The following is a 52106-nucleotide window of genomic DNA, read 5'->3' as shown; positions in this document are numbered from 1 at the left end:
CCCCCCCCTTTGTCATCACTCTGAAACCACCTAAAAAGGTGGTTTCCTTGTCTGATTTATTCCTTTGTCGATGATTTCCCGTCGATTAATGTATAATCTCCGGTCTTTTTGCTCTTGGATTGTACCAACAGCAAGAGAATGCCAAGGGTGATGCCGATGATGCTCACCACTTGCGCCGTGCGCAGCGGCCCGATGTAGAGGCTGTCCGTGCGCAACCCTTCAATAAAGAAGCGACCGATGCCGTATAAAATCATGTACGCCCCGGCCAGTTCGCCGGAAAAACGCCGCTTCTTCGACAGATAAAAGTAAAGAAAGAGGAAAATCCCCACATCCAGCATGGATTCGTAGAGAAAGGTGGGATGGACCATTTGTCCGCCCACATTAATCGCCCAGGGAACGGTGGTTACGCCGCCGTGGGCTTCGCCGTTCATAAAGTTTCCCCAGCGGCCGATGCCCTGTGCCAAGACGACGCCGGGGGCCAGCATATCGAGCAGTTCAAAAAAGCTGATTTTTTTCGTGCGGCAGTAAATGAATATGGCCAAGGAGCCGCCGATGAGGCCGCCGTGAATGGCCAGGCCGCCGTTTCGTATGGCGAGCACCTCGGATAGATGGGCGCTGTAGTACTGCCACTCAAACAAAACGTAATAGGTCCGGGCGCCGATAATGCCCAGGGGCAAGGCGAAAATGCTCACATCCACCGCCGCCTCTTTGGGCACGCGTGGATTTCGCTCGATGAGCTTTTCCGCAAAAAAGATGGCGAGCAGAGCGCCTGTGGCAATAAAGATGCCGTACCAGCGCACCTCCAGGCCGAAGAGGGTAAATGCCACGGGATTCATTTTACTCTCCTACGATGGCGATGGATTTCGACGCGCCGATGCGACTCGCTCCGGCGGCGATCATGGCTTCGGCGGTTTCTCTGTCGCGAATGCCGCCGCTGGCCTTTACGCCCATCTTGTCGCCGACAACTTCGCGCATGAGCTTCACATCGGCTGTCGTGGCGCCGGCTGTGGAAAAGCCCGTGGAAGTCTTCACGAAATCCAAGCCCGCTTCCTTGGCCAGGGCGCAGGCCTTCTTCTTTTCTTCGTCGGTGAGAAGGCAGGTTTCCAGAATCACCTTGACCACGGCTTCTTTCGCCGCTTCCCTCACGGCCTTCATATCTTCCAAGACCAGATCGTAGTCGCCGCTTTTTAATGCGCCGATATTCAGCACCATGTCGACTTCCTCTGCGCCGTTATCCACGGCTTCCTTCGCCTCAAAGGCCTTCACGGTTTTTGTGTTGGCGCCCAGGGGAAAGCCGATTACCGTGCACACCTTTACAGGTGAATCCGCCAATCGCTCTGCCGCCAGAGATACCCAGCAGGGTTCGAGGCAGACCGAGGCAAATTCATGGGCCTTGGCTTCGTCGATAACCCGAATGACTTCGTCTTTCGTGGCATCGGGATTCAGGATGGTGTGATCGATCATTTTATTTAATCTCATGTTTACTTCCTTTCAATAAGGCAAAAGAGCCCATTACAATGAGCCCCGCCGCCACGATCAAGCCGATTCGCTTGACCATGCCGAAGAAAAATGGCTCGGGGAGCATTTGGATCATCAGATCCGTGGCGGGATCCATTTGCCACAGACTGTTGGAGAAAAAGAGGGTGTGGAAGGTGTACCAAGCCTTGGTGAAATTCACGGCGACCATGGCCGTTAAGACGAGAAAGGTGGCGATCAAAACCAAGGTGGCCCGGCCGACGCTTCTCAGCCCTTCTCTGACGCCAAATCCTTTCGCCAAGCCGAAAAATCCGGCCAAAGCAATGACTGCCGCCGCCACCGAAAGTTTGCGCATCAGGTGAAACAGGGCGTAGACATCCGCCATATGTGCCAATTCGTTCTGATTAAAATAAGGCTTCAACACCCGATTGTCGCCCCGCTTTAAATAATCGCGGAGCCCGTCGGAGATTTTGTCCAATTCATGCAAGGACTTTCCCGTTTCTTCAGGAATTTCATTTTCAATCATCTGCCGATGGTAGTACGCTTTATTTCCGCTGATTAAATCCGTGGCCGTGCCGAACAGGAAAAAGACCAGGCAAATGGCCACAATCGCGGCTAAAATAGGTCTCATTCGTCGTCTTCGTCGTCGTTTTCCCAATTGTGAATGACTTCTTGTACGTCGTCGTTTTCTTCCAACTGGTCGATAAGCTTCGCCATTTTTTTGCGATCTTCCGGATCCTCTAAGACCGTGGTGGTTTGAGGCAGATAGGTGATTTCGGAGATGACGAATTCATAGCCCGCTTCTTCCAAATTTTTCCGCACGGTTTGATATTCTTCCGGGGAAGTAATAATTTCGATGCCGCCCTCTTCGGTGCGAATATCTTCCGCACCGGCTTCGATGGCATCCATTTCAACAACTTCCGGATCCATGCCCTCTTTGATTTCGATGCCCAATTGGCCCTTGCGATCAAAGAGGAAAGAGACGGAGCCGTCGGTACCTAAATTGCCGCCGTGTTTGTCGAAAGCGTGGCGCACATCCGGTGCCGTGCGATTGCGATTATCCGTCAAACATTGCACCATGACGGCGATGCCCGAAGGGCCGTAGCCTTCGTAGGTGATGGATTCAAAGTTGCCGCCGTCGCCTTCGCCGGCTGCCTTTTTAATGGCGCGCTCGATGTTGTCGTTGGGCATGTTTTCGGCCTTGGCGCTGTCGATGGCCGCCTTCAGGGCGGGATTATAATCGGGATCGTCGCCCCCTTCTTTTACGGCGACGGCAATTTTTCTCGCCATTTTCGTAAAGATCTTGCCGCGCTTGGCGTCGGCCTTTCCTTTTTTATTTTTTATGTTGTGCCATTTCGAATGTCCTGACATGATAACCTCCTTTATTCATAACGCTTAATTATAACACGCACCCTACTTATCTTTCAAACCTCGGCGGTAATGCCCGCTTGTGGGCACTGGTTTGGTGGCGACGGGCAATGGCCTCTTTGTGCTCGCCTTCGTTGTTTCCGCGAACGGCACGATCCAACTCGGCGTAGGTAAAGCCCATGTCGTCTTCATCGGTTTGACCGGCATAAAGACCTGCCGTGGGTTTTTTCTCGATGACTTCTTTTGGCAGGCCCAATGCCTTGGCCAGTTCCACCACTTCCGATTTCACAAAGTCCACGATGGGCATTAAATCGCAGGCGGAATCGCCGTATTTGGTGAAGTAGCCGATGTAGTATTCGCTGGCATTGGAGCAACCGCAGACCAGGTAGTTTCTGTCTTGGGCGTAATAATACAAGGTGGTGGTGCGCAGGCGGGGCTTCACATTGGCCTTTGCCATGGCCACGTCGCTTTCAAAGGACGCATCTACGAGGGCGTTAAAGGTGTTCGTTAAATCCACTTTTTCGACATTGAGGTTCAAGCTTTCCGCCACGATTCGGGCATCTTTTTCATCTTGAGGATTGGAGTCGATGGGCATGATAATCCCCAGGGCCTTGTCGCCGAAGGCGCGCTTGGAAAGACCCGCCACCACGGCAGAGTCGATGCCCCCGCTTAATCCGAAGACCACGCCGTCGGCATGGGCTGCGGCCACCGTTTCTCTCATCCATTGAACCACTGCATCAATCTCTTGCTTCATCATTTCCTCCGTAAATAAATTGTTCGTATGCCACGTCATCTACGAGGAGCTTTCCTTCATAGACCGGGCGTTCAGTTTCTTTTTCTTCTATTATATCAACTTCGCCGGATGTGGCGTCTTTCAAATAAGATTCAAAGGCGTCTTTCCCCGACAAATACACTGTCGTCGTCACCTGCACCTGATCGCTGAAGGCCGAATCTAATAGGGGATAGCCACGCTCCCGCATGTAGTTTTCGATGGTGCCGTGGGCGGTGTAGGCGTAGCGAAAGGTAATGTCTACGGCTTCGTGCATTTCCACGACTTTCGCATCGATTAATGCCTCCGATGTTGCCGTGGAGTAGGCGCGGATCAAGCCACCTGCGCCCAATAAGGTGCCGCCGAAGTAGCGGGTCACGACACAGACCACGTTTCTAAGGTCATTTCGCTTCAGCACTTCCAGAATGGGTGGCCCCGCCGTCTTTTGGGGCTCGCCGTCGTCGTCGTATTTTTGAATCAGCCCTTCTTCGCCGATAATGTAGGCGGTGCAGTTGTGGGTGGCGTCTTTTTCCTTTTCGCGAATCGCCGCGATAAAAGCCTCCGCCGCCTCTTTCGTTTCGGCATAAGCCACCCGGCCGATAAATTCGGATTTCTTTTCGATCAGCCGGCTCTCGCCCTTTCGATAGACGGTTTTATACATAGCGCCTCCTTACATAGGCTTTCATTCGGTCATAGGCGCGCTTCGGCAAGGTCGCCGTCATGCACACGCCGTCGGCGTCGTATTCCAAGCGCTCCACCGGGTAATTGGCTTTAATGGCTTCCACCCGATCCATTTCATGAAAGGTAAATTTTAAATCCACTTTCACGTAAAGGCCTTCCACTTTTTTCTGAACGGCTTCGTAAAAATAATCGAATTCCCTATCGTGCTTGCAGGATCCGTAGATGACCGTCTCTTCCGCCGCCATGAAGGGCAGTTTCTTTCCCTCCATTAAATCCTTTTTGTTGACGAAGAGCAGACTGGGTACGTCGGCGGCGCCCAGGTCATTCAATAACTTCCTTGTCGTCTCATAGCGTAGCGCCGCATCCTCCGCCGAGCCGTCAATGACGTGGACAATAAGATCGGATTCTCTCAGCTCTTCCAAGGTGGTGTGAAAGGCCTCCACCAAGGTGGTGGGCAGGTTTGAAATAAAGCCGACGGTATCCGTAACGTATACCACCAATCCATCGGGCAGGCGAATGCGGCGGGTGTCGGGATCCAAGGAGGCAAAGGGCATATCCTCCACGTACACTTCCCGCCCCTTGGCGTTGGATTCTCTTAAGAGTCGGTTCATGACCGAGGACTTCCCCGCATTGGTGTAGCCCACCAAGGCGATGGCGGGCACCTGTGAGTGGATGCGATTTTTTCTGCCCGTATCGCGGATCTTTCGCGCCTGTTTCAACTTTTTCTTCACCCGCTGTATGTCTCCTGAGATGCGTCGGCGGTCGATCTCCAGTTTCTGTTCCCCGGGGCCTCGGGTGCCGATGCCGCCGCCTAAGCGGGAGTAGTTTTTCTTGCCGATTAAGTGGCTCTTTCCGTATTCCAGCTGAGCCAAATAGACCTGGAGCTTGCCCACGTCGGTTTTCGCACGCGAGGCAAAAATATCCAATATCAGGGCCGTGCGATCCAGGACATCCACTTCCAGCACCTTCTCGATTTCACGCATTTGAATGCCGGAGAGGCTTTGATCGAAGATCACAAGATCCACCTCTTCCGCCCGCACGAAATCCTTCAGTTCCTCGAGCTTGCCCTTGCCCATGAGGGTCGCCGGATTAAAGGCGCGCACCTTTTGCTCCATGGATGCCACCACATGGCCGCCTGCCACTTTCACCAGGGCGTTTAATTCCCTTAAACTTTCCTCATAATAATTCTCGGATCCGTCGTAAACCGACGCCGTCACCACTTTTTCTCTTTCTTCCATGACGCCTCCTGCCTAAGCTTCTTTTTAAATATACACAACCTTCCACTTCTACGCAACAATGGCCCATGATATAATGACAAAAAGGGGGTTTCTATGGGGATTAAACATACACTTCGCCGCAAAAAAACATGGCAAATGGTTCTTGCAGCCATACTGTTTCTTCTCGTGCTCTTGGCAGGCATCGTGGCCATTTGGATCGTATCCATACTGAAAGATCTGCCGCCGGTGGATTTCAACGACTTGACTACGTCCATTCCGCAAACATCATACATAGTAGACGCCGAGGGCAATCCCATCGACGAAGTGGATCCCTCCGTCTTCAGCGAAAATATTTCCGTGGATCACGTGCCGGATCATGTGAAAAAGGCTTTTCTCGCCGTGGAAGACCGACGCTTTTACGTCCATCACGGCTTGGATCTGCGCCAATTGGCCGCGAGCATCCTTGCCAATGCCAAAAGCGGCGCCATCGAGCGGGGCGGCTCCACCATCACCCAACAATTGGTGAAGAATGTTTATTTAAGCGGCGAGCAATCCCTTGACCGCAAGATTAAGGAAGCCTACCTTACCTTGGGCATGGAGCAAAAGCTCGATAAAGACGCCATCTTAGAAGCCTACTTAAACCGCGTGGATCTTGGCTTAGGCAGCCAGGGCATCGAAGCGGCATCAAACGCCTACTTCTCCAAACACGCCAAGGACCTTACCGTGGAAGAAGGGGCTCTCTTGGCGGGGATCGTAAAGTCTCCCGCCACTTACCAACCCATTAAACGGATTCCCACGGAAGAAAACGACACCACCGGCGTCATCGCCACCCAAAAAATCGGCGATCACAGCTACGATTTAGTAGAAAATCCCCGCGCCGCAGAACGCAAAAAAGTGGTGCTTCGGGCCATGGCCCAAGCCGGCTACCTCACCTCCGAGGAGGCGGACAACTACGCCCAAATCCCTATCTCTTTTCTTCCCAAAGAAGACGCCCCCGCCCCCTACTCTTCCTACGTGGCCGACGTGATTTCCGATGAAGCCGCCCGCATTCTTTCCAAGACGCAAAGGATCGATAAACAGGCCGCGGAAAAAATGGTGCGAGAAGGCGGGCTTACCATCCAGGCCACCATTGTAGGCGACTTCCAGAAAAAAATGGATGCCCTCTACGATAAGTATCCCGCCCTCATCGCCCGGGGTAGAAGTCGAGGCGCAAACTTTGTCGACTTTACCACTGACGAGAAAGACCGCATGATCGACAACGAAGGGCGCGTGCTCTACTACGCATACGACGGCCTTTTCGACGAAAAAGGCAATATGCATCTTCCCGCAGGGGCCTTTACGAAGACGGATCAGGGCTTTGAAATCGACGGCGAATACTTTACGGAATCCAAGGGGAATATTCTTTTAAAAAATCTCTATTATACAGACGAAAACAACAACCTCCGCACCATGGCCGGTGCCGGAACCCTGTTTCAGGCAGGAGACTTAAAAGATCCCGACACCCTTCTGCTTCAAGGCGATCTCTACGAAACCTATAAAGACGCCATTCAAGTAACGGAAGATGCGCTCATTCTCCCCGCGGATCTGTTTCTCCTTCCGGCAAAGGGCAGTCTGCAACCCCAATCGGCGGCGATTATTGCCGATAATGCCACCGGCGCCGTCGTGGCCCTGGCCGGCGGCAACGACTTAAAAGATCCCGCCCGCCTTCGCTACAATCACCTGACGAGCAAGCGGCAACCGGGCACCGCCATCGTGCCTTTAACTACCTACCTCGCCGCATTGAGCTGTGGCGACACGCTGGCCACAGCCTACGACGACACGCCCATGCGCATAGACGGAATCATTTGGCCCAATGTGGATTCTTTTTACGGCTACGACATTCTGGCGGACAGTGCGGCAAACAATCGCTTGGCCATTAGCGGAAAGATTTTGGAACGCTATGGCTACGATCCCATTCTGAAAAACCTGAATCGCCTTGGCCTTTACAAGGGAGAGCGGCAAGACGATGCCGTGAAGACGCCGAAGGAAAATACCAAGCGCCACGACATGACCTACGATGCCATGGCGGCGGGGAATTTCGTCGACGGCTTGGATCTCATGGCCCTTACCAATAGCTACGCCCGCATCGCATCGCCCATTGATTCGAAAAACTACACGGTTCAGAAAATTACCGACCGTAAAGGCCATGTCCTTTACGAGCACGGAAAAACGGCATCGAAAAAACAACCCATCGAAGACGTGCTTTTGCGCTACGCTTTAGCCCGTTCGCCCCTGGCCAATTCTCTTCGCGCCGCGGGATACGATACTTTCGCCGTCTCGGGTACGAATAAATACAACGCCGACTACTTCGCCATCGGCGCCACGCCTCGCTACACGTACGGCCTGTGGATGGGCAATGATTTACAAAAAATTGCCTTGGCCGGCGATCGCTCCCTCATGGAAAGCTTTTACGCCTCCCTCGTCGCCATTCCCGACGACCGAGAAACTTGGGCACTACCTGCGGGCTTCGAAATGCATGAAGTCAGCGACAAAACCGGCCTCTTGGCCACCACCTACGCCCGACGCGCCCACTCTACGGTGACCCTGCCCTTCGCAACGAACACGGCGCCGACAAAGGAAACGCAGAATTATACGCGCAAGCTTATTTGCTCCGTCTCCGGGCAATTGGCCTCCACCTACTGCCCCTATGAAACCATTACCTACGGTTATTACTTTGTGCGGCCGAAAGGCTACGACCCGAAAGCCTTCGACGGCATCGTGCCCAAAGATTACTACACCCTTCCCACAAGTCATTGCCAAGTGCACTCCAAGGAATGGTACGATGCACAAAATCAAGAAACTGACGACGAGGATCAAGACAACGAAAACAACAGCCGTCAAAACAAAACCAATGGGCACAACAAAACCAATGGGCACAACAAAACCAATGGGCACAACAAAAGCAACCGTCAAAACAAATCCGGCGATCAAAGAAAGACCCAACGGCAAAGCCAATCCGGCCGTCGCCGCTAGGTACTTGCGTAAATCACATGCCTTTCGGGTATGGTCACAGTAGAAGGAGGCAGTCATGAAACTATGGAAAATCGTAAGATTTTTGGCACTGTCTAAAGGTGCCAAAGCATTAAGAAAAAAACCGGTGCGCAAAGCGGCAGCAAGCTTTGTAAAAAGTTACGCTTTGTGGAAATACATTCGCAGAAAATAAAAGCAGCCCTCGCCATTGTCGCGAGGGCTTTTCCATGGAATCAAATCGACGCCACAAACATATTGTCCAGCAATAATAAATTGGTCAGGCTTCCGACACCGCCGGGCACGGAAGTCACGAGATGTGCCTTGTCCACCACCTCATCGAAATCCACATCGCCGGTTAATTTCCCCTTCTCGTCAAAGGCGATGCCGCAGTCGATGATGCACTGTCCTTCGCCGACAAAATCCGCCGTTACCCAGCGTGACTGGCCGGTGCCATAAACCACCACGTCGTAATCTTTCGCCAGTTGCGGGATGTTTTTCGTGCGGGAATGGCCCAAAGTCACCGTGGCGTTTTTATCTAAAAGCATCATGGCCAGAGGCTTTCCGATGACCATGGAGCGGTTAATAATCAACACCCGCTTGCCTTCTAAATCCCCCATGGCTTCGGCGATCATTAAAGCGCTTTTCGCCGTGGCAGGCATCATTTTACCCTGCCCCGTGAAAATCTTCCATTGATTCAAGGGGCTCAAGCAGTCGATGTCTTTTTCCGGCACAATGGCGCGGTCAATGGCCATGGCATCGAAATGCTTCGGCAGCGGATGAAAGATCAGAATCCCGCCGATGCGCCCATCCTTGTTGCCTCGTTCCACTTCCCGCAGGACATCGCCCTCCGAAGCACCTTCGTCGAATACGGTCACCGCCACATCCATGCCGACACTTTCCGCCGATTTCTTAATGGCGTTTTCGTAACTGATGTCCGCCTTTTTATCGCCGATGCGAAGAATCAAAAGTTTATCGCCGATTTCTCTTTCCTTAGCTAAAGCCACTTTTTTCTTTAAATCTTCGAGAAGTTTCTCCCGCAAAGGGCTCACGTCAAATTTCATTAGTTCCTCCTCATTAAAAAAGAGCGGCGAACCGCTCTTCGTGTTTCCGACTTATTATAACACGCGCGTTGCATTGACAAAACGGGAGTCATAATATTTTTCAGATAATTTATTTTGTTTAACCCGTCCGCTGCCGCTGTTGGCGTGGATGAAGGTATCGTTGCCGATGTAAATGCCTACGTGGCTAACGCCCTTGCCCGTGGTGTTGAAGAAGATCAGATCACCCGGTTGCAATTGCGAACGATCCACTTGATTGCCCACTTGGGATTGTGCAGAAGACGTTCTGGGAAGGGAGATGCCCAATTCGTTGACATAAATGGCATAGACGAGACCGGAGCAGTCGTAACCGCCGTTGCCGGTGGCGCCCCATACATAGGGGGAGCCCATTTTGCCAAATGCCGAGTCAATTACCCGTTGTGCCTTGGCGCCGTCTACTTTCGGCGGTGCGGCAATGGGTTCGACCACTTTTTTGACCGGTGCTTGCTTTTGAATCACTTCGCGTTTCACGGCCTTCACGCCGCCTTCGCCGAAGTCTAAGTAGTTGGGATCGATTTGGAAATCCTTGCCTTCATCGTTAAGAATAATGAAGAGGCCGTCTTTGTAGCTGACGACATTAACCGTTTGGTCTTTGGCCAATTGGTAAGCGCCGTTGGCATTTTCAAGTCTTAAGTTTTGCTTTACCTTCGCCGGGGTCGTGTGGGGCCCTTCGATGGCTTCGATGTAAGCATTTTCTACGGATCCGAAAAGACCGTCTTCCGTATTTACCGCCACGGTGTTGGGGTAATGTTTCACTGTTTGAAGTGTTTCACCGATAAAAAGGTTTCTGACAACCTTGCCGTCTTTTTTCAGGATGGCATTTTTCTTTACCGTGTAATATTGGGGCTTGCTTTCGGTTACCAGGATCTTTTCCTTGGGAACGGTGACCTTGGCATTGCCCTTTTGGACTATGTAGCCGCGATCATTGGTATCTACGATGTTCGCTTGTTCTTCTACGGCGAATTTCAATTCGCTTCCGCTGTACAATGTGGTGTTATGATCCTGCACGAAAACGCCGGTATCTCGAAGACCTACTACCGAAATGATTGCCAATGCAGTCGTTCCGATGGCAAGCTTGAACTTTTGATTCATGTAAAAACAACACTCCTTATTCATACTTCTCCTCGAACGATTCCTAAGGATCGTTCCATTCGAAATTAGATTTTTCTTAATGATCTTTTGAAATTATAACACAGATGGTTACAGAATGTAACAATTTGAGAGGTCATTTATGTTACTTCTCTGTTACAGTTCTATGACTTATTATTTCTTTTTTAACAACCCACCTTCCACCTCGGGCTGACTTTTAATTGATTTCAATGGTATACTGTTAATGTAATCGAATCGGAGGTGACGGCCATTGGAATATGAAACCGACTATGACTTATTAAAAGAGAAAATCGATGCCTGCATTGCAAACGGCAGCATCAATGACGGCAAGGAGATCTTCAATACCTATCACTCCGTGGACATCGACGATGTGCTGGAGGATTTGGATACGACGGATCTGCAGTATTTCCTTTTTATGCTGGATCCGGAGGAGATTGCCAATCTTATCGAAAATGCCCGAGAAGAGCTTCAAGTTCGAATGGCTCATTTCTATTCGACAAAAGAATTAATCGATATTTTCAGTTACATGACCAACGCGGATGTGGCGGACTTGTTGGGGCTGTTGCCTACCAGCAAGCGCAAAGACGTCCTGAATTACATGAAGAAAAGCGAATCGAATATTCTTCAAATGATCTTGTCTTACGACGACGACAGCGCCGCAGGGATCATGACGACGGAATTTATTTCCCTGAAACAGTCCCTCACCGTGCGTGAAGCCCTGTTAAAGATCAAAGAAATCGCGCCGACGACGGAAATCATCGAATCGATTTTTATTACGGACAATTTGCACCGCTTGCAGGGGATCGTCGACTTAAGGGAAATTCTCGTGGCCCCGGGCTTTAAGCCTTTGGCGGATCTCGTGGAAAGTCATCCTTTCTTCGTCTATGCGGATCAGGACCAGGAAGAGGCCGCCAATTTAATTTATAAATACGACTTAAAGTATTTGCCCGTCGTGAACAAAAACGAAGCCATCCTCGGCGTTATTACCTCAGACGACATTATCGACGTTATGGAAGAGGAACATAACGAAGATATCTTGGCCATTGGTGGGGTTTCCAAAGACGAAGAATACGACTCCAACTTCCTTCACTCCGTGAAAAGCCGCCTGCCTTGGCTCGTTATCAATCTCTTTACGGCCTTTATGGCTTCGGCGGTGGTTGCCATGTTTGAAGACACCATCAGCCAAGTAGTGGCCCTTGCCGCCGCCATGCCCATTGTAACAGGCATGGGCGGGAACGCCGGCAATCAGGCCCTTTCCATCGTCTTAACCAGTTTAGCCCGAGACGAAATCAGTTTGGAAGAAGACCTGCCTTTGGTTTTAAAAGAGATCGGTCTCGGCATTTTCGACGGCGCCGTCATCGGCTTTTTCGCCGGCATCGTCTTGTATCTGAAGTACCATAATGTGTATTTGGGGCTGATTATTTTTGCCGCCATGATTTTAAACATGGTTATCGCAGGCATCGTGGGCTTTTTACTGCCCCTTTTATTCGACAAGTTAAAGATCGACCCGGCCATTTCATCGCCGATTTTTCTCACCACATTTACCGATGTGTGCGGGTTCTTTATTTTTCTCGGCTTGGCCTCTGCCCTCTTGGCTAAATTAGTTTAATCCCTATAAACGACATAGATGCAAAAACCGAAGGTTGTGTGCCTTCGGTTTTCTTTTTCCCTAAACGGGTTTATTTTGCAATTGTCGTATAGATGCGCTGAGCCAGTACCATGGCCTGCTCTCTGGAGGCGTGGGTCTTGGGCCTAAACGCATTGTCTTGATACCCGTCCATCAGTCCCATGGAACGGAGTGTGTAGACGGATTCACGTGCATAGGGGCTGATTTTGTTGTGATCGCCAAAGGGCGCGCCGCTTGTTGCGTTTTCTTTCACGCCTACGCTCTTAATAAAGCGCGCCAGAATCGTCGCCATATCTTCCCGAGTAATCTTGGCATTCGGCGCAAATTTTCCGTTGCCTACGCCGTTGACCAGGCCTAAACGGGATGCGATGACCACGGATTCGTTTTTCGTGTCTTTAAAGGGGCTCTTGCCCGCCACCAAATGAACCCGTTCCACTTTTTCATAGAGGCGAACCATGACTTCCGTAAACTCTTCCCGGGTAATGTCTTTTTTCATGTCAGCCTTCACCGAAGGCGGAATCAATCCGTTTTTCCCGGCATCCCTTAATTCCTCTACAGACCAATTGCTGGAATTGTTAAATACCGGGCGATAGCCTACGGATACCGCATTGGTGTAGCCGCTTTCGCCCGCGCCGATGTAGCGGACGCGGAAGCTGTAGAGATTGCTCTCCAAGGCGGGATTCGCTAAATTCGAAAATTGCGCTCCGGAAAGCTTCACTTCCGCACGGTCCTTGTCCTTTGCAGTGAGTTTGCCTTTAAAGCTTTGGCCCTTTGTTGAAGACCAGGGATTTTGATTGACTGAGCTGTCGATTTCAAAGGCCACAGTCTTGCCCGATGCCAATTGCTTCTTCACCCAATCGGGATTGATCCAACTGAGCGTAAAGGCATCGTAATTTCCGCTTTCACTTTGTGTCAAGGCCAAGGCCAAATTTTTCGGGCTTTCGACACCTTGGGCGAAGACGCCTGTTGCGGGTAGTAAGATGGACGCACATAAAAAAAGTGCCAATAACCGTTTCAATGTGTATTTCAATGGTAACATCCTTTCTTTGCTTCTAAAGCTCCTAAAACTATAGCAAAAGGATGGGGCCCCTTGAAGACTTCCACCGGATTTGTAACGGAATTGTCACTTTTATTTGATTTCAATGATTTGAAAATTGTCCAACTTGTATTGGAAAAAGGAATGAACGTCGCCTTTTATGGCCGAAAGCACCAAGCGCATGAAGCCGTCGTGGCTCACGTAAAGGGTGTCGTCTTTTGCCCTCTTTAAAAAGGTTTCAGCCCGCACAAAGGCCTCTTTCAGACTTTCGCCCCGAGGCGGTCCGTAATTGAAGGGATCGTCGATCCAAGGCGCGAGAGCTTCGCCGTACAAATCGTAGGCATCGTAAAAGCTGCGGCCTTCCAAAACGCCCAGGTTCACTTCCCGAATCAGCGCCTCTTCTGCCACCGGCCCTCGATCCCATACCAGGGCCGCCGTCGCCTTTGCCCGCAAATAGGGGCTGGAGACGACGGATGTTACGCAAAGGGCGCCCACCGCTTCCTTCAATTTCTTCGCCGTGGCAGGATCCACGGGAAGCAAGGGTTCCGTCGATGTGGCGTAGTATTTCTTTTCATTGGCCAAGGTCTTTCCGTGGCGCATCATATAAATGCTCATGAGAAAAACACCCCGAAGAGGAGCAGCATAAAAAGTTCCCCGATCTCTGTTATGGCGCCGTAGACATCGCCTGTGAGGCCGCCGATTTTTCTTACGGAGAGTCGAGAGAAGACCGCGCCCCAAAGGCAGCCGGCCACGGGAAAGAGAAGAAAGGATTTGCCCCTCGTAAAGAGAATGATCGCCGCGAGGATCAGCCACTGCAGGTAGTAGCTGTTTTTCGACGCGCCATGTTTAAAGAAATTGCCCATGGACGAGGCGGGTGCCGAAGGGAAAAAGTGAATGGCAGTCAATACGCCCATGCGCGCCGAGGCGAAAAAAATGCCCATCTCCACCGGTTGAATGGCCACCGATGCCAGAACGGAAAATTTTCCCAAGAGCACCAGCACCAAGGCCAAGACGGCAAAGACGCCAATGGTGGAATCGTGCATGATTTCCACGACCCGATCCCTGTCTCGATTAGACAAAAAGCCGTCCGCCGTGTCCATGAGCCCGTCCATATGCAGGCCGCCGTTTAATAAGTACCAGGTAATAAGCCCCAAGAAGGCGGCAAAAAGAGGGCCGACGTCGTAGAAGAAATTGTTGACGAAGCCGACGACCACCCCCATGAAAAGCGCAATCCAGGGAAACCAGAAAAGGCTCTTTCCCGCTTCTTTTTCGTTAAATTCCGTCTCCTGCGGAAGGGGCAGTCGCGTTAAAAATTGGATGGCTAAAAGTAAACTGTTCATTTGATCTTCACCGGAATTCCCGAAATACAGGCGTAGACCTCATCGGCCGCCTGTGCCAATTGCTGATTCACCCGTCCCTGAATGTCTCTAAATGCCCTGGAGACGGGATGCATGGGTACGATGCCGCTTCCCACCTCGTTGGTGACGATCCACAAATCGCAGGACGTGCGCCGAGCCGCGGCAATTAAAGCCCCAAGCTCCTTCATGCACGCCTCTTCGATTTTCTCCTCGTCCACTGCATCCTCCGCCGCGGAATACTTCCACAGGTAATTGGAGAGCATCACCGTGACGCAGTCCAAGAGGGCGGCGTCCGCTCCTTCGATCGCTTCCGCTAAGCGGTGATCCCGCTCCACCGTGCGCCATGAGGCGGGCCGCCTCTTTTTATGGGCTTCGATGCGGCGAATCATTTCCCCATCATCTGCAGCCTGCGCCGTGGCGATGTAGACGACGCGCTCGTAGCGACTCAATCGAGATTCCGCATAGCCGCTTTTTCCGCTCCTGGCGCCGCCGGTCACTAATGTAATCATAGAGACTCCTTTTCTATATTCACTAACAGGCCCGGATCGATGGCATTGTCTTCCATGGAGCCCATGTTTTTCATGGCGTAAAGAGCTCCCTCCATCAATTGAAAAAAGATAGGACAGCCGCTCCCTTCCCCCAGTCGCATGGCGAGATCCAGTGGCGGTGTCATGGCTAAGTGTGTGTTCACACGTTCCGATGCTTTCTCACAACTCTTATGGGAGAGAAAAATATAGTCGCTTGCATTCGGTGCCAATTGTACCGCCGCAAGGGCCGCCACGCCGGTGACGAAGCCGTCAACCACAGCCGCCACCTTTTCTTCTCCGCAGGCCAAAAACACGCCGACGAGGCCGGCCAGATCCAAGCCGCCCACTTGGGCGATTTTGTGAATCACATCCCCGTCTCCGGCGCGGGCCACGGCTTTTTTCACCACCGCCACTTTTTTCGCCAACTGTGCTTTGGTAATGCCGGCGCCGTAGCCTACGCAATCTTCGGCGGACTCCCCGGTTAATGCGCTGAGCAGGGCCGCCGAGGTGGTGGTGTTTCCGATGCCCAGCTCCCCGGTGCCGATCATGGAGGCGCCGTTTTTTACGGCCGCCTTCGCCACCTCCATGCCCCGCTTTATGGCTTCTATGGCCTCTTCCCGACTCATGGCAGCCTCTTCGGCAATATTGCCCGTGCCACTTCGAATGGGCTCATCGATAATCGATGCCTCCCGCGCCACATCTTTCTTCATGCCTATGTCTACGATATAAAGCTCTGAATCCGCCCAACGACTCAATGTCGCCACGCCGGTTTCTCCTCGAGCCATGGCATTGGCGAGCATTTGTGTAAAGACCTGAGGCGAGGAGCTCACATCTTCCGCCACCACGCCATTGTCGGCACAAAAGACGACGATGGCCTTTTTCTCCACAGAAGGTATGACCCGCCGCTGAATCCCCGCCAGGCGAATGGTCATTCCTTCCAAGGCGCCGAAGGAGCCCGTAGGGTGGGTGCGATTGTCCCAATATTCCTTGGCCCGCTTCATGTACGCCTTATCCGCCCCTTCAATGGATCCAACAAGCTTATCCTTCATGGCGTTCTTTCCTTTTATTTATTTCTTCCCGAAGGCGTTTGTTAATGTAATCGTAGCCCTTGGGGCGATGGGGAATGGTGCAATTGGAGCAGTCTTTTACGCCGCCTGCGTAGGAAAAATTTCCGCCGCAATCCTCGTCCAGCAAATAAAGAGGGCAGTAACAGAACATGCAGTTAAAATCCCCTTCCATGGTGTGGCAGGGAAAGTATTTGCAATCTTTATTGGTGTAAAAGCGATAAGAGAATTCCATTCGATATCCTTTCTACGACGGCCTTGGTTTCGGAAAAATTCAGCCCCTCTTCGCCTTCAGTGCGAATCACCAGACTCGTCATGCCCAAACGGCGGGCGGCGTCGATTTTTTCGTGAAAGCCCGAGCCGGCGCCGCTGTTTTTCGTCACCAGAAAGTCGGCTTTGGCATGTTTAAAAAGCGCCAGGTTCATATCCAAATCAAAGGGCCCGAGCATGGCCACCATGTCTTCCATGGCGACACCGGCATCGTGCAACGTATCGATGCTTTTCGACGAGGGAATAATCCGATAGATGTGGCGGCTTTCTCCCTTTACCGACTCAAAAAGATCGCAGTGTTTCGATCCCGTGGTAAAGAAAAAGGTGCCGCTTTTTTCTTTTATATACTCGGCGCAAGATGGGTAATCGTCGAAAATCACATCCCCCGCCTCATCCTCCACGGGCCGCTTAAAGCGGTAGTAGTCGATGCCCGCCTCCGCGGCGGCCCCTTTCGCCTCTTTGGAGACGATCTTCGCGAAAGGATGGCTCATGTCCACGACGGCGACGATGCTTTTCTTGCGAATAAAATCCACCATGGCCCCGCGATCCATGGGCCCCACGTGGACTTCCGTATCTTCCGGCAAGCGGTCTTTGCCTTCTTCCCCGGCGACGCTCACCACGAGGGCGCGTCGGTCCACGCTTTTTACGAGCCGCACCGATTCCGAGGTGCCGCCGATGATCCAGAGCTTCATAATTTATAGCCCCTGGGCGTAATCATGACGCCGTTTTTTACATAGGTCTCTTTGTTTCCCACGATGACCATGGTGTTCATGTCGCAGAAGTTGTCGTCCAGAGCCCCGATTGTGGTGAGGATTTTTTCTTCCCCGTCTCGCCGGGCGTGTTTCACCAAAGCCACGGGCCTGGTATCCTCGTAGCCTTCTTCTTTTAAAATCCCCATGGCTTCTTTTAAATAATCGGGTCGCCCCTTGGAGCGGGGATTGTAAAAGCAAATGACGAAATCCCCTTGTGCCGCGAGGCGTATCCGCTTTTTAATTAAATCCAAGGGCGTCATTAAATCGGAGAGGCTGATGGTGGCCATATCGTGCATGATCGGCGCACCGACGCACGATGCGGCGGCGAAATTGGCGCTGATGCCGGGAACGACTTCAATGGCAATGTCTTTGTCTGCCGCCAGTTCCAACAAGGGCCCTGCCATGCCGTAGAGGCCCGCATCGCCGGTGGAAACCATGGCCGTGGTCTTTCCCGCCTCCGCCGAGGTCAGTGCCATTTTGCACCGCTCGATCTCCGACTTCATACCCGTGGTGTGGATTTCTTTTCCCTTTGTGTAATTTTTAATGTAGTTTAAATAGGGCTTGTAGCCCACGATCACTTCCGAGGCCTCCAAAGCCTGAATCATGCCCAAGGTGAAATCCTCTTCGCCACCGGGGCCGATGCCAATAATAAATAATTTCTTCATCTTGTTTCCTTTGTTATACTCAGGGTTAAACCCGCTTCAGCAATTTTTTCCGCGATCATCTCTTCCCCGCCCATAAAGGCCGCCGTGCAGGAGACGCTGGAAACGCCGACGGTGGCTTTTACAAAGTCGCTGCCCGAACAGCGATCGTCGTTTTTCGATAATTCCTCCGCGGTGTAAATCTTCAGGGGAAGGTTAAGCTGCTTCGCCGCATATAGGATGGCGGCCTCCTCTTTTTTTATGTCGATGGTGTGGATGGCAGAAAGAGCCATGGGATGAATGGCATAAGTTTTCAATGTCTTTTTTATTAAAGCCACCAAAGCCTCCGGATCCGTGTTCTTTTTTGAACCGATACCCAAGTGAATCCGCCGAGGCACCAGTTGAAGGCCCCTTTTAATTTCCACGTCTTTTGTCGTAACCACGACGCCCTCTTTTACATCCGCCGCCTCGATGGATGGTACCCGCTTTATATGGGGGTAGCTCGGCAATGCATCTTCTTCGGAGTACCAAGGGATCTCCCGCCCGGCCACCATGGCGGCGGCCACTTCTTTCATGGCCACCATATCCTCGAATGCGTAATTTTCTTTCTGCGCAAAAACGTCGATGGCTTCGAAGCCCAAGCTGTCCGACGCCGTGGTGAGTACCGCTTCGGCGCCCATGGCCTTCGCCAGTTTTACGGCATAACCATTACCGCCGCCTAAGTGGCCGCTTAAGATAGGAATCACGTAGCGCCCCGTGGGATCGATGACCACCACGGCGGGATCCTTTCGCTTGTCTTCAACAAAGGGCGCCATGTAGCGCACGGCGATGCCTGCGGCGCCGATAAAGACAATGCGATCGTATCCGCTAAAAATGGATCCGAACTCCTCTTTCTTCGCCGGCCGCTGAAAATCCTTGCCGAAGAGATCCGCTTCGTAAAAATACTGCTTCGCCAACGCGGCCCCTTGAGGCGAAAAACACAATACCGCCGTCTTCACCGCTCCGCCTTTCTGTATTCCGTGGAGAAATGTTTGTCGTAGAGCTTGCTCTTTTCGTAATCGCTGTCGAGAAAATCTCCCACGAGGATTTGGGCGTGTTTATAAATATCCCGCCCCTCCATGTCTTTCACAATGTCTTTCAATGTGGAGCGCACGACGATTTCATCGGCCCAAGTGGCCTTATAAACCACGGCCATGGGCGTATCGTCGGAATAGCCTTTTTTCAAATCTTCCACCAAAGCCTCCAATTGCCCGGCGGATAAAAAGATGGCCATGGAGGCACCATGGGCCGCCAGCTTGTCTATGGACTCGCCCTCCGGCACCGGGGTGCGACCGGCGCGGCGGGTGAGGATTACCGTTTGGCTCACGCCGGGTAGGGTGAATTCCCGCTTCAAGCTTGCCGCCGCCGCGGAAAAAGAGCTTACGCCGGGGATCACTTCGTAGCCGATGCCCCATTCATCCAAGGCGTCCATTTGCTCCTGAATGGCTCCATAAACGGAGGGATCGCCGGTATGGAGGCGCACCAGATTTTTCCCCGCCTCGGCGCTTTTTTTCATCACATCCAGCACGTCATCTAAATGCATGGTGGCGCTGTTGTAGATCTCGGCGCCTTCTTTCGCCGAATCCATGTGGCGCGCATCCACCAAACTGCCGGCGTAAATAATCACGTCAGCTTCTTCCAAAAGCCGCCTGCCCTTTACCGTAATTAAGTCCACATCCCCGGGACCGGCGCCGACAAATGAAATCATCTTTTTCTCCCCTTTAACATAAACACGCCGTTTTCCGCCCGCAACAGGCCCAGTCGATCTTCCCTCGAGACGGCCACATACTTCAGGCTCCAGTCGTAGCCTTCTTTCTTCAAAAAAGCCTTCATGGCTTCGGCGTGACTCATGGTAATGAAATTACCTGCCAAGATGCCGCCGGGCGTTAAGTGTTCGTGAGCATAACGTAATATACCGTCCAACTGCCCTCTGCTGCCGCCGATAAAAATGCGGTCGTAACTTTCATCTTTCAAACAATCCGGCGCCTTTCCCCGGATCACGTCGATGCCTACACCAAAGGCTTCGGCGTTTTTCTCGATTAATTCCACGGCCTCGTCCTTCACTTCCGCCGCAGTAACCGCACAGCCCAAGGCCGCCGCCGCCACGGAAATGGACCCGGTGCCGGCGCCGATGTCGAGAAATGAAAGGTCAGGGGCTAATTCAAGGCCCGCCATTGTTAAAATACGCACGTCTTCTTTTGTCATGGGCACGTCGCCGCGAATAAAATCGGAATCATTCATCCAGTTCAAGTTCAATCACCGCCAATGCTAATTCTTCGTCGATGGAAATTTCCTCGCCGATGGATGCGGAGAGGATCTTTTCGGTCTCGTAGGAAAGGTAGCTCGCACCGTGGATCCTGCCCTTGGCCCCCTTCACCGCCAAAGCCTTCGACAGATCACTCGCCGTAAAGTGTTTGTCTAAAAGCACGCAGCTTAAGGGTTCTTTTAAAAGGAGCTCCACCTCCGGCTCTCTGCCGTGAAAGGAAAAGGCACACATCTTCTGCCAAGGAAGATTCAGTGATGCCGCCGCACATTGCATGCTGCTCAAGCCGGGAATCACTTTATCCACGTGAATGCCCCTTCCACGAAAGGTGCCTGCCAGTCCGAAGAACAGGGGATCGCCGCTCACGACAACGGCCACATGAAGGGCAGGATCCATGTTCTCCTCCGCCTCGCTCAGGCGCTTTACCGCCACAATATCTTCTCGAATGGGCGTTAGCTTTTCCGCCAGGCGCGAGAAGGCCACGACGCGATCCGCCCCTTTGATGGCTTCCACGGCTTCGTAGGTCATTTTCTTTAAATCGCCGGGTCCGGCGCCGACTATGGTAATCATCGCTCCTCCTACATGGTGTAAATAATGGCGCGGATTTTTATATCCTCGGTTTTTAAGTACAAGGGCACTCGCTTTTCGATGCCCCGCTCCATGGCATCCATGATTTTTTCATAGCCCATGGCCGCCGCTTTTTTTATGGCCTGATCGGCGGTTTTTTCCGCCTCCACCGCATCCATTTCCGCCACACTCGCCCCAGCCTTGGCCATGTAATAGGCGATGGATTCCATGCGCCCGTCACTGACGGCGGAGTGGGTTTGGTAAATGCCGATGGCCACCTTGGCCATTTTCCCCACATGGCCCATTAAGGTGATTTCCCGAAAACCTAAATCCCTCGCAAGACACAGGGCGTCGCCGAAGTAATTGGATACCTTCACCACGGCCACGTCCAGGCCCAATACCGCCGCCCGCTCCTCGCCGTAATTGCCCGGCGTTAAAATCACGGCATCGGCGCCGGACCTTCTCAGTTTCTTTAGCTCCAAATCGATGGTGGCCACATAGGCGCTTTTGCTCATGGGCACCACGAGGCCCGATGTCCCCAAAATAGACAGGCCGCCGACGATGCCTAGGCGGGGATTGAAGGTTCTTTTCGCCAATGCTTCCCCTTCGGGAATGTCGATTCGAATGGCGATGCCTTCATCCATATTGGCGCGAAGCAAGTTCTCGATCTCCCGACGGGGCACGGGATTTACGGCCAGCTCCCCGGCCTTGCCCATAAGCCCGTCTTCGGTGAAGGTTCCTACGCCGACGCCCTTCTCCCAGCGCACATCCCCTGTGTCGGTCTTTGTAATGGTGACGAAAATTTCCATGCCGTTCGTAATGTCGGGATCGTCGCCGCTGTCTTTAATGACGCTGTAGGTGGCCGCCTTCTCGCTCCGCTTCTGTTCATAGACGTCGATGATGAGCACGTCCCCCGCCGGCACCCTGACCTCGACGACATGGATCGTCTCTCTCCTTTTTAGGGCTTCAATGGCCGCCTTCGCCGCCGCCACCACGCAGGTCCCGGTGGTAAAGCCCAATCGCATGTGCTTGCCGTCCACGACGGTGGTCTTATTCATCGTCTGAAGTCCTCGTACAAAAGGGCGTTAAAAATCGATGCCGCCACATTGCTGCCGCCCTTGGTGCCGATGGTGCGAATGTAGGGCACGGGGTATTCCGCCACTTTTTCCTTGGACTCCGCCGCGCCGACAAAGCCCACGGGAACGGCGATGATAAATTTCGGATCCGCCTTCTTCTCGTCCACAAGTTCCAACAGGCGGAAGAGGGCCGTGGGGGCATTGCCGATAATAAATCCTTCGCATCCCCTTTTGACGGCCTCTTCCATGGCCACAATGGAGCGGGTGGTCTTTCGCTCGGCGGCGATTTTCGCCACTTCGTCGTCTGAGATAAAGGTGATGAGCTCCACACCCGATGCCGCCAGGGATTTTTTGTTGATCCCCGCCCGCACCATGTTCGTGTCCGTGTACACTTTGCCGCCGCTTTTTATCACGGCCCGGGCCGCCGCCATGAAATCGTCGTGAATGTCGATAATGTGGCGGTATTCCACGTCGCCGGTGGTGTGAATCATGCGGCGCACCACGGGCAACTCGTCCTTTTTGAAATCCACATCGTCTAAATATTCGTCGATGATTTCCATGGACGTCTTTTCAATGGCCATGGGCTTTTTTTCATACATGCCGGCAACTCCTTTCAAATTGTGTCCATCGTTCTCGAAACCGTGCGTTTTCTTTTTCGTCGCGAATGGCCATACGGAAGTAATGATCTTTTAAGGGCGCTTCCGAAAACGTTCTGAGCAAAATGCCTTCTCTTAAAAAGAAATCAAAACAAGCTTCGACATGGATATCTTTCAGGCAAATCAAAAGAAAATTCGCCTTCCCGGGCAGGGCCTCGGCGATCGTCGATTCTTCAAAAAGGGCCAGTAGTTTCTCACGCTCCGACGCGATAAATTCGCGGGCCTTCGCCATGTACTCGTCGCAGTCCTTTAAGCGCAGACCGCAGGCTTCCGCCACGGCGTTCACCGACCAGGGCAGCTGCCGCTTTAAAAAGCGCTCCCGTATTCCGTCGTTTATCACCGCCCAGCCCAAGCGCAAGCCGGGAAGGGCGTGGCTCTTCGTGGCGGCCCGTACGGTGATCTGCTTCGGACGATAGAGCCCCTTCTTCTGCGCCGCTTCCCCGCCCGTTACAAAAGAGAGGAAGGTCTCATCGGCGAGCAAATACCCGCCCCGGGCGACGCAAGCTTCGTAAATTTCCGCCACCTCATCTCCCGAAAGGGTATAGCCCGTGGGATTGTGGGGATTGGTGATAATGGTGAGGGCGCCCTCAGGCATGTGGGCGATAAAATCGTCGACATTCAACCGAAAGGGATGGCTCATGGGATAAGTGACGATCTCTTTCTTCAGATCCTTTGCAATACTTTCGTATTCGCCGAAGGCCGGCGTAGGCAAATAAATTGTCTCAAAGAGAGAAATGCAGATAGCGATGATTTCCATGGCGCCGTTTCCCACGACGAGGCGATCTGCCTCAACGTCCATCCAATCACCTAACGACCGGCGCAGATCCCGGTAAAAGCGATCCGGATAGCGAGGCGCCCCTTCGAGCCCTCGTGTCATGGCGTCCTTCAAAATTTCAGGCACGCCCAAGGGGTTGATGTTGGCGCTGAAATCCGCTAAAGGATGCGTACTCTTCCCTTCGTATGTTTTTGTATCGCCGCCATGTTCCAAGGCCGTCTCCTTCCCACAATCATGCTCATGTACTGCTTTCTGCCGGCGAAACGCGCGGGATCTGAAGCGACCACCCAGCGATCCGTTTCAATCGCTTCGAAATAAAGCAGGTGATACCCCGCCGCTTGCAAACGGGCGGCGCTCTCCTCGGCGCGGGTGGTCTTTAAAAGGGCGATGGTGTCCACCGTGGGAATGGCCTCGTCTAAATGATCCGTCAAAAGAAACGACTCGCCCTTTTTCGTCAAACTCTCCACGACGCCGTTTATGCCCGCAACAAAGGCGGGGATGCCCGGCACCAATTCTACGACAAAATCCGACTCACCTGCCTCCAACACCTCGATTAAGGTGGCGTAGATGGTGCCGTCGCCTAAAGTCAGAACGCAGGTCAACTCTCCCTCTTGCGTCACGGCGTCGATCTGTTCAAAGGCCTTTTGGTAGCGGCCGGTCATGTCTTCGGTCATGGGGAAGTCGAGAAAAATCACCTTTTCGTCATCGACAAATGTTTTTACCGCCTCATAGGCCCGTGATTTTCCCTTGTTCAGGGGAATGAAAATGTGATCCGCTTCCTGCAAATAGCGCAAAGCCCGCAGGGTTAAAAGATCTTCCGCACCGGGGCCCACGCCGATGCCCACTAATTTTCGCATGGTATCGCCTCCAAATAGGTGCGGAATTTTTCCGCATAAATGGCGCGGACAAAATCCCAGCTGCCCATGCCGCCTGCCACCGGCGCGACGGAGATGCCCGCCGCCTCGAAGCGAGTTTTTACGGAATCGTCGTCGCCGAAAATATCGTTTTTCGCGTGATCCCCGGCAAGAAGCAATAAGGGCGCCAGCAGCACCTCTTTATAGCCCCGCCCTTTCATGTAATCCAGGGGCAGACTGTCGTCGACGGATCCTTCGATGGTACACACCCGGTGGGGCAGATTATTTTCTTCAAACAAGCGGTTTAGCTCGTCGTAATCTTTATCCGCTGCCGTGTGGCTGCCGTGGCCCACGAAGACCGTGGGCTCGTCGAACCGCTCGCCTGCTTCATTAACGAAGCGAATCAAATCCGCCTCCTCGTGGAAAAGGGCTTCGCCCACGGCCACGCCGCGGCTTCTTAAATCGACAAGCTTGTCGAATTCAAAGCCTTCGATGATGTGAAGGGGTTGAATAAAAATCTCTTCCGGCCGAAACCCTTCATTTAAAAACCCTTCCACCGCTTCCACTTCGTTTTCGTAGCGAATGCCGGTCTTTTTCTCGTAGCGGCCGATGACCATGCGGGAAGTAAATGCCACCCGCACAGGCACATCGGTCATCGCTTTTAATTCATCCACAACGGGATCCAAATCCCGACGAAGGGCATCTTCGTGGGTGGAGCCGAAGGTGGCGATAATCAATGCTTTCATGCACTCTCCTAAACTAAAAAATCAATGATGATGTAAATAACTAAATAAAAAACCGTGCTACGCCACATGAGCGTTGTCACATCGTCGATGGCACCGGGCGCTACGGGATGAATCCCCCGTCCGATGGTGGGCTTATAAAGATACTCGCCGAAGTAATCGTGGCCGCCGCCGAGGGCGATGCCTAAAATGCCTGCCGCCGCCGCTTCGCACCAGCCCGCATTGGGGCTTAAATGGGCGCCGTGAAATTCCTTTACCGTTAAAAAAGCCCGCTTCATAAGGGAGACCGAGCCCGCCGAAAGACACATGAGTAGGGCCGTAAGGCGGGCGGGGATCAAATTCGCCAAGTCGTCCAGCTTCGCCGCCCCGTAGCCCGCCAACAGATAGGTGGCGTTTCGGTAGCCCACCATGGAATCCATGGTGTTGATCATTTTATAGGCCATGGCCCCGGCGGGACCGAAGAGGGCGCCGTAAAACAGCGGCGCGATAATGCCGTCGGAGGTGTTTTCCGCCACGGTCTCCACCGTCGCCTTAATGATCGCCTCTTCATCTAAAGACGCCGTGTCCCTTCCCACGATGCGAGACAACTGTTTTCTTCCCTTTTCCACAGATGTGGCCAAGGCCCTTTTCACAACCTGGGCTTCTTTGTGCAAGGTCTTTGCCGCCACGGCGGTGTAAAGCAAATAGACGGACAGGATTGCTTTCACAGGTCCGCTGAAAAGCCCTAAAAGGCCGCGAATCAAAAGAAATACCGCCGCCGTATTCGCCAGGGCGCAGGCGATGCCCAAGGGCTTTTTCCACCTATCCCCCGCTTTTAAAATCATTTTATATTCCGCTGCGATGATCTTTCCCATGCCCACCACGGGATGGGGCAGCCACTCAGGATCCGCAAAGATAAAATCCAGCACACAAGCGATTAATAATTCCATGGCCCGTCCTTTCTGTTTTCAGTTTATCATGGGCGGTGGTACGAAACAATAGAACCGAAAGAAGTCCCGTAAAAACCTGTTTCTTCATGGATTTTCCTCGACTAAAGCGGTATAATAGAGCCATTATAATTACCAAGGAGGTCATTATGGAGAAAAGAAAGTTTAAGCGCATTCTCGTCGCCAACCGCGGCGAAATCGCCATCCGTATTTTCCGAGCTTGTCGTGAACTCGGCATACGATCCGTTGCTATATATTCGAAAGAAGACAGCCTTTCCCTGTTCCGAACAAAGGCCGACGAATCCTATGAAATCGGCAAAGGGAAAAATCCCGTCGACGCCTATTTGGACATCGACGAAATCATTCATCTGGCCAAGAACAAAGGCGTCGATGCCATTCACCCGGGCTACGGCTTTTTAGCTGAAAACCCCGATTTCGCTCAAAAGTGCGAAGAAGCGGGCATCGCCTTTATCGGCCCGAGAGCGGAAACCATGCGCCAATTAGGGGATAAAATTTCCTCGAAGATCATCGCCAGGGAAGCCGGCGTTCAAACCATTCCCGGCGTCGACGATGCCATTCACTCCGACGCAGAGGCCCTGGAATTTGCCGAAGAAGCGGGCTATCCCGTCATGATTAAGGCGGCAGCCGGCGGCGGCGGACGCGGCATGCGCGTGGTCAACAGCAAAGAAGAGCTTTTGGATCAATTCCACTCCGCCAAAAGCGAAGCGAAAAAAGCCTTCGGCAACGACTCCATGTTTATTGAAAAATATTTGGACCGCCCGAAGCACATCGAAGTCCAAGTATTAGGCGATGTCTACGGCAATGTGGTACACCTCTTTGAACGGGACTGCTCCATTCAACGACGCCACCAAAAGGTCATCGAGTTTACGCCGGCCTTCTCCATTTCCGACAAACTGCGCCAAGACATTTGTAACGACGCATTGAAGATCACAAAAAATCTGGGCTATCGCTCCGCCGGTACCGTGGAATTTCTCGTCGACAGTGCCGGCAACCACTACTTCATCGAGGTCAACCCCCGTATTCAAGTAGAACACACGGTTACCGAAATGGTTACGGGCATCGACATCATTCAAGCCCAAATCCAAATCGCCCAAGGCTACGCCCTTTCCGATGCGCCCATCGACATTCCGTCTCAAGAAAGCATCGAACGCCGCGGCTTCTCGATTCAATGCCGCGTCACCACCGAAGACCCGCTGAACAATTTTGCACCGGACACGGGACAAATTACCTTGTACCGCTCCTCCTCCGGCTTCGGCGTGCGTCTTGACGGCGGCAACGGCTTCCAAGGCGCCGTCATCAGCCCCTACTACGATTCCCTCCTGGTCAAGGTCATTACCCAAGGCCGCACCTGGGAAGACACGGTAAACAAATCCATTCGCTCCCTTCGCGAATTAAAAGTCGGCGGCGTCAAAACCAATATCGGCTTTTTGCTCAATGTATTGAACACGAAGGAATTCAGAGAAGGCACCTGCGACACGGGCTTTATCGCCGAACATCCGGAGCTCTTCGACATTAACACGTCTACGGACAAAGAACTCCGCGTTATGGAACACATCGGAAACATCGTGGTCAACGAAAATTCCGACGCGAAAAAATCCTTCGACGTGCCGGTGGTTCCCCCGTTTAAAGAAGAAAGCTACAAAGGCTCCAAACAAATCTTCGACGAGCTTGGCGCCAAGAAGCTTTCCCAATGGATTTTGGATCAAGACCGCCTGCTCTTAACGGACACCACTATGCGGGATGCACACCAATCCTTAATGGCCACTCGCATGCGCACCATCGACCTTTTGAAGGTCGCCAAGTCCATGAACTACAACATTCGCGAAATCTTCAGTATGGAAATGTGGGGCGGAGCCACCTTCGACGTCGCCTATCGCTTCGTCCACGAAGATCCCTGGGAACGGTTGGATCTCTTGCGCGAAGCCATGCCCAACCTCCTCATGCAAATGTTGGTTCGCGGCAACAACACCGTCGGCTACAAAAACTACCCCGACAATGTTGTCAAAAAATTCATTAAAGAATCGGCGGAAGGCGGTATCGACCTGTTCCGCATCTTCGACTCCCTGAACTGGATCGAAGGCATGCGCCTGGCCATTGAAGAAACCATTGCCAACGGCAAAATCGCCGAAGGCACCATGTGCTACACCGGCGACATCTTAGACGAAAGCCGCGACAAGTACACCTTGGAATACTATGTCAAGCTGGCAAAACAATTAGAAGATGTGGGCTGCCACATTATCGGTATCAAGGACATGAGCGGCCTCTTAAAACCCTACGCCGCCAGCAAATTGGTCCGCGCGCTGAAAAATGAAGTCTCCATCCCCATCCATCTCCACACCCACGACACCACCGGCAACGGCGTCGCCACCGTCTTAATGGCGGCAGAAGCCGGCGTAGACATTGCCGATACGGCCATTAACTCCATGAGCGGGCTGACCTCGCAACCGGCCTTAAACTCCGTCGTGGCGGCGCTGGAAAACACCTCCAGAAGCACGGGCATCGACCTGGATGCCATCGACCGCATCTCCGCCTACTGGGCTGCCGTTCGCCCCGTTTACGAACAATTCGAATCGGATCTTAAGAGCGGTACCACGGAAATTTACAAATACGAAATTCCCGGCGGCCAATACTCCAACTTGAAACCCCAAGTCGAAAGCTTCGGCCTAGGCCACAAGTTCAAGGAAGTCAAGGAAATGTACAAAGACGTCAACCAAATGGTCGGCGACATCATCAAAGTTACCCCTTCCTCGAAAATGGTCGGCGATATGTCGATCTTCATGGTTCAAAACGATTTGACCCCTGAAAATATTTACGAAAAAGGCGCCAATCTGGACTACCCCGATTCCGTCGTCACCTACTTTAAAGGCATGATGGGCCAACCCTACGGCGGCTTCCCGGAAAAACTGCAAAAGATCGTCTTAAAAGACGAAAAACCCATTACCGTTCGCCCGGGCAAACTTCTGGATCCGGAAGACTACGAAGCGGACAGAGCCCACTTAAAAGACATTATGGATCGCGAACCTACAGAGCGCGACATCACCAGCTACGCCCTCTACCCCAAGGTATTTGACGAATACGCCAAGAATTTCAGCAAATACGATCAACTCTGGCGCATGGGCTCGGACATTTTCTTCCACGGCTTACAAGAAGGCGAAACCGCCGAAGTGGCCGTCGGCGAAGGCAAGAAAATGATCGTCACCTTAGTCGAAGTAGGCCGTTTGAAAGAAGACGGCACCCGCAACGTAACCTTCGACATTAACGGCTCCAGACGCAGCATCGACATTACGGACAACACCCGCCCCATGCCCACTACCGGCGGCAGCGGCACCTTAATGGCCGATGAAAACAATCCGCTGGAAGTCGGCGCTTCCATTCCCGGCACCGTGGCGAAAATCAACGTGGCCGTCGGCGACGAAGTAAAAGAATCCCAACCCCTCTTGGTTCTTGAAGCCATGAAAATGGAAACCAACATTATCTCCCCCATGGACGGCATTGTGGAACACATTTCCGTCAAAGAAGGCGACAGTGTGGAAAGCGGCCAATTGGTTTTGGAATTAAAAGAAAAAGAATAATTTGTTTACAAATGCAACAAGCCCCCGGAAAACCGGGGGCTTTTCATATGAAAAGCAGCGACGATTCAGCCGCTGCTTTTTTATACTTCTTCTTTTCTCTTCGGGCACTTAAAGTAGAAGGTGCTGCCTTCGCCGAGTTTCGACTTCACGCCGTAGGAAAAGCCGTGTAGCTCTAAAATGTTTTTACAGATAAACAGACCCAGGCCCGTGCCCACCACTTGCCGCTCGTGATTGTCGCGGCCGCGGTAGAATCTTTCCCAAATCTTGTCACGATCCCCATCGGCCATGCCGCGGCCGTAGTCGCGGACGCAGTAAGTGATTTTATCTTTCTGCTCGATAATGTAAATATCGATCTGTTTTTTGTCCGTGGAGTAGTTCACGGCATTGGTGATGAAATTATAAATAACCTGGCGAATTTTATTTTCGTCGCATACCGCCCGCCCCTCGCCGTGGATGGCGAAGGTGTAGCCGGTGCGCTCCAGGTTTTTAAAGCGGCAGAGCACATCTTCCGTGAGCGCCTTTAGATCCACCGCATCTAAATTCAACTGCCCCAGGCCCGATTCCACGCGGGATAGATCCAACAGGTCGTTGACGAAGTGGGTGAGGTAATCCGCTTCTTCGATAATGGTCTGCACGTGCTTGTCCCGAAGGGCTTTGTTGTCGCCGGAAATATCTCGAATCATTTCGCCATAAGATTTAATGACCGTCAGGGGGGTCTTGAAATCGTGGCTCACATTGGCGATGAGGTCTTTTCGCATTTCAAGGGCGTCGGTTAATTCGCCGGTGGCGTAGTTTAAGGTGCGAGCCAAATCGTTGATCTCCGTGTAGTCCTGCTCCTTAAATTGTACATCGTAATTGCCCTGGCCGAGGGCTCTCGCCGTTTTCGCCATGTCCGACAAAGGGCGGGCCAGGCGGGAGCTTAGGTACAGCGACAGAATAAATGCCAGTATGAGGGAGATAATGCTTACGATGATAAGCTGATCTTTCAGTATTTCCACCGTGGAATCCACCGGATCCACATTGGTGGAGACGGCGAGGAAGTACTTCTGCCCCGCCTCTTCCCCTAAGTAAGACACGTACAAAATCGTGGAGGCATTATCGTTTTTATAATCCGCCACATAGGTTTCTTCCACCTTGTTGTTTTTTAACAGAGGCTGAAAGTAAGTAAAAAAATCGTCGCCGCTAATGGTGGGCTGGTAAATATAGTCCAGTGGATTTAAGGGAAAGACCAAGCCGCCCCGCTCGTTATACACCTGAAGGCTCAGATTTTTCTCGAAGCTGTAGCGCAGGAGCGTATCTTCGAAATCGTCTTTGCCGAACAGGCGGGTCACGGCGCGGCCGACCTTTTCCGTGTCGCGAATTTTCATGGATTTGTAAAAGGAGTTGATAAACACGATTTGCAAAAGCCACAAAAGAAGCAAGATAAACAAGGCCATGACGGAAAAGTACAGCCAAAATTTCACCCGTATGCTCTTTTGATCCACGATACTCTCCCGGGTCACGATTCATCCTCGCCGACAAATTTATAGCCCACGCCCCGCACGGTAACGATGTAGTGGCGGTAAGGCTCAATGCTGTTTCTCAGCATTTTAATGTGGGTATCCACGGTGCGGTCGTCGCCGTAAAAATCGTAGCCCCATACTTTATTGAGGAGCTTCTCACGACTCAAGGCGATGTTTTCGTTTTCGGCAATAAAGACCAACAGATCGAATTCCTTCGGCGTCATGTCCACCGGCTTGCCGTCTACATAGACTTCCCTGCCGTCGAGATCCACGGAAAGCCCCTTAAATTCCAGCACGTGATTTTCCTTGACGCTGCTGTTTCGCTTGGCGATAACCGAGAGGCGGGCCATGAGCTCTTTCGGCGAAAAGGGCTTCACCACGTAATCGTCGATGCCGATTTCAAAGCCGTAGAGCTTATCGTACTCTTCTCCTCGGGCACTGAGCATTAAAACCGGAATGTCTTTGTCTTTTTTTATTTCTTTATAGGCGCTGAAACCGTCTAATCGGGGCATCATCACGTCCATGACGATGACGTCGAAATCTTCGCGCTTGCAAATTTCCACAGCCTCCATGCCGTCGACGGCTTCCGCTACTTCGTAGCCTTCAAATTCCGCGTAGGTTCGAATGACTGCCCGAATCTTTGCTTCGTCGTCTACGATTAATAGTTTATACATAGGCACCTCTTTCCGATACCTATTATACTATAGATCCACCTTTATGACTTTGCGGAATAGATGCCCTTTTTCGGAAAGCTGAGGCGGAAGGTGCTGCCGTGATGAAGCTGGCTCTTCACCTCGATGGTGCCCTTTAGGCTGTCCACATTGTGCTTGACAATGGCGAGACCCAGCCCCGTGGATTTTTCGTTGTAGCTGCGGGATTTATCCGCCATGTAAAAGCGCTCGTAGATGCGCCGTTGATCGTCGTAGGAGATGCCGATGCCCGTGTCCTGTATGGTGACGACGAAAGTTGATGCATCGTCTCCGTCTAAGACGATGCGCACATTGCCGCCTTTTACATTGTAGGCGATGGCGTTGTCCACCAAATTGCTTATAAGCTCCCGCATAAGGTCCGGATGGGTGTAGAGGCGGTTGTCCCGACCCGGTTGAAAGCCCAAATGGATCGCCTTCTGAGCAGCATCGGGCTCGTAGGATTTCAGCACATCCTTCACCAAGGCCTCCATGTCCACGACGCGGTATTCTTCCGGCCGATTCTTCTCTTCCAATCGGCTCATGCTGATAACGGCGTCGATGAGTTCAAAAAGCTTTTTCGATTCGTCGAGAATAATATCGAGAAACTTCTCCTGATCCTCCTCCGCCACCATGCCCGAACGCAAAAGCTCCGCGTAGCCGGAGATGGAGGTGAGGGGCGTTTTTAACTCGTGGGTCACATTGGATGTAAATTCCCGGCGGCTGCGCTCGGCCAAACTCTGTTGGGTTTCATCGATCATTAGAATCAGCATGCCGTAAAAGGCTCCGGCGTCGTTAAATATGGGATCGAAGAAAAACTTAATGACCACGCCGTCCATGGCGATTTTCTGTACGTCGTCTTTTTGATTGTCGAAGGCGCGGGAAAAGGCGTCGTAAAAATCCCGTTCCCGACACAAATAAAGGAGGTCCTTGCCCTGAAAATGAATGTAGAGGGAAGCGTTTAAGAGCTTCACCGCCGCCTCGTTTATGGAGACGATCTTTCGATCTTCGCCGACGAGGATCACTCCCTCGGTCATGTTCTCCACCATGTCGTTTAAGCCCGTGAGCCTTGAGGTTAAGCTTTCCAGTTGATGGCGCTGGCGCAAGGCTTCTTTTTTCAGGGCCTCTTCGTAGGTTTTGTGGAGGGGGCTCAGCGCCATTTTGTATTCCGGATCCCGAATGTAGCGACGAAAGTTTTGTATGAGAAAAACCCCTTCCTCTTCTTCCCGCTCCATCCAATAGATCAAAAGCAAGTAAAGGGCCATGCCTCCTGCCGCCGCGGCGATGACCCCATAGGGCAGGTAGTGGAAGGTGGAGGCCATCATGCTGTCGTGGGCCATGACCTCGATAAGCATGCTACCGCCTTCAAATACCGTGGTGCGAATGTATTGGGTTTCGAGAAAGCCTTTCGAATACACCGCCCAGCCGGCGCTCTCCTGCTCCTTGAGGGAGCTTTGTTTCGCATAGTCGACCAAGGCATCGGTGCGCTCGGAAAGGCTGTTGGTATAAAGCACCTTTCCTTCGCCGCTTAGGTAGACGATGCCGTCGTCTTTGTCGACGCTTCGGTTTTTTAAAAGGTGGAGGCGTTCGGATTCATCTGCCGTATGTATCAGGCGATTTGCCAATACGTCGAGGCGATTGACATTAGAACGAATCCCTCGATTATGGTAGTCGAGGGATGCGGCTATTTGAAATATAAAGGCAATCATAAACGCCATGAAAAAACTGAATCGACGTATCTTTTTGTTCATTCCTTATATCCTACTTTGTAACCGATGTTTCGAACGGTTTCAATCAGCGAGGCCTTCTCCTTCAACTTGTGACGCAAAGAAGCGATGTGCACATCCACGGTGCGGGACTCCCCTTCGAAGTCGTAGCCCCATACTCGGGCCATAATGCTCTCCCGATTTAAGACGATGTCTTTGTTCCTGAAAAGGTAGTAAAGAAGCTCAAATTCCTTGTAGGTCAGGTTAATGGGCTCGCCGTCTACAAGCACCGTGCGCTTCTTCTTGTCGATGACGACGCCGTCGATGGCGATGGACCCGTCGTCCTCTTCCTTCGGGGTGGTGCGGCGCAAAACGGCCTTCACCCGCGCCACCAATTCCAGCACGCTGAAGGGCTTGACGATGTAATCATCCGCCCCCTTGTCCAGACCCACGATTTTGTCCAACTCCGAAGACTTCGCCGTCAGCATAATGACGGGGATCTTTTCCGTGGCGGGATTTCGGCGGATCTTGCTCAATAGTGAGAGCCCGTCTTCTCCGGGAAGCATAATGTCCAGAAGCACGAGAGACGGCATTTTTTCGCCCATGGCTTCAAAGAGTTCCTCGCCGGAAGCGAATCCCTGCACATCGAAATCGCTGTTTTTCAGGGCATAGACGATTAAATCGCGAATGTTGCCCTCGTCTTCCACACAATAAATCATATTACACCCCGAAAGTTTCTACGCCCAGGTAATCTTTGTGGTGACCGGTCAAGGAGAATATGACCCACTCGCCGATGTTTTGCGCGTGATCCCCGACCCGCTCCAGGTACTTAGCGATTTGCAAAAGGTCCACCAATTCCTCGGGATCTTCTTTTCCACTTTGCAAATTGCCGATGAGTTTTTTCCGCACTTGCACAAAGAGATCGTCTACCACGTCGTCGTGATTGATGCACTGGGTGGCCAGGTCTTCGTCTTTTGTGATGAAGGCGTCTACCGCCATTTTAATCATGGCCGTGGATTCTTCAAACATGCGAGTGATTAAATCCGTGGTTACGGAAAGAGGCTTATCGTCCATGGTAAGAGAAATTTCGCAGATGTCCTGAGCGTGATCGCCGATGCGTTCCAAGTCCGTAATAATCTTTAAAGCCGCGGAGATAAAGCGTAAATCCCCCGCCACCGGCTGTTGCTTCAAAAGTAGCATGAGGCACATATCCTCGATCTGCCGCTCCATGCGATCCACGTCACGGTCGTTTTCGGATACGGCATCGGCCAGCTTTTTGTCTCGTTCTTTTAATGCCTTCATGGCATCGGCCACGGCTTGTTCCACCGCAGCAGCCATTTTTATCAACTGGGTATTTAATTCGTTTAATTCCAAATCGTATTGTTTTCTCATGCCATCCCCCTATTAACCGAAACGACCGGTAATGTAATCTTCCGTGCGCGTATCTTGCGGATTAGAAAACATTCTTTCCGTCGTATCCATTTCAATGACTTCTCCCGTAAGGAAAAATGCCGTCTTGTCCGATACCCGCGCCGCCTGTTGCATATTGTGGGTGACCATGACAATAGTATAATCCTTTTTCAAATCCTGTACCAGTTCCTCAATTTTTAATGTGGAAATCGGGTCCAGCGCCGAGGTGGGCTCGTCCATTAAAAGCACTTCCGGTTCCACGGCCAAGGCTCGGGCGATGCAAATCCGCTGTTGCTGTCCGCCGGATACCTCCGTGGCCCGTTGGTGGAGCTTGTCTTTCACTTCATCCCAAATAGCGGCGCCCTTTAAGGATCGCTCCACAATTTCGTTCAAATCGTTTTTATTTTTTATGCCGTGGGTCCTGGGACCATAGGCGATGTTGTCGTAAATGCTCATGGGAAAGGGGTTGGGGCTTTGAAACACCATGCCCACCCGCTTTCTCAGAAGGTTCACATCGTAGCCGGGCGCGTAAATATCTTCCCCGTCTAAGAGCATATGGCCTTCGATGCGGCAATCTTCCACCAAATCGTTCATGCGGTTAAGGCTCTTTAACATGGTGGATTTCCCGCAACCCGACGGGCCGATAAACGCCGTGATTTCATTACTCTTTATATCCAAATTGATCTTTTTTAACGCTTGAAAGTCGCCATACCACAAATCCACGTCGCTGACGAATAGTTTTGTCTCACTCATTTAATTGCCTCCTGCTAATTTCGATCCGATAAAGGAACTGAACGCGTTAATTAATAGGGTTAATACGATTAGAATAAAGCCCGTGGCAAATGCCTGATCCACAAACAGCCCTTCCGTGGAAAGGACGTACATGTGAAGAGACAAGGTGCGGCCCGAGGATAAAAGGCTTTTGGGCATGTCGGTGGTCGTCCCTAAGGTAAACATGAGGGCCGCCGTCTCGCCGACGCAGCGGCCGATGGCCAAAATGACGCCGGACAAAATCCCCGGCACGGCCACGGGAAGGACGACGCGAATAATGGTGCGAAGTTTTCCCGCCCCTAAGGCGAGGGAGCCGCTACGCAAACTGTCGTTGACGGCCATTAAGGCTTCTTCCGTGGAGCGAATGATTAAGGGCAGGATCATAATGGACAGAGTAAAGACCCCGGAAAGAATGGAATAACCCAGCTTCAAAGCGATGGAGAAAAACAACATACCGAAGAGGCCGTAGAGAATGGAGGGAATTCCGGAGAGGGTTTCCGTGGTGAGGCGAATCACTTCCACGATGCGGCTGCCTTTTTTTGCATATTCCACCAAATAAAAGCCGGTGAAGACGCCCAGCGGCGTGGCAATTAAAAGAGAGAGTGCCACGACGATGAGGGTGGTAATAATGGCGGGAAACATGGACACGTTCTCCGTGGTGTAGGTTTTTTCAAACATGGCTCCGTTTAAATGGGGTGCCCCTTTGAATACGATATAGCCGACGAGAATCATTAAGACGGCGAAGGTCGTAAAGGCCGCCGCGAGGATAAGGCCGCGAACAATGGCCGAGCGCGTTTTCATCAGTCCATCCTCCTTTTTACAACATTAAAGACAAGATTAATCAGCAAGATAAAGATGAAGAGCACCACGCCTGTGGCGATTAAGGCTTCTCGGTGGGCGCCGCTCGCGTAGGCCATTTCCAAGACGATGTTGGCCGTCATGGTCCGGGTGCCCATTTTTATGCTCTCAGGCACGATGGGCTGATTGCCTGCAATCATAATGACCGCCATGGTTTCGCCGATGGAGCGGCCGATGCCGAGAATGATCGCCGCCAAAATCCCCGACTTCGCCGCCGGCACCACCACCCGCATCAAGCTGCGTTCATGGGTGGCGCCTAAGGCCACGGAGCCTTGGTAGTAGGATGTGGGCACGGAACGCAGAGACGACTCAGAGAGGCCGATGATCGTGGGAAGAATCATGATCCCCAAAAGCACCGACGCCGTAAAGACCGTCATCCCCGTGCCGCCCCACCAACCGCGTACCATGGGCACAAAGACCATGAGGCCGAAGAAACCGTAGATAATCGAAGGGATCCCTGCCATGAGGTTCACAGCAGGCTTCAAAATTTTGTAAAGCCGACTCGGGCAGTAAAACGCCATGAACACGGCTGTCAAGACCCCGATGGGCACGCCGACGATAATCGATCCGATGGTGACGTAAACAGAGCCTACGATCATGGGCAGAATCCCGAACGACGGCGGTGAAGCCGTGGGCTTCCAATCCGTGCCCATTAAGAATTTAGCGATTCCCGTTTGTAAAATAAAGGGCACGCCGTTTTTAAAAATAAAGTAACAAATAACAATAATCGAGAAAACCGAGATGAGGGAGCAAAGCAGAAATATATACTCCCACGTCTTTTCAAAACCTTTTGAATGCATTCTCCTCCTCCTTTTCACGGCTACTTTATCAAGGTATTCTTAGGAAAAGATATGGCTTATGTAAAATCCATGTAAACAAAAAACAGGCGTCCGAAGACACCTGCTTTGATTTGTTTATTTTGCAAGATCGCCCCATGCGGTCATGTCGCCTTTAAAGATGCTTTTGATTTGTTCCAAGGTAATGTCTTTCGCCGGATTGTCTTTGTTGACGATGACGGCGATGCCGTCTTGTGCCAAGACCGTTCCTTGAACTTTGCTTTTTTCTTCATCTTTGAGTTCGCGGGAGCTCATGCCGATTTGTGCCGTTCCTTCGGCAGCGGCGGTGATCCCTGCGGAAGAACCGTTGGATTGAATTTGAATGTTGGCGCCGCTGTTCACTTTCTTGTAAGCTTCCACTAATTTTTCCATTAAGGGGGTGACGGAGGTGGAGCCTGCCACGGTGATTTCGCCGCTCACATTGCCGGGGGTGTAATCGCCCGCTTGTTCGTTCTTAACATAGCCTGCTTCTTCGGCAATGGCTTGGCCGTCTTTCGACAGAGCAAACTTGATAAAGTCGGCTTCCAAGGAGCCTTCCTTCGGTTCGCCTTTGGTGACCAAAAGGAAAGGACGAGCCAGTTTGTAGTCGCCGCTTAAAATGTTGGCCGCCGTCGCTTCCACACCTTCCAAAGTGAGGGCCTTGACCGTGTCGTTTAAAGAGCCAAGGGAAATGTAGCCGATGGCCGAGGGGTTGCCTGCCACGGTGGTCATAACGCCGTTGGTGGAGTTTTGTACCGTCGCCGATGCCGTGGTGTTGTCCACTTCTTGTTCGCCGTTCTTTTCCAAAAGACCGGTAATTTCGGTGAAGGCACCGCGGGTACCGGAGCCGTCTTCCCGGGTGATGACGGCGATTTGACCCAGCTTATCCAAGTCGCCAGCTTCCGCGCCCTTGGACGCGTTGGCGGTGTTTTTAGAATTATTTGTCGCCTGATCGTTGCCGCCCTTGGCGTTGTTGCCGGAGCCTGCGCATGCGACAAGACTCAGTGCCAAGAGAGAGGCCCCGATGGCCAGTTTTACATTTTTAAATTTCATCCTTTGATTCCTCCTATAAAAAATCTTCATCAACTAAATGCATTGTATCGGCCACCTATTAAACCGATATGATTTCAATGTAAAGAGGATGTAAATCTTTTCGGAGCAGGATTTACAATAGCTCGTCGATATCGTGGATCATGTCTCGCGGTTCCCGATCCGATGGGAAATGGCTACGCAAGTGGCCGTCGCGATCGATGAGAAACTTCTCAAAATTCCAATGAATGGGATCGTCGCCTTCGTTTAAGGCGACAAAAAGCGGGTGGGCCTCCTCCCCTACGACATTTACCTTTGAAAACATGGGAAAGGTAACACCGAATTGAGATTGTACAAATTCCTCGATTGCCGCCTCGTCTTCCGGCTCCTGCCCACCGAATTGATTGCAGGGAAAGCCCAATACGACAAAGCCGTCGTCTTTGTAGCGCTCGTAGATGCGCTGAAGCCCTTCGTACTGATGGGTACACCCACAGAGACTGGCCGTATTCACCACCAAGACCACCTGGCCATCGTAGCGATTCAAATCGACCACATCGCCGTGAATATCCTTCGCGGAAATCGAATAAAAATTCATACTATCCCTCCTTCCCAATAGTATACGCTAAAATGATTGCTTTATCAATTTAAAACAAAAGCATTATTGCACGTTAATTACCATCTACCTTCGGAAGAGACCATTCAAAAAAAAATCAACCTTTTGACCGATCGCTGCGCGTTCGTTGTAATTAAAATAAGGACATTGCAATTTAAGAATGTCCGAAATCGATGTAAAAGATGTAAAAAAAGAAGTTGAGTAAACTCAACTGCTGATTTTTTTATTTTCATAATAAATTCCTACGCGCGACGACGGTGCGCGTTTATCCATAAGCCTTCGTATACGTTTAAGACAGCCCTCGCAAAATCGTTGTCGGTATAGATCTCTGACGCTCCTTTTATCAATCGGGTGCGCATGTATCTGAAGCCGTCTAAAAATTCCTTTTCATTTGTAAAAGACGTTCCGTTTATTCCTTCTTGAAGTACGCCATTCAAGCAATCGTCTCGTTGCACCAAGAGAGGCAGTCCCGCCGCCAAAGCTTCCATGTAGGTCAGGCCCTGGGTTTCTGCCTTGGACGCAGATACGAAGAGATCGCCCAGGGCGTAGTAGTTTTGTATCTCATCCCAGGGGACGCCACCGGTAAAGCATAGATTTCGAATAGCCATGTCTTTCGCTTGCATCTGCAGTCTTTCTTTTTCAGGGCCATCCCCTACGATCAACAGCTGCACGTCTTTCTCTTCCGTCTCCAGCCGTTTATAGTACTCCAGCAGCTTATCCGTCCTCTTCTCTTCCGCCAGCCTCCCGACGGATAACAACGTGTAGCCTGAGGATAAATTGAAGCGTTGCCTTAACCGTTCCACCTCCTTTGTGTCGTAGGATCTGAATTTATCGAGATTCAATCCCGTGGGCACCACGTGAACTTCGCGTATTACCCGGTAGCCGAACAGTTTTTTTCTCACCTTCTCCGTCGGAACGATGACGGCGTCGGAATAGTTGCAAAACCTCGCACTTAAAGCGCACACCATTCGCTTTAGGCCCTCTGTTTTCGGCAAGGGCAGATAATGAATGCAATCTTCATACATCGTATGGTAGCTATGGACGTGAGGAATGCCATATTTTTGCGCTACCTGCAAGCCCAATATGCCGACGGTAAATTCCGTTTGCGTGTGGATGACGTCAAGATGCATTTGCTTGCACTTATGGATCCAATAGGGCGCGACGACTAGGGCCAAATGTCTGTCTTTAACCATCATCGGGCTGACACTGGGCAGTCGATAGATGCGTTCTTTAGGTGCGCTCTGTGCATTTTTTGTTCGAGACGTAATCACATAGACGGTGTGACCCCTCCTTTCCAAGGCGCGTTTAAGCAAATAGGTAGAGTGGGCGACTCCGTTGATTTCGGGATAGTAGGTGTCTGTAAAGAGTCCGATTCGCATAATGCCTCCTTTTATTTGATTTTATCGGGGACCTATGGGATCGGTATAATTTTCTTGTAAAATGAATATAATTTTTTCGCACATCCGGCTCTTTATTTTATGTCTTCTTTTTTGATTTCTGCGTATGTAAAAAGGACCAAGCCGATGGCCTGGTCCTTTGTTTTATTTTAAGAGATTAGCCGTTTAAACGTTCGTAGCTTTCGAAGCGTTCTTTGGCGTTTCTTTCAGCTGCTTCGTAAAGTGCTTCTGCACGTTCGGGGAACAGCTTCTTCAAGGACGTGTAACGAACTTCGCCTTCGAGGAATTCTCTGTAAGGTTTCGTCGGAGCCTTGGAGTCTAAGCTGAAGGGGTTCTTGCCTTCATCTTTGAGGGTCGGGTTGTATCTGTACAGGTGCCAGTAACCGGTATCCACTGCTTTCTTTTCTTCAGCGATGGAAACGCCCATACCTTGGCGAATGCCGTGGTTGATACAGGGAGCGTAAGCGATTACTAAGGAAGGTCCGTTGTAAGCTTCAGCTTCTTTAATGGCCTTGAGGGCTTGGTTCTTGTCGGCGCCGATGGCGATTTGTGCGACGTAAACGTAGCCGTAGCTGGTCATCATGAGACCTAAGTCTTTCTTGCGAACTTCCTTACCGTTGGATGCGAATTTTGCAACTGCAGCCGTCGGGGTAGCCTTGGACGATTGACCACCGGTGTTGGAGTAAACTTCGGTATCGACAACCATGACGTTGATGTTTTCGCCGCTGGCCAATACGTGGTCTAATCCGCCGTATCCGATGTCGTATGCCCAACCGTCACCGCCGAAGATCCATTGCGACGGTTTGATTAAGACGCGTTTCATGCTGTTGATGGAAGCCAAGAGCTTGTCAGCTTCAGCATTGCCGGTCTTCTTGTCGAGCAAGGGAAGAATCTTAGCCGTAGCAGCCTTGGTAACTTCGTAGCTGTCGGAGTCTTCCAACCAAGCGTCGAATGCTTTGGCGATTTCTTCGTCAGCACCTAATTCCTTGAATTCTTCCATGTGTTTCTTAATGGTTGCTCTTTGTTGATCAACTGCAACCTTCATGCCGTAGCCGTATTCTGCGTTGTCTTCGAACAAGGAGTTAGCCCAAGAGGGACCTTGGCCCTTGTGGTTGGTGCAGTAAGGCATACTCGGTGCGGAACCGCCCCAGATCGAGCTACAACCCGTTGCGTTTGCAATCATCATGTGATCGCCGAAGAGTTGAGTAACTAATTTGATGTAGGGGGTTTCACCACAGCCTGCACAAGCGCCGGAGAATTCCAGGTGAGGCATGTGGAATTGCGAGTTCTTGACATTGTCTGCAGGAATTTGATCTTGCTTGGAAGATACGGTTTCTGCAAACTTCCAGTTGTCAGCTTGTTTTTCGAATTCATCTTCGAAGGGAACCATGACAAGTGCTTTTTCCTTTGCGGGGCAAACTTGTGCACAGTTACCGCAACCGGTACAGTCGAGGGGAGAAACTTGAATGCGGTATTCAAAGCCTTCAAGGCCCTTACCGTTGGGTTTCTTCGTTTCGAAGGATGCCGGTTTCTTCGCTGCTTCTTCTTCGTCTAACAAGAAGGGACGAATAACAGCGTGGGGGCAAACAAAGGAACATTGGTTACATTGGATACAGTTTTCAATCTTCCATTCGGGAATGTTGACTGCGATACCGCGTTTTTCGTATCTGGAAGTACCGGCCATAAAGGTACCGTCTTCCATGCCGACGAATGCACTGACGGGAAGGTCATTACCTTCTTGGCGAGTCATGGGAACGAGGATGTCGTTAATGAATGCCGGTGCGCCTTCGATTTCGTGGGATTCGGTTTCGCTTAAGTTTGCCCATTCTTTCGGGTAGTTAACCTTTTGAGCAGCGTTCATACCTGCGTCAACTGCAGCGTAGTTCATGTTGACGATGTCTTCGCCCTTGTGACCGTAGTCTTTGACGATGGCTTCTTTTAACTTTTCAGCTGCAACTTCTTCGGGAAGAACTTCAGAAAGTTTGAAGAATGCTGCTTGCATAACCATGTTGGTACGGTTACCTAAGCCGACTTCGCCTGCGATCTTCGTTGCGTTGATGATGTAGAAGTCTACGTCGTTTGCAGCGATGGAGTGCTTCAAGCTTGCGGGAAGATTTTCTTCTAATTCAGCTTCATCCCAGGTGGTGTTCAATAAGAAGGTACCGCCTTTTTTGATGCCGCGAAGCAAGTCGTATTGGTGTACGTAGGATTGCTTGGAGCAGGAGATGAAGTTTGCGGAAGTTAACAAGTAGGTAGAAGTAATCTTGTTGTGACCGAAACGCAAGTGGGACATGGTAACGCCGCCGGATTTCTTCGAGTCATAGTCGAAGTAACCTTGTGCATACATGTCGGTGCCGTCGCCGATGATCTTGATGGCGCTCTTGTTTGCACCGACGGTACCGTCGGAACCAAAGCCCCAGAATTTACAACCGATGGTTCCTTCCGGTTCGGTGTGAATTTCTTCATCGATGGAAAGGGACAGGTTGGTAACATCATCGACAATACCGATGGTGAAGCCGTTTTTCGGTTCGCTTGCACGCAGGTTCTTGAAGACTGCGAGAATTTGAGACGGGGTGGTGTCCTTGCTGCCTAAGCCGTAGCGGCCGCCGATAATAACGGGACGATCGTCGCGGTCATAGTACATGTCTTTGACGTCGAGCATTAAGGGTTCGGCAGTTGCGCCTTTTTCCTTGGTGCGGTCTAAGACAGCCACTCTCTTGACACTCTTCGGCATGGCGTCGAGGAAGTGTTTCTTGGAGAAGGGACGATAGAGGTGAACTTTCAGTAAACCGACTTTTTCGCCCTTAGCGTTTAAGTAGTCTACAACTTCTTCAATGGTTTCGGTTACAGAACCCATAGCTACGATGACGTCTTCTGCATTTTCGTCGCCATAGTAGTTAAACAGTTCGTAGTTTCTGCCGGTTAATTCGGAGATTTGCTTCATGTAATCTTCGGTGATACCGATGATGTCCGTGTAGAAGTGGTTGGCAGCTTCTACTTCTTGGAAGTAAATGTCCGGGTTTTGTGCAGTACCGCGAACTTCGGGATCTTGGGGAGCCAAAGCGCGTGCTCTAAATGCATTCACTGCGTCCATGTCGACGAGTTTTGCCAAGTCGTCGTATTCGAGGACTTCGATCTTTTGGATTTCATGGGAAGTACGGAAACCGTCGAAGAAGTGAACGAAGGGAACGCGGCCTTTAATGGCGGCTAAGTGAGCAACACCGGCTAAGTCCATGGCTTCTTGTACGGAACCGGAAGCGAGTAATGCAAAACCGGACGCACGAGCGGCCATAACGTCTTGGTGGTCACCGAAAATGCTCAGTGCGTGGCTAGCTAATGCACGAGCTGCAACGTGGAATACGCCGGGAAGTAATTCCCCTGCGATCTTGTACATGTTCGGGAGCATCAAGAGGAGACCTTGAGATGCGGTGTAGGTCGTGGTCAAAGCACCTGCTTGAAGTGCACCGTGTACGGCACCTGCGGCGCCGGCTTCGGATTGCATTTCCTTTACAGATACTTCGTTGCCGAAAATATTCTTTCTGTGATTACTGGCCCAGGCATCAATATGTTCTGCCATCGGGGATGAGGGCGTGATCGGGTAGATGCACGCTAAGTCAGAGAACGCATAAGCCACGTGCGCGGCGGCTGTGTTCCCGTCCATTGTTTTCATCGTCTTTGCCATTTCAACCTCCTAATATAACAACATTATCCTATGACTCAATTATATCAGTCATTAATTGAATTTCAAGTCGTTGACCGAAGTATTCAATATTTCAATCTGTTAAAAAACGAACATGCTACTGCCACGGATTTTTTTGTCGTTATGGCGCACAATCTTTAATGGTTGAGTTCATTTCTTTCGATGGATTCCAGCACCCGTTGGTTCAATGCCTCCGCCGCGTTGTAGCCCATTAATTTCTGTTTAAAGTTTCTGGTGGCGATTTCAATAATCATGGAGGTGTTCCTGCCGGTGCGCATGGGAATTTCGATCTTAGGCACAGACTTTCCGAGGATGTCGATTTTATCGTCTTCCATGCCCAAGCGGTTGTAGTCGGCAAAGTCGTCCCATTGTGTTAACTCAATGACCAGTTCCACCTCTTTTTCTTCCATAATGCAGCCGATGCCGAAGAGGCGCTCCACGTCGATGATGCCGATGCCGCGAATTTCCATAAAGTGGCGGGTGATGCTCGGCGAGGTGCCGATAAGGCGATTGTCCAGCATGCGGATCAGGACGGAATCGTCGGCGATGAGTTTGTGGCCGCTGACGATAAGATCCAAGGCCGTTTCCGATTTACCGATGCCGCTTTCCCCGGTGATTAAGACCCCGACGCCGTAAATGTCGAGTAGGATGCCGTGTTTTCTGATGGAGGGGGCCAATGCCCGTTGCATGTACGTAATGAGTTTGTACAGGGCGACGCTTGTGGAATCGGGGGTGCGCAGGATGGTGCAGTTGTTTTCTTTGGCGTACGTGCGCATTTCCGGGAAGATCTCTTGATTTTTCGTAATGATCAGCACCGTAATCATGTGTTCAAAAAAGGTCTTCAGCCGCAAGTCCCGCACTTTCGGATCCAGCCCTTTTAAATAGCACCACTCGGCGCCGCCGATGACTTGGATGCGGTCGGCGACAAATTTCGTGTAAAAGCCGCAAAGTTGAAGGCCCGGTCGATTGCATTCCGACGAGTACAGGCGAACGGCGCGGGTGTTGTCCGCCTGTTGGATGACTTCGTAATCGTTGTCTGCGATCAGTTGTTGTACGCTGATACTTCTTTTTTTATTGTTCATCTTTACCTCCGTGAAAGTGATCGACCAATGATTGTGCCGCGGCTTTTGTCATGCCGTCCACCGATGCCAGTGTCTCTACATCGGCACTTTTGATTTTCGACAGGGACTGAAAGGCCTGCATCAGGGCTTGTTTCCGCTTGGGCCCGATGCCGGGGATTCCGTCAAGTTCCGACTGAAAGCTCGACTTGGACCGAAGGCTCCTGTGGTAGGTGATGGCGAAGCGGTGAGCCTCTTCCTGAATTTGATAGATAAGGCGGTAGACAGGCGAATTTTTCGCCACGCGAATTTCTTTCTTATTATAATAAATGCCTCGGGTTTTGTGAAAGTCGTCTTTCACCAGGCCGGCCACGGGGATGTTTAGATTTAATTCTTCCAAAACCGTTAATGCCTGGGTTACCTGTCCTTTTCCCCCGTCCATCAAGATAAGATCGGGGAATTTGGCGAAGCCTTTGCTTTCGCCGAGGCCCGCTTGCTCTCTCAGGCCTCGTTTAAAGCGGCGGCTAAGCACTTCCCTTAAGGATGCGTAGTCGTCGGGTCCCACCACGTCTTTGATGCGAAAGCGGCGGTAATCGGTTTTCTTCGGCAGACCGTCTTCGAAGACCACCATGGAGCCCACGGATTCCACGCCGGAGATGTTGGAGATGTCGTAGGCTTCGATGCGACGGATGGATTCCCCCATGGCCAAGGCGTCCTGCAATGTTTCCAGCGTGTTTTCCACGTTTTTTTGTTTCGTACGCATTTGATCGGCGTGCTTGTCCAGCATGTCGATGGCATTTTTTCGCACCATGGTCATGATCTGCTTCTTCTCGCCGATTTTCGGCACGGCAATGTGCACATTGGCGCCCTTTTTCTCCGTAAGCATGGCCTCGACGAGTTCCCGCTCATCGAAGTAGTCGTGGACGTAAAGTTTCCCCGGAATGTAGGCAGTGCCGTGGTAAAACTGGGCGATAAAGGCTTTTAACAGTTGCCCCGGGCTGTCGCCGTAGGGATTTTCCATAAAGAAATGCTCCCTGCCCATGTTTTTTCCCCGGCGGAAGAAGAAGATTTGGATGCACGCATCTCGCCCCTGAGCCGCGAGGCCGATGACGTCGAATTCGTCGTCTTTTCCTGCCGCCGTAATGCGCTGCTTTTCCGTTAACGTGTAAAGGGCTTGAAGCTTATCCCGAATGGCCGCCGCCCTTTCAAATTCCAGGGCCTTGCTCGCCGCCTGCATCTCCTCTTCCAAGGCGTCGAGAAAAGGCACTTTCTTGCCGTCGAGAAAATCTTCGATGCCTTGAATGTAGCCGGCGTAATCTTCGGCGGATATGGCGCCGATGCAGGGGCCGGCGCAGCGGTGGATGTGGTAGTTTAAGCAGGGCCTCACCACGGGATTGGGCTTCGATAAATCCAGTTTGCAGTTTCTCAAAGGGAAGCGCTCGTGGAGAATGTCGATGGCGGAATTTACCGCCAAGACGTCGGGGAAGGGGCCGTAGTATCGACCGCCGTCTTTTACGATGCGCCGCGTCTTCATGAGCCGCGGAAAGGGCTCGTTGGTGATTTTTATATAGGGGTACTGCTTGTCGTCTCGAAGTAAGATGTTGTATTTCGGCAAATACTCTTTAATTAAATTGGATTCCAGAATCAAAGACTCCAATTCGCTGGAGACGATGATGTATTCGAAGTCTTCGATGTGGGAGACCATGCTCCGCACTTTCTTGTCTTTTTTTCCGTAGGAGCCGACGTACTGCCGCACCCTTTTTTTTAAATTTTTCGCCTTGCCCACGTAAATAATTTGATCCAGCTTGTTTTTCATTAAGTAGACGCCGGGATCGTCGGGCAAGGTCTTTAATTTTTCTCTTATGGCCAATTGACTCATGACACGCTCCTCTTGGCTAGTAAAAAACTGACCCCATCGGTCAGTTTTAAAGTTGGATATTATTTTTTAAGCTTTCGAAGGTTTTCTCGCCGATGCCCGGCACTTCCTTTAAATCCTCCAAGGCGGTAAAGGGATGGGCCGTGCGGTATTCGATAATTTTATCGGCGGTCTTTTCACCGATGCCGGGCAAGCGCATCAGGTCTTCTTTCGACCCGTTTTGTATGCTCACCGGCCCAGTTTGAGCAGGTGACGGCCCGCCGGTGGCGACGACCGGCGCCTGTTCGCCCGCTTTGGGAATATAAAGTTTTTCCTCGTCGTTAAGCTTTTTCGCTAAATTAATTTGCGAGGTGTCGGCATTGCCTACGATGCCCCCTGCCGCCGTAATGCCGTCTTTGACGCGTGCGCCTTTTTCCAGCTCGTAGAGCCCGGGATTTTTTACGGCGCCGCCGATGTCCACGTAGATGGCGGAGCCGATGCCTTCCTCTTCCGCAGGTTGTGTTTCTTTAAAATCGCTCTTCGCCACGTCCCCGTTTTCGATTACAAAGGAAGGTTCCTCGGCCCCCGCCGCCTTCAAACGATAATGGTAGTAGGACACGGTGAGAACCAAGAGGCACAGGGATGCGAAGGCCAGAATCTTTTCCCGATCGGTAAGCTTCATACAACCTCCGAAGATGCTATTTTACGCGCGCAATGGCTTCCGCTTCGATGACCACATTTTTCGGAAGTGCGGTGACGGCGACGCAGCTGCGGGCCGGCCTGTGTTCCGTAAAAAATTCCCCATAGACTTCATTGATCGCCGAAAATTGATCCATGTCCAAAATAAAGAGATTCACCTTCATGACGTGGTTTAAGTCGGAGCCGGCGGCTTCCAGGAGATTCTTTACATTCGTAAGGCATTGGCGCGTGGCTTCTTTGATGTCGGTTTTGACTTCCCCGGTTTTCGGATCCACGGGAATTTGACCGGATAAGTACACGACGCCGCCGTCTTCCATCGCTTGGGAATAGGGACCAATGGCCGCCACGGTTTTATCCGTTTGAATCATTTTCATTGGTCTGCCTCGCTTTCTTCCTTGTCTTTGCTCCACAGCCGTTCCAAATTGTAGAACTCACGCATATCCCTATGGAAAATATGCACGATGACGTCGCCGTAATCCAAAATGATCCAGCGGGATTGGCCGTTGCCTTCGTGATGGTAGGTGTGATAGCCCGCTTCGGCCATTTTATCTTCCACTTCTTCGGCGATGGCGTTTAATTGAGGTGTCGAGCCGCCACTGATGACGACGAAGTAATCGGCAATGGCCGTCATGTCGCGAATATCCAAGGTTTGAATATCCGCACCTCCTCTGGCATCGGCGCTTTTTTCGATAATGTCTAACATGGCTTGAATCGTGTCTTTGCTCATAATAACCTCCTCATCTTATTTGTACCCTATTACTTTTGCTTTACGTTCATTTTGTAGAATAATTGATCCGCCCCATCGAAGTCCACGATGTAATAGCTCAGGCCGCCGATCATGTCCGCCGTGCCCGGAACCGTCGCCGTTTGGAGATTTTCTTCGCCGATGGAGACCATGGTCAGCCCCATGCGGGATACTTTCGACAGGGGCATATTGCTCGTGGTGTTATCCATGTAGCTCACCAAGAGAGAGGGCGCATGAAGCACCCCTTTGGAGCTTTTCACTTTTTGTACAAAGGCGGACATAAATGCCTGTTGCGCCTTCACGCGGTCTAGGTCGGCATTTTTGTAGCCCTTTCTGAAGCGCAGAAACTGCATGGCCTGATCCCCGTTCAGGTGTTGATGGCCTTTTTTCAGATGAATAGACAAAGGCGGATCCGCCGAGGGATCTTCGTAGTCCATGTCCATGGGCACATAGACGTCGATGCCGTCGACGATGTTTACCACGTCTTTCACGAAGGCGTAGTCCACGACGATGTAATAAGGAATGTTTAAGTCGAAGTTTTTATTTACGGTTTCCAGGGCCAAGTCGGCCTTGCCGAAGGCATAGGCGTGATTTAATTTCGTCTTGCCGTGATCCTTGATTTTCACACGGGAATCCCGCGGCAAAGAGATCAAGGATGCGGTTTTATTTTCTCCGTCCACGTCCAGAACCATCATGACGTCGCTACGGGTATTTTGTGCTTTTTTAGAATCTAAACTGTCCACGCCAATTAAGAGGACCTGAAATTTTTCATTGCTGTTTTTTAAATCGCTGATCCAGGTCTTCACCTCGGAATCATCGCCCATATTCGTGTAAAAATTCAGGGCTACGACGGCGACAAAGACGATTAACAGCGTGAGGAAAAATCCTCGAAAGAAGCTTTTCATCTTAATTTCTCCATGTAATCATTGTAACAGCGGACGGTATCTAAATGAATGGTGGTGCCGCGCTCAATCAGAAAGAGCAAATTGCCCTGCACCGAAGCGGCCATGGCCTCCGTTAAATCGGCTTCGGCTTTTTTCCGCAAATCTTCCACGCCGTCGAAGTTTCGCATGGGCTCCAGGTAGTCGGCTAAAAATACCACCTCTTCCACCGGCGACATGTTTTCCGTCCCCGTGGTGTGGTAGCGAATGGCCCGAAGGATTTCCTCATCGTCGATGCCGTAGTCGACTCGCGCCGCCTCCGCCGCCACATAAGCGTGGAGCACTTGTGGAAAGGCCTTAAAACTGTCCAAGTCCTTCACCTGAAGGCGCCGGGCCTCTTGCCACAAGCGGTCCTTGTCCTTGAATTTACAAATATCGTGAAACAAAGCCGCCGTCTTCGCTTTTTCTACATCGACGCCGTGGATTTTTGCGAGCATCTCCGCCATTTCCGTGACGCGCAAAATATGTTTGTATCGTTTTTCGCCGATGGCTTCGACGATTTGATCAAATGCTGGCCCTTTCAATAGATGTAAAACCTCTTCTTCCTGATATAGGCCATGACGTCGTCGGGAATGAAATACTTCACCGACTTGCCTTGGCGTATGCGATTTCTTAAGCCCGTAGAAGATATTTCCAATAGGGGCGTATCGATTAACACCACATCTGCATCGTAGGTGGTTTTGAGGTGGCGAATTTCCTCGCGAATGGCTTCTTTCGTAATAGCCCCGTCCCCGGGACGCACGGCCACGGCAAATTGTGTCAACTTCGCCAGGGCGTCGAAGCGCTTCCAGGTCTTTAAGTCCTGTAAAATGTCGGAGCCTAAGAAGAAGTAAAATTCCGCTTCCGGATAGATTCTCTTCAGCGCGGTCAAGGTGTCCACGGAATAGGTGGTGGTGGTTTTCGTCACTTCCAGATCCGACGTTTCGAAATAGTAATTTCCCGCCACGGCAATGTCCACCATCTTGAGGCGCTCCTTGGCGGTAACGGAGTAATCCCGTTTGTGGGGTGCGTTGCCCGTAGGAATAAACAAGACCTTGTTTAGGCCCAAGTGGGCGCGCATGTACTCGCTCATCATTAAGTGGCCCATGTGAATGGGATTAAAGGAGCCGCCCATGATCCCGATTTTCATACTTACTCCAGAACGATGACGGGGTCTTCTTTGGCGGGGCGGTAGAGGGTGAGCTTGCTGCCGATGCCTTGGACGAACTCCGCATTCAATGCTTCGGTGAGGGTGGCCGCCGCCTCATTTAATTCCACCGCCGTGTTTTGCAGAAGGGCGATCTTCACCAATTCGTGGTCTTCAAGCAAATGGTCGATTTGCTCGATCACCCCCGGCGTTATGCCGTTTTTTCCTATTTGCATCAACGGCTTCATGCCGTGTGAAAGACGCTTCAGTTGCGCCCGTTGTTTTCCTGTAATCATAAACTCCCTACTCGAAAAATTCAAATTCATAATCCGCAATAAAGACGGACTCACCTTCTTCTATGCCCAGCTCCCGAAGCTTGTCGATGACGCCGTTTTTCCTGAGGTTTTCTTGGAAATAACGCAGGGAATCCCTATCGTCGAAGAAGGTGGAGCCCAAAAGGCGCTCGATGTACGGGCCGTCGACAATGTAGCGGCCGCCTTCTTTTCTCACCGAAATGCCCGGTTCTCTCTCTTCTTCTTCCACATAATAATCCTCGTCCAAGCTGTCGTATTCGATGTCCGTGTTCTGAAGCACCTCATAGACTTTGTAGAGCATGGGCTGAATATCTTTGGTGGTGGCGGCGGATCCGGAAAAGACCGTGTAGCCCCGTTCTTCCAGTTCGCTGCGCAGTGCCGCTTCCCTTTCCTGCGCCTCGGGCAGGTCCATTTTATTAATAAAGACGATTTGCGCCTTGTCCTTTAATGCGATGTTGTAGTCTTCAAGCTCCCGATTAATGGCCTCGAAATCCTCCAAGGGATCCCGATAATAGGCGCCGCTTCCGTCTAAAACGTGGATCAATACGCCGCTTCGCTCCACGTGGCGCAAAAAGTCGTGGCCCAAGCCCACGCCATCGGAGGCCCCTTCGATGAGGCCTGGAATGTCTGCACAGACGAAGCTCTTCCCCGGGCCCAAATAGACCACGCCTAAATTCGGCGAAAGGGTAGTAAATTCGTAATTGGCGATTTTCGGCTTCGCACTGGAAATGACGGAGAGCAAGGTGGATTTACCTACATTGGGAAAGCCCACGAGCCCCACATCGGCGAGAAGCTTCAGCTCCAAGACAATGGTGCGCTCTTGGCCCTTAAAGCCCATTTGCGCAAAGGTCGGCGCCTGGCGGGTGCTGGTTGTGTAGCGGGCGTTGCCCTTGCCGCCGCCGCCCCCTTGGGCGATGACGAAGCGTTGGCCCGCATCTTTCATATCGACGATGATTTTATTCGTCTTCTCATCCCGCACCAAGGTGCCTACGGGAACTTTCAACAGTATGTCTTCGGCATCGGCGCCGAATTGTTTTTTGCTGCGGCCGTTTTCTCCGTTTTCAGCTTTGTAAACCCGCTTGTAGCGAAAATCCATAAGCGTCCGCATGTTTTCGTCGGCGACGAGTACGACGCTTCCGCCGCGCCCGCCATCGCCGCCTGCCGGCCCTCCGGCGGGAACGTATTTCTCTCTGCGCCAAGCCACGGCGCCGTCACCGCCGTTGCCGGCTTTTACCGTAATGGTACACAAATCGACAAACATCTCACACCCCCAGTATGATTGGTATTATATCACAGTCCGATTTATGAAAAGATCTCCCATCTCTAAACTATGTATAAGAAAAAATAAACCGCAGATTTCTCTGCGGTTTCAGAGTGATGACAAAGG

The 52106-nt window shown here is 51.6% G+C and carries 53 protein-coding genes; 4 read left to right on the top strand and 49 right to left on the bottom strand.

Annotated features, from left to right (window positions below; translation table 11 throughout):
- Window positions 1-56: 56 nt before the first annotated feature.
- The 7 genes from lgt to hflX are packed head-to-tail and all read right to left on the bottom strand — an operon-like array spanning window position 57 to window position 5532.
- A complete protein-coding gene (lgt, locus tag WKT05_RS06045; protein ID WP_340413345.1) occupies window positions 57-836 on the bottom strand; it encodes a prolipoprotein diacylglyceryl transferase in 780 nt (259 codons plus the stop codon).
- A gap of 1 nt (window position 837) precedes the next feature.
- Window positions 838-1479, bottom strand: a complete 642-nt coding sequence (deoC, locus tag WKT05_RS06040) for a deoxyribose-phosphate aldolase (protein ID WP_215507785.1) — start codon at window positions 1477-1479, stop codon at window positions 838-840.
- The gene (locus tag WKT05_RS06035) at window positions 1466-2107 is read right to left on the bottom strand and encodes a TIGR01906 family membrane protein (RefSeq protein ID WP_340413344.1); all 642 of its coding nucleotides are present in this window, start codon (window positions 2105-2107) and stop codon (window positions 1466-1468) included. Before WKT05_RS06035 ends, deoC begins: the two co-directional genes overlap by 14 nt.
- A complete protein-coding gene (locus WKT05_RS06030) occupies window positions 2104-2847 on the bottom strand; it encodes a YebC/PmpR family DNA-binding transcriptional regulator (protein WP_340413343.1) in 744 nt (247 codons plus the stop codon). Before WKT05_RS06030 ends, WKT05_RS06035 begins: the two co-directional genes overlap by 4 nt.
- Window positions 2848-2893: 46 nt before the next feature.
- Window positions 2894-3598: an NAD(+) synthase gene (gene nadE / locus WKT05_RS06025; protein WP_340413342.1), complete on the bottom strand. Its 705-nt coding sequence runs from the start codon at window positions 3596-3598 to the stop codon at window positions 2894-2896.
- The gene (locus WKT05_RS06020) at window positions 3582-4274 is read right to left on the bottom strand and encodes a YigZ family protein (protein ID WP_340413341.1); all 693 of its coding nucleotides are present in this window, start codon (window positions 4272-4274) and stop codon (window positions 3582-3584) included. Before WKT05_RS06020 ends, nadE begins: the two co-directional genes overlap by 17 nt.
- Entirely contained in the window at window positions 4267-5532 is a 1266-nt protein-coding gene (gene hflX / locus WKT05_RS06015) for a GTPase HflX (RefSeq protein ID WP_340413340.1), read from the bottom strand. The genes WKT05_RS06020 and hflX overlap by 8 nt, the downstream gene beginning before the upstream one ends.
- 93 nt (window positions 5533-5625) lie before the next feature.
- Here hflX and WKT05_RS06010 point away from each other — a divergent pair, with 93 nt between their 5' ends.
- Window positions 5626-8523, top strand: coding sequence for a transglycosylase domain-containing protein (locus WKT05_RS06010; RefSeq protein WP_340413339.1), 2898 nt, complete (start codon window positions 5626-5628; stop codon window positions 8521-8523).
- Between the two features lie 55 nt (window positions 8524-8578).
- Entirely contained in the window at window positions 8579-8713 is a 135-nt protein-coding gene (locus tag WKT05_RS06005) for a hypothetical protein (RefSeq protein ID WP_285814620.1), read from the top strand.
- Between the two features lie 40 nt (window positions 8714-8753).
- Here WKT05_RS06005 and WKT05_RS06000 read toward each other — a convergent pair whose 3' ends face one another.
- Both WKT05_RS06000 and WKT05_RS05995 read right to left on the bottom strand, forming a co-directional pair.
- Window positions 8754-9581, bottom strand: a complete 828-nt coding sequence (locus WKT05_RS06000; protein WP_340413338.1) for a bifunctional 5,10-methylenetetrahydrofolate dehydrogenase/5,10-methenyltetrahydrofolate cyclohydrolase — start codon at window positions 9579-9581, stop codon at window positions 8754-8756.
- A gap of 54 nt (window positions 9582-9635) precedes the next feature.
- Window positions 9636-10709: a C40 family peptidase gene (locus WKT05_RS05995; RefSeq protein WP_215508194.1), complete on the bottom strand. Its 1074-nt coding sequence runs from the start codon at window positions 10707-10709 to the stop codon at window positions 9636-9638.
- Between the two features lie 268 nt (window positions 10710-10977).
- On the opposite strand from WKT05_RS05995, the gene mgtE reads away from it, so the two are divergent.
- The gene (gene mgtE / locus WKT05_RS05990) at window positions 10978-12336 is read left to right on the top strand and encodes a magnesium transporter (protein WP_215508195.1); all 1359 of its coding nucleotides are present in this window, start codon (window positions 10978-10980) and stop codon (window positions 12334-12336) included.
- Window positions 12337-12406: 70 nt separating this feature from the next.
- Here mgtE and WKT05_RS05985 read toward each other — a convergent pair whose 3' ends face one another.
- The 18 genes from WKT05_RS05985 to cbiB form a co-directional block, all read right to left on the bottom strand.
- Window positions 12407-13384 (bottom strand): S-layer homology domain-containing protein, encoded by a 978-nt coding sequence (locus WKT05_RS05985; RefSeq protein ID WP_340413337.1) that lies wholly within the window; start codon window positions 13382-13384, stop codon window positions 12407-12409.
- Between the two features lie 99 nt (window positions 13385-13483).
- The gene (locus WKT05_RS05980; protein ID WP_340413336.1) at window positions 13484-14005 is read right to left on the bottom strand and encodes a histidine phosphatase family protein; all 522 of its coding nucleotides are present in this window, start codon (window positions 14003-14005) and stop codon (window positions 13484-13486) included.
- On the bottom strand, window positions 14002-14730 hold the full coding sequence (gene cobS, locus WKT05_RS05975) for an adenosylcobinamide-GDP ribazoletransferase (RefSeq protein WP_340413335.1): 729 nt from the start codon (window positions 14728-14730) through the stop codon (window positions 14002-14004). Before cobS ends, WKT05_RS05980 begins: the two co-directional genes overlap by 4 nt.
- Window positions 14727-15257 carry a bifunctional adenosylcobinamide kinase/adenosylcobinamide-phosphate guanylyltransferase gene (gene cobU, locus WKT05_RS05970; protein ID WP_340413334.1) on the bottom strand — a complete coding sequence of 177 codons (531 nt, stop codon included), beginning with the start codon at window positions 15255-15257 and terminating at the stop codon, window positions 14727-14729. Before cobU ends, cobS begins: the two co-directional genes overlap by 4 nt.
- Window positions 15254-16324, bottom strand: a complete 1071-nt coding sequence (gene cobT / locus WKT05_RS05965; protein WP_340413333.1) for a nicotinate-nucleotide--dimethylbenzimidazole phosphoribosyltransferase — start codon at window positions 16322-16324, stop codon at window positions 15254-15256. The genes cobU and cobT overlap by 4 nt, the downstream gene beginning before the upstream one ends.
- Complete coding sequence (locus WKT05_RS05960; protein WP_340413332.1) at window positions 16314-16574, bottom strand: cysteine-rich small domain-containing protein; 261 nt, start codon at window positions 16572-16574, stop codon at window positions 16314-16316. Before WKT05_RS05960 ends, cobT begins: the two co-directional genes overlap by 11 nt.
- Entirely contained in the window at window positions 16543-17301 is a 759-nt protein-coding gene (cobK, locus tag WKT05_RS05955) for a precorrin-6A reductase (RefSeq protein ID WP_340413330.1), read from the bottom strand. The genes WKT05_RS05960 and cobK overlap by 32 nt, the downstream gene beginning before the upstream one ends.
- Window positions 17298-18026, bottom strand: coding sequence for a precorrin-3B C(17)-methyltransferase (gene cobJ / locus WKT05_RS05950; protein ID WP_340413329.1), 729 nt, complete (start codon window positions 18024-18026; stop codon window positions 17298-17300). Before cobJ ends, cobK begins: the two co-directional genes overlap by 4 nt.
- On the bottom strand, window positions 18023-19000 hold the full coding sequence (locus WKT05_RS05945) for a cobalt-precorrin 5A hydrolase (protein WP_340413328.1): 978 nt from the start codon (window positions 18998-19000) through the stop codon (window positions 18023-18025). Before WKT05_RS05945 ends, cobJ begins: the two co-directional genes overlap by 4 nt.
- Window positions 18997-19749, bottom strand: coding sequence for a precorrin-4 C(11)-methyltransferase (cobM, locus tag WKT05_RS05940; protein ID WP_340413327.1), 753 nt, complete (start codon window positions 19747-19749; stop codon window positions 18997-18999). The genes WKT05_RS05945 and cobM overlap by 4 nt, the downstream gene beginning before the upstream one ends.
- Complete coding sequence (gene cbiT, locus WKT05_RS05935) at window positions 19746-20282, bottom strand: precorrin-6Y C5,15-methyltransferase (decarboxylating) subunit CbiT (RefSeq protein WP_340413346.1); 537 nt, start codon at window positions 20280-20282, stop codon at window positions 19746-19748. Before cbiT ends, cobM begins: the two co-directional genes overlap by 4 nt.
- Complete coding sequence (gene cbiE / locus WKT05_RS05930; RefSeq protein ID WP_340413326.1) at window positions 20275-20874, bottom strand: precorrin-6y C5,15-methyltransferase (decarboxylating) subunit CbiE; 600 nt, start codon at window positions 20872-20874, stop codon at window positions 20275-20277. Before cbiE ends, cbiT begins: the two co-directional genes overlap by 8 nt.
- 8 nt (window positions 20875-20882) lie before the next feature.
- A complete protein-coding gene (gene cbiD / locus WKT05_RS05925; RefSeq protein WP_340413325.1) occupies window positions 20883-21929 on the bottom strand; it encodes a cobalt-precorrin-5B (C(1))-methyltransferase CbiD in 1047 nt (348 codons plus the stop codon).
- Entirely contained in the window at window positions 21926-22546 is a 621-nt protein-coding gene (locus WKT05_RS05920; protein ID WP_340413324.1) for a precorrin-8X methylmutase, read from the bottom strand. The genes cbiD and WKT05_RS05920 overlap by 4 nt, the downstream gene beginning before the upstream one ends.
- A complete protein-coding gene (locus WKT05_RS05915) occupies window positions 22539-23591 on the bottom strand; it encodes a pyridoxal phosphate-dependent aminotransferase (protein WP_340413323.1) in 1053 nt (350 codons plus the stop codon). The genes WKT05_RS05920 and WKT05_RS05915 overlap by 8 nt, the downstream gene beginning before the upstream one ends.
- On the bottom strand, window positions 23537-24235 hold the full coding sequence (locus tag WKT05_RS05910) for a precorrin-2 C(20)-methyltransferase (protein ID WP_340413322.1): 699 nt from the start codon (window positions 24233-24235) through the stop codon (window positions 23537-23539). The genes WKT05_RS05915 and WKT05_RS05910 overlap by 55 nt, the downstream gene beginning before the upstream one ends.
- On the bottom strand, window positions 24223-24978 hold the full coding sequence (locus WKT05_RS05905) for a sirohydrochlorin cobaltochelatase (protein WP_340413321.1): 756 nt from the start codon (window positions 24976-24978) through the stop codon (window positions 24223-24225). The genes WKT05_RS05910 and WKT05_RS05905 overlap by 13 nt, the downstream gene beginning before the upstream one ends.
- 8 nt (window positions 24979-24986) lie before the next feature.
- Complete coding sequence (gene cbiB, locus WKT05_RS05900) at window positions 24987-25904, bottom strand: adenosylcobinamide-phosphate synthase CbiB (RefSeq protein WP_340413320.1); 918 nt, start codon at window positions 25902-25904, stop codon at window positions 24987-24989.
- A 146-nt stretch (window positions 25905-26050) separates the two neighbouring features.
- Between cbiB and WKT05_RS05895 the strand changes: the two genes are divergently transcribed.
- Window positions 26051-29494 carry a pyruvate carboxylase gene (locus WKT05_RS05895; RefSeq protein ID WP_340413319.1) on the top strand — a complete coding sequence of 1148 codons (3444 nt, stop codon included), beginning with the start codon at window positions 26051-26053 and terminating at the stop codon, window positions 29492-29494.
- Between the two features lie 80 nt (window positions 29495-29574).
- On the opposite strand, the gene WKT05_RS05890 is transcribed toward WKT05_RS05895, so the two are convergent.
- The 22 genes from WKT05_RS05890 to obgE all read right to left on the bottom strand — a co-directional run bounded on the left by WKT05_RS05890 (window position 29575) and on the right by obgE (window position 51980).
- Window positions 29575-30996, bottom strand: a complete 1422-nt coding sequence (locus WKT05_RS05890; protein ID WP_340413318.1) for a sensor histidine kinase — start codon at window positions 30994-30996, stop codon at window positions 29575-29577.
- A complete protein-coding gene (locus tag WKT05_RS05885; RefSeq protein ID WP_340413317.1) occupies window positions 30993-31670 on the bottom strand; it encodes a response regulator transcription factor in 678 nt (225 codons plus the stop codon). Before WKT05_RS05885 ends, WKT05_RS05890 begins: the two co-directional genes overlap by 4 nt.
- A gap of 41 nt (window positions 31671-31711) precedes the next feature.
- Entirely contained in the window at window positions 31712-33433 is a 1722-nt protein-coding gene (locus tag WKT05_RS05880; protein ID WP_340413316.1) for a sensor histidine kinase, read from the bottom strand.
- Window positions 33430-34107: a response regulator transcription factor gene (locus tag WKT05_RS05875; protein ID WP_340413315.1), complete on the bottom strand. Its 678-nt coding sequence runs from the start codon at window positions 34105-34107 to the stop codon at window positions 33430-33432. The genes WKT05_RS05880 and WKT05_RS05875 overlap by 4 nt, the downstream gene beginning before the upstream one ends.
- A gap of 1 nt (window position 34108) precedes the next feature.
- Entirely contained in the window at window positions 34109-34780 is a 672-nt protein-coding gene (phoU, locus tag WKT05_RS05870; protein ID WP_215508218.1) for a phosphate signaling complex protein PhoU, read from the bottom strand.
- A 12-nt stretch (window positions 34781-34792) separates the two neighbouring features.
- Window positions 34793-35551: a phosphate ABC transporter ATP-binding protein PstB gene (gene pstB / locus WKT05_RS05865; RefSeq protein ID WP_215508219.1), complete on the bottom strand. Its 759-nt coding sequence runs from the start codon at window positions 35549-35551 to the stop codon at window positions 34793-34795.
- Window positions 35552-36370, bottom strand: coding sequence for a phosphate ABC transporter permease PstA (pstA, locus tag WKT05_RS05860; protein WP_215508220.1), 819 nt, complete (start codon window positions 36368-36370; stop codon window positions 35552-35554).
- Window positions 36370-37227: a phosphate ABC transporter permease subunit PstC gene (gene pstC, locus WKT05_RS05855; RefSeq protein WP_340413313.1), complete on the bottom strand. Its 858-nt coding sequence runs from the start codon at window positions 37225-37227 to the stop codon at window positions 36370-36372. Before pstC ends, pstA begins: the two co-directional genes overlap by 1 nt.
- Before the next feature lie 114 nt (window positions 37228-37341).
- Window positions 37342-38295 (bottom strand): substrate-binding domain-containing protein, encoded by a 954-nt coding sequence (locus WKT05_RS05850; protein ID WP_340413312.1) that lies wholly within the window; start codon window positions 38293-38295, stop codon window positions 37342-37344.
- 112 nt (window positions 38296-38407) lie between these two features.
- Window positions 38408-38866 carry a glutathione peroxidase gene (locus WKT05_RS05845; RefSeq protein WP_340413310.1) on the bottom strand — a complete coding sequence of 153 codons (459 nt, stop codon included), beginning with the start codon at window positions 38864-38866 and terminating at the stop codon, window positions 38408-38410.
- A gap of 260 nt (window positions 38867-39126) precedes the next feature.
- Complete coding sequence (locus tag WKT05_RS05840) at window positions 39127-40263, bottom strand: glycosyltransferase family 4 protein (RefSeq protein WP_340413309.1); 1137 nt, start codon at window positions 40261-40263, stop codon at window positions 39127-39129.
- Window positions 40264-40438: 175 nt separating this feature from the next.
- Complete coding sequence (nifJ, locus tag WKT05_RS05835; RefSeq protein WP_340413308.1) at window positions 40439-43963, bottom strand: pyruvate:ferredoxin (flavodoxin) oxidoreductase; 3525 nt, start codon at window positions 43961-43963, stop codon at window positions 40439-40441.
- A 155-nt stretch (window positions 43964-44118) separates the two neighbouring features.
- The gene (gene hprK, locus WKT05_RS05830) at window positions 44119-45063 is read right to left on the bottom strand and encodes an HPr(Ser) kinase/phosphatase (RefSeq protein ID WP_340413307.1); all 945 of its coding nucleotides are present in this window, start codon (window positions 45061-45063) and stop codon (window positions 44119-44121) included.
- Window positions 45053-46918 carry an excinuclease ABC subunit UvrC gene (gene uvrC / locus WKT05_RS05825; RefSeq protein WP_340413306.1) on the bottom strand — a complete coding sequence of 622 codons (1866 nt, stop codon included), beginning with the start codon at window positions 46916-46918 and terminating at the stop codon, window positions 45053-45055. The genes hprK and uvrC overlap by 11 nt, the downstream gene beginning before the upstream one ends.
- Before the next feature lie 46 nt (window positions 46919-46964).
- Window positions 46965-47576 carry a helix-hairpin-helix domain-containing protein gene (locus WKT05_RS05820; RefSeq protein WP_340413304.1) on the bottom strand — a complete coding sequence of 204 codons (612 nt, stop codon included), beginning with the start codon at window positions 47574-47576 and terminating at the stop codon, window positions 46965-46967.
- 16 nt (window positions 47577-47592) lie between these two features.
- Window positions 47593-47967: a RidA family protein gene (locus WKT05_RS05815; protein WP_340413302.1), complete on the bottom strand. Its 375-nt coding sequence runs from the start codon at window positions 47965-47967 to the stop codon at window positions 47593-47595.
- Complete coding sequence (rsfS, locus tag WKT05_RS05810; RefSeq protein WP_340413301.1) at window positions 47964-48320, bottom strand: ribosome silencing factor; 357 nt, start codon at window positions 48318-48320, stop codon at window positions 47964-47966. Before rsfS ends, WKT05_RS05815 begins: the two co-directional genes overlap by 4 nt.
- A 29-nt stretch (window positions 48321-48349) precedes the next feature.
- Window positions 48350-49243, bottom strand: a complete 894-nt coding sequence (locus tag WKT05_RS05805; protein WP_340413300.1) for an LCP family protein — start codon at window positions 49241-49243, stop codon at window positions 48350-48352.
- Window positions 49240-49803: a bis(5'-nucleosyl)-tetraphosphatase (symmetrical) YqeK gene (gene yqeK / locus WKT05_RS05800; protein WP_215508231.1), complete on the bottom strand. Its 564-nt coding sequence runs from the start codon at window positions 49801-49803 to the stop codon at window positions 49240-49242. The genes WKT05_RS05805 and yqeK overlap by 4 nt, the downstream gene beginning before the upstream one ends.
- Entirely contained in the window at window positions 49800-50408 is a 609-nt protein-coding gene (gene nadD / locus WKT05_RS05795) for a nicotinate-nucleotide adenylyltransferase (RefSeq protein ID WP_340413299.1), read from the bottom strand. The genes yqeK and nadD overlap by 4 nt, the downstream gene beginning before the upstream one ends.
- Window positions 50409-50410: 2 nt before the next feature.
- Window positions 50411-50701: a ribosome assembly RNA-binding protein YhbY gene (yhbY, locus tag WKT05_RS05790; protein ID WP_215508233.1), complete on the bottom strand. Its 291-nt coding sequence runs from the start codon at window positions 50699-50701 to the stop codon at window positions 50411-50413.
- Window positions 50702-50708: 7 nt separating this feature from the next.
- Entirely contained in the window at window positions 50709-51980 is a 1272-nt protein-coding gene (gene obgE, locus WKT05_RS05785; RefSeq protein WP_340413298.1) for a GTPase ObgE, read from the bottom strand.
- Window positions 51981-52106: the final 126 nt, after the last annotated feature.

It is taken from the genome of Peptoniphilus sp. HCN-40583, assembly GCF_037892835.1.
GTDB classification, from domain to species: Bacteria; Bacillota; Clostridia; order Tissierellales; family Peptoniphilaceae; genus Aedoeadaptatus; species Aedoeadaptatus rachelemmaiella.
The sequence above is the reverse complement of the archived record's forward strand: the minus strand, read 5'-3'. Positions and strand labels throughout refer to the sequence as shown.

Coding starts and splice junctions, on each gene's coding strand:
- lgt (WP_340413345.1), bottom strand. CDS start 836: ATGAATCCCGTGGCATTTACCCTCTTCGGCCTGGAGGTGCGCTGGTAC.
- deoC (WP_215507785.1), bottom strand. CDS start 1,479: ATGAGATTAAATAAAATGATCGATCACACCATCCTGAATCCCGATGCC.
- WKT05_RS06035 (WP_340413344.1), bottom strand. CDS start 2,107: ATGAGACCTATTTTAGCCGCGATTGTGGCCATTTGCCTGGTCTTTTTC.
- WKT05_RS06030 (WP_340413343.1), bottom strand. CDS start 2,847: ATGTCAGGACATTCGAAATGGCACAACATAAAAAATAAAAAAGGAAAG.
- nadE (WP_340413342.1), bottom strand. CDS start 3,598: ATGAAGCAAGAGATTGATGCAGTGGTTCAATGGATGAGAGAAACGGTG.
- WKT05_RS06020 (WP_340413341.1), bottom strand. CDS start 4,274: ATGTATAAAACCGTCTATCGAAAGGGCGAGAGCCGGCTGATCGAAAAG.
- hflX (WP_340413340.1), bottom strand. CDS start 5,532: ATGGAAGAAAGAGAAAAAGTGGTGACGGCGTCGGTTTACGACGGATCC.
- WKT05_RS06010 (WP_340413339.1), top strand. CDS start 5,626: ATGGGGATTAAACATACACTTCGCCGCAAAAAAACATGGCAAATGGTT.
- WKT05_RS06005 (WP_285814620.1), top strand. CDS start 8,579: ATGAAACTATGGAAAATCGTAAGATTTTTGGCACTGTCTAAAGGTGCC.
- WKT05_RS06000 (WP_340413338.1), bottom strand. CDS start 9,581: ATGAAATTTGACGTGAGCCCTTTGCGGGAGAAACTTCTCGAAGATTTA.
- WKT05_RS05995 (WP_215508194.1), bottom strand. CDS start 10,709: ATGAATCAAAAGTTCAAGCTTGCCATCGGAACGACTGCATTGGCAATC.
- WKT05_RS05980 (WP_340413336.1), bottom strand. CDS start 14,005: ATGAGCATTTATATGATGCGCCACGGAAAGACCTTGGCCAATGAAAAG.
- cobS (WP_340413335.1), bottom strand. CDS start 14,730: ATGAACAGTTTACTTTTAGCCATCCAATTTTTAACGCGACTGCCCCTT.
- cobU (WP_340413334.1), bottom strand. CDS start 15,257: ATGATTACATTAGTGACCGGCGGCGCCAGGAGCGGAAAAAGCGGCTAT.
- cobT (WP_340413333.1), bottom strand. CDS start 16,324: ATGAAGGATAAGCTTGTTGGATCCATTGAAGGGGCGGATAAGGCGTAC.
- WKT05_RS05960 (WP_340413332.1), bottom strand. CDS start 16,574: ATGGAATTCTCTTATCGCTTTTACACCAATAAAGATTGCAAATACTTT.
- cobK (WP_340413330.1), bottom strand. CDS start 17,301: ATGAAGCTCTGGATCATCGGCGGCACCTCGGAATCGGTGCGGCTCGTA.
- cobJ (WP_340413329.1), bottom strand. CDS start 18,026: ATGAAGAAATTATTTATTATTGGCATCGGCCCCGGTGGCGAAGAGGAT.
- cobM (WP_340413327.1), bottom strand. CDS start 19,749: ATGATTTCATTTGTCGGCGCCGGTCCCGGGGATGTGGACTTAATTACG.
- cbiT (WP_340413346.1), bottom strand. CDS start 20,282: ATGAATGATTCCGATTTTATTCGCGGCGACGTGCCCATGACAAAAGAA.
- cbiE (WP_340413326.1), bottom strand. CDS start 20,874: ATGATTACCATAGTCGGCGCCGGACCCGGCGATTTAAAGAAAATGACC.
- cbiD (WP_340413325.1), bottom strand. CDS start 21,929: ATGAATAAGACCACCGTCGTGGACGGCAAGCACATGCGATTGGGCTTT.
- WKT05_RS05920 (WP_340413324.1), bottom strand. CDS start 22,546: ATGTATGAAAAAAAGCCCATGGCCATTGAAAAGACGTCCATGGAAATC.
- WKT05_RS05910 (WP_340413322.1), bottom strand. CDS start 24,235: ATGCGAAAATTAGTGGGCATCGGCGTGGGCCCCGGTGCGGAAGATCTT.
- WKT05_RS05905 (WP_340413321.1), bottom strand. CDS start 24,978: ATGAAAGCATTGATTATCGCCACCTTCGGCTCCACCCACGAAGATGCC.
- cbiB (WP_340413320.1), bottom strand. CDS start 25,904: ATGGAATTATTAATCGCTTGTGTGCTGGATTTTATCTTTGCGGATCCT.
- WKT05_RS05895 (WP_340413319.1), top strand. CDS start 26,051: ATGGAGAAAAGAAAGTTTAAGCGCATTCTCGTCGCCAACCGCGGCGAA.
- WKT05_RS05885 (WP_340413317.1), bottom strand. CDS start 31,670: ATGTATAAACTATTAATCGTAGACGACGAAGCAAAGATTCGGGCAGTC.
- WKT05_RS05880 (WP_340413316.1), bottom strand. CDS start 33,433: ATGAACAAAAAGATACGTCGATTCAGTTTTTTCATGGCGTTTATGATT.
- WKT05_RS05875 (WP_340413315.1), bottom strand. CDS start 34,107: ATGATTTATTGTGTGGAAGACGAGGGCAACATTCGCGATTTAATCGTC.
- phoU (WP_215508218.1), bottom strand. CDS start 34,780: ATGAGAAAACAATACGATTTGGAATTAAACGAATTAAATACCCAGTTG.
- pstB (WP_215508219.1), bottom strand. CDS start 35,551: ATGAGTGAGACAAAACTATTCGTCAGCGACGTGGATTTGTGGTATGGC.
- pstA (WP_215508220.1), bottom strand. CDS start 36,370: ATGAAAACGCGCTCGGCCATTGTTCGCGGCCTTATCCTCGCGGCGGCC.
- pstC (WP_340413313.1), bottom strand. CDS start 37,227: ATGCATTCAAAAGGTTTTGAAAAGACGTGGGAGTATATATTTCTGCTT.
- WKT05_RS05850 (WP_340413312.1), bottom strand. CDS start 38,295: ATGAAATTTAAAAATGTAAAACTGGCCATCGGGGCCTCTCTCTTGGCA.
- WKT05_RS05845 (WP_340413310.1), bottom strand. CDS start 38,866: ATGAATTTTTATTCGATTTCCGCGAAGGATATTCACGGCGATGTGGTC.
- WKT05_RS05840 (WP_340413309.1), bottom strand. CDS start 40,263: ATGCGAATCGGACTCTTTACAGACACCTACTATCCCGAAATCAACGGA.
- nifJ (WP_340413308.1), bottom strand. CDS start 43,963: ATGGCAAAGACGATGAAAACAATGGACGGGAACACAGCCGCCGCGCAC.
- hprK (WP_340413307.1), bottom strand. CDS start 45,063: ATGAACAATAAAAAAAGAAGTATCAGCGTACAACAACTGATCGCAGAC.
- uvrC (WP_340413306.1), bottom strand. CDS start 46,918: ATGAGTCAATTGGCCATAAGAGAAAAATTAAAGACCTTGCCCGACGAT.
- WKT05_RS05820 (WP_340413304.1), bottom strand. CDS start 47,576: ATGAAGCTTACCGATCGGGAAAAGATTCTGGCCTTCGCATCCCTGTGC.
- WKT05_RS05815 (WP_340413302.1), bottom strand. CDS start 47,967: ATGAAAATGATTCAAACGGATAAAACCGTGGCGGCCATTGGTCCCTAT.
- rsfS (WP_340413301.1), bottom strand. CDS start 48,320: ATGAGCAAAGACACGATTCAAGCCATGTTAGACATTATCGAAAAAAGC.
- WKT05_RS05805 (WP_340413300.1), bottom strand. CDS start 49,243: ATGAAAAGCTTCTTTCGAGGATTTTTCCTCACGCTGTTAATCGTCTTT.
- nadD (WP_340413299.1), bottom strand. CDS start 50,408: ATGAAAATCGGGATCATGGGCGGCTCCTTTAATCCCATTCACATGGGC.
- yhbY (WP_215508233.1), bottom strand. CDS start 50,701: ATGATTACAGGAAAACAACGGGCGCAACTGAAGCGTCTTTCACACGGC.
- obgE (WP_340413298.1), bottom strand. CDS start 51,980: ATGTTTGTCGATTTGTGTACCATTACGGTAAAAGCCGGCAACGGCGGT.